Origin of the sequence: Streptomyces sp. NPDC007164 (assembly GCF_040634135.1) — a bacterium.
Taxonomy (GTDB): Bacteria; Actinomycetota; Actinomycetes; order Streptomycetales; family Streptomycetaceae; genus Streptomyces; species Streptomyces sanglieri.
The window spans coordinates 55,467-103,289 of the sequence record NZ_JBEYFB010000032.1 but is presented as its reverse complement, the minus strand read 5'-3'; the positions used below and the strand labels follow the sequence as shown (position 1 = coordinate 103,289).

At 72.4% G+C, this 47,823-nt stretch carries 37 protein-coding genes (1 of these 37 cut by a window edge); 27 read left to right on the top strand and 10 right to left on the bottom strand.

The annotated features are described in order from the left end of the window. Positions 1-455 precede the first annotated feature (455 nt). The gene (locus ABZ622_RS30545) at positions 456-800 is read right to left on the bottom strand and encodes a hypothetical protein (protein ID WP_360548654.1); all 345 of its coding nucleotides are present in this window, start codon (positions 798-800) and stop codon (positions 456-458) included. A gap of 153 nt (positions 801-953) precedes the next feature. Between ABZ622_RS30545 and ABZ622_RS30540 the strand changes: the two genes are divergently transcribed. After that, complete coding sequence (locus ABZ622_RS30540) at positions 954-1,901, top strand: SMI1/KNR4 family protein (RefSeq protein ID WP_360548652.1); 948 nt, start codon at positions 954-956, stop codon at positions 1,899-1,901. An 8-nt stretch (positions 1,902-1,909) separates the two neighbouring features. On the opposite strand, the gene ABZ622_RS30535 is transcribed toward ABZ622_RS30540, so the two are convergent. Beyond that, a complete protein-coding gene (locus tag ABZ622_RS30535; protein ID WP_360548650.1) occupies positions 1,910-2,752 on the bottom strand; it encodes an IS5 family transposase in 843 nt (280 codons plus the stop codon). Here ABZ622_RS30535 and ABZ622_RS30530 point away from each other — a divergent pair. From ABZ622_RS30530 to ABZ622_RS30515, 4 genes are all read left to right on the top strand, one after another. Next, entirely contained in the window at positions 2,727-3,173 is a 447-nt protein-coding gene (locus ABZ622_RS30530) for a GrpB family protein (protein ID WP_360548648.1), read from the top strand. The two genes, ABZ622_RS30535 and ABZ622_RS30530, sit on opposite strands and share 26 nt — an antisense overlap. 31 nt (positions 3,174-3,204) lie before the next feature. Further along, a complete protein-coding gene (locus ABZ622_RS30525; RefSeq protein WP_360548646.1) occupies positions 3,205-4,182 on the top strand; it encodes a transposase family protein in 978 nt (325 codons plus the stop codon). A gap of 686 nt (positions 4,183-4,868) precedes the next feature. Continuing rightward, on the top strand, positions 4,869-5,717 hold the full coding sequence (locus tag ABZ622_RS30520; protein WP_360548644.1) for an alpha/beta hydrolase: 849 nt from the start codon (positions 4,869-4,871) through the stop codon (positions 5,715-5,717). Positions 5,718-5,894: 177 nt separating this feature from the next. Beyond that, positions 5,895-6,686, top strand: a complete 792-nt coding sequence (locus ABZ622_RS30515; protein WP_360548642.1) for a class I SAM-dependent methyltransferase — start codon at positions 5,895-5,897, stop codon at positions 6,684-6,686. Here ABZ622_RS30515 and ABZ622_RS30510 read toward each other — a convergent pair. After that, positions 6,653-7,276, bottom strand: coding sequence for a DinB family protein (locus tag ABZ622_RS30510; protein ID WP_360548640.1), 624 nt, complete (start codon positions 7,274-7,276; stop codon positions 6,653-6,655). The genes ABZ622_RS30515 and ABZ622_RS30510 overlap by 34 nt on opposite strands. A gap of 39 nt (positions 7,277-7,315) precedes the next feature. Here ABZ622_RS30510 and ABZ622_RS30505 point away from each other — a divergent pair, with 39 nt between their 5' ends. The 5 genes from ABZ622_RS30505 to ABZ622_RS30485 all read left to right on the top strand — a co-directional run bounded on the left by ABZ622_RS30505 (position 7,316) and on the right by ABZ622_RS30485 (position 21,804). Then, positions 7,316-7,537, top strand: a complete 222-nt coding sequence (locus ABZ622_RS30505; protein WP_360548638.1) for an MbtH family NRPS accessory protein — start codon at positions 7,316-7,318, stop codon at positions 7,535-7,537. A 72-nt stretch (positions 7,538-7,609) separates the two neighbouring features. Next, on the top strand, positions 7,610-12,709 hold the full coding sequence (locus ABZ622_RS30500) for an amino acid adenylation domain-containing protein (protein WP_360548636.1): 5,100 nt from the start codon (positions 7,610-7,612) through the stop codon (positions 12,707-12,709). After that, positions 12,706-19,356, top strand: coding sequence for an amino acid adenylation domain-containing protein (locus tag ABZ622_RS30495; RefSeq protein WP_360548634.1), 6,651 nt, complete (start codon positions 12,706-12,708; stop codon positions 19,354-19,356). The genes ABZ622_RS30500 and ABZ622_RS30495 overlap by 4 nt, the downstream gene beginning before the upstream one ends. A 4-nt stretch (positions 19,357-19,360) precedes the next feature. Further along, positions 19,361-20,353, top strand: a complete 993-nt coding sequence (locus ABZ622_RS30490; protein WP_360548632.1) for an ornithine carbamoyltransferase — start codon at positions 19,361-19,363, stop codon at positions 20,351-20,353. Further along, entirely contained in the window at positions 20,350-21,804 is a 1,455-nt protein-coding gene (locus tag ABZ622_RS30485) for an MFS transporter (RefSeq protein ID WP_360548630.1), read from the top strand. The genes ABZ622_RS30490 and ABZ622_RS30485 overlap by 4 nt, the downstream gene beginning before the upstream one ends. A gap of 82 nt (positions 21,805-21,886) precedes the next feature. Here ABZ622_RS30485 and ABZ622_RS30480 read toward each other — a convergent pair whose 3' ends face one another. Beyond that, entirely contained in the window at positions 21,887-22,888 is a 1,002-nt protein-coding gene (locus ABZ622_RS30480; RefSeq protein ID WP_360548628.1) for a hypothetical protein, read from the bottom strand. Positions 22,889-23,165: 277 nt separating this feature from the next. Here ABZ622_RS30480 and ABZ622_RS30475 point away from each other — a divergent pair, with 277 nt between their 5' ends. The 11 genes from ABZ622_RS30475 (at position 23,166) to ABZ622_RS30425 (ending at position 35,716) form a co-directional block, all read left to right on the top strand. Next, the gene (locus tag ABZ622_RS30475; RefSeq protein ID WP_360548626.1) at positions 23,166-23,957 is read left to right on the top strand and encodes a Tat pathway signal sequence domain protein; all 792 of its coding nucleotides are present in this window, start codon (positions 23,166-23,168) and stop codon (positions 23,955-23,957) included. Positions 23,958-23,999: 42 nt separating this feature from the next. Then, positions 24,000-25,187, top strand: a complete 1,188-nt coding sequence (locus ABZ622_RS30470) for an inositol-3-phosphate synthase (protein WP_360548624.1) — start codon at positions 24,000-24,002, stop codon at positions 25,185-25,187. Next, positions 25,184-26,215, top strand: coding sequence for an SCO3242 family prenyltransferase (locus ABZ622_RS30465; protein ID WP_360548622.1), 1,032 nt, complete (start codon positions 25,184-25,186; stop codon positions 26,213-26,215). The genes ABZ622_RS30470 and ABZ622_RS30465 overlap by 4 nt, the downstream gene beginning before the upstream one ends. Next, positions 26,212-27,093 (top strand): sugar phosphate isomerase/epimerase family protein, encoded by an 882-nt coding sequence (locus ABZ622_RS30460; RefSeq protein WP_360548620.1) that lies wholly within the window; start codon positions 26,212-26,214, stop codon positions 27,091-27,093. Before ABZ622_RS30465 ends, ABZ622_RS30460 begins: the two co-directional genes overlap by 4 nt. Next, complete coding sequence (locus tag ABZ622_RS30455) at positions 27,090-27,749, top strand: EboA domain-containing protein (protein WP_360548618.1); 660 nt, start codon at positions 27,090-27,092, stop codon at positions 27,747-27,749. Before ABZ622_RS30460 ends, ABZ622_RS30455 begins: the two co-directional genes overlap by 4 nt. A gap of 56 nt (positions 27,750-27,805) precedes the next feature. Then, positions 27,806-28,663, top strand: a complete 858-nt coding sequence (locus ABZ622_RS30450) for a TatD family hydrolase (RefSeq protein WP_360548616.1) — start codon at positions 27,806-27,808, stop codon at positions 28,661-28,663. 12 nt (positions 28,664-28,675) lie between these two features. Then, entirely contained in the window at positions 28,676-29,857 is a 1,182-nt protein-coding gene (gene eboE, locus ABZ622_RS30445; protein WP_360548614.1) for a metabolite traffic protein EboE, read from the top strand. Further along, positions 29,854-31,230 (top strand): nucleotide pyrophosphatase/phosphodiesterase family protein, encoded by a 1,377-nt coding sequence (locus tag ABZ622_RS30440; RefSeq protein ID WP_360548612.1) that lies wholly within the window; start codon positions 29,854-29,856, stop codon positions 31,228-31,230. The genes eboE and ABZ622_RS30440 overlap by 4 nt, the downstream gene beginning before the upstream one ends. A 35-nt stretch (positions 31,231-31,265) precedes the next feature. Then, the gene (locus ABZ622_RS30435; protein ID WP_360548610.1) at positions 31,266-32,054 is read left to right on the top strand and encodes a 4'-phosphopantetheinyl transferase superfamily protein; all 789 of its coding nucleotides are present in this window, start codon (positions 31,266-31,268) and stop codon (positions 32,052-32,054) included. A 309-nt stretch (positions 32,055-32,363) separates the two neighbouring features. Next, positions 32,364-33,149 carry an ABC transporter ATP-binding protein gene (locus tag ABZ622_RS30430; protein WP_360548608.1) on the top strand — a complete coding sequence of 262 codons (786 nt, stop codon included), beginning with the start codon at positions 32,364-32,366 and terminating at the stop codon, positions 33,147-33,149. Then, positions 33,149-35,716 (top strand): FtsX-like permease family protein, encoded by a 2,568-nt coding sequence (locus ABZ622_RS30425; protein ID WP_360548606.1) that lies wholly within the window; start codon positions 33,149-33,151, stop codon positions 35,714-35,716. The genes ABZ622_RS30430 and ABZ622_RS30425 overlap by 1 nt, the downstream gene beginning before the upstream one ends. Before the next feature lie 170 nt (positions 35,717-35,886). On the opposite strand, the gene ABZ622_RS30420 is transcribed toward ABZ622_RS30425, so the two are convergent. Beyond that, positions 35,887-36,897 (bottom strand): TauD/TfdA family dioxygenase, encoded by a 1,011-nt coding sequence (locus ABZ622_RS30420; RefSeq protein ID WP_360548604.1) that lies wholly within the window; start codon positions 36,895-36,897, stop codon positions 35,887-35,889. A gap of 232 nt (positions 36,898-37,129) precedes the next feature. Between ABZ622_RS30420 and ABZ622_RS30415 the strand changes: the two genes are divergently transcribed. After that, a complete protein-coding gene (locus tag ABZ622_RS30415; RefSeq protein WP_360548602.1) occupies positions 37,130-37,969 on the top strand; it encodes a 4'-phosphopantetheinyl transferase superfamily protein in 840 nt (279 codons plus the stop codon). Beyond that, the gene (locus ABZ622_RS30410) at positions 37,966-38,499 is read left to right on the top strand and encodes a hypothetical protein (RefSeq protein WP_360548600.1); all 534 of its coding nucleotides are present in this window, start codon (positions 37,966-37,968) and stop codon (positions 38,497-38,499) included. Before ABZ622_RS30415 ends, ABZ622_RS30410 begins: the two co-directional genes overlap by 4 nt. A 35-nt stretch (positions 38,500-38,534) precedes the next feature. Here the strand turns inward: ABZ622_RS30410 and ABZ622_RS30405 are convergent, their stop codons facing one another. Next, positions 38,535-40,379 carry a BTAD domain-containing putative transcriptional regulator gene (locus ABZ622_RS30405; protein WP_360548598.1) on the bottom strand — a complete coding sequence of 615 codons (1,845 nt, stop codon included), beginning with the start codon at positions 40,377-40,379 and terminating at the stop codon, positions 38,535-38,537. A gap of 233 nt (positions 40,380-40,612) precedes the next feature. On the opposite strand from ABZ622_RS30405, the gene ABZ622_RS30400 reads away from it, so the two are divergent. Then, the gene (locus ABZ622_RS30400) at positions 40,613-41,266 is read left to right on the top strand and encodes a cutinase family protein (protein ID WP_360548596.1); all 654 of its coding nucleotides are present in this window, start codon (positions 40,613-40,615) and stop codon (positions 41,264-41,266) included. Between the two features lie 87 nt (positions 41,267-41,353). Here ABZ622_RS30400 and ABZ622_RS30395 read toward each other — a convergent pair whose 3' ends face one another. Continuing rightward, positions 41,354-42,406 carry a BTAD domain-containing putative transcriptional regulator gene (locus ABZ622_RS30395; protein ID WP_360548594.1) on the bottom strand — a complete coding sequence of 351 codons (1,053 nt, stop codon included), beginning with the start codon at positions 42,404-42,406 and terminating at the stop codon, positions 41,354-41,356. Between the two features lie 250 nt (positions 42,407-42,656). Then, a complete protein-coding gene (locus tag ABZ622_RS30390) occupies positions 42,657-43,490 on the bottom strand; it encodes a TetR family transcriptional regulator (protein WP_360548592.1) in 834 nt (277 codons plus the stop codon). A 75-nt stretch (positions 43,491-43,565) separates the two neighbouring features. On the opposite strand from ABZ622_RS30390, the gene ABZ622_RS30385 reads away from it, so the two are divergent. After that, positions 43,566-44,795: an MFS transporter gene (locus ABZ622_RS30385; RefSeq protein WP_360548590.1), complete on the top strand. Its 1,230-nt coding sequence runs from the start codon at positions 43,566-43,568 to the stop codon at positions 44,793-44,795. A 204-nt stretch (positions 44,796-44,999) separates the two neighbouring features. Here the strand turns inward: ABZ622_RS30385 and ABZ622_RS30380 are convergent, their stop codons facing one another. Then, on the bottom strand, positions 45,000-45,479 hold the full coding sequence (locus ABZ622_RS30380) for a helix-turn-helix domain-containing protein (protein ID WP_266920872.1): 480 nt from the start codon (positions 45,477-45,479) through the stop codon (positions 45,000-45,002). A 110-nt stretch (positions 45,480-45,589) separates the two neighbouring features. On the opposite strand from ABZ622_RS30380, the gene ABZ622_RS30375 reads away from it, so the two are divergent. Further along, positions 45,590-46,801, top strand: coding sequence for an MFS transporter (locus ABZ622_RS30375; RefSeq protein ID WP_360548587.1), 1,212 nt, complete (start codon positions 45,590-45,592; stop codon positions 46,799-46,801). Between the two features lie 278 nt (positions 46,802-47,079). Beyond that, positions 47,080-47,742 carry a lysophospholipid acyltransferase family protein gene (locus ABZ622_RS30370; protein ID WP_360548585.1) on the top strand — a complete coding sequence of 221 codons (663 nt, stop codon included), beginning with the start codon at positions 47,080-47,082 and terminating at the stop codon, positions 47,740-47,742. A gap of 75 nt (positions 47,743-47,817) precedes the next feature. Here ABZ622_RS30370 and ABZ622_RS30365 read toward each other — a convergent pair whose 3' ends face one another. Next, a protein-coding gene (locus ABZ622_RS30365; protein ID WP_360548583.1) for an ATP-dependent endonuclease crosses the window boundary here: on the bottom strand, positions 47,818-47,823 show its 3' end. The gene runs 663 nt beyond the window's last position; 6 of the gene's 669 nt are visible here — the last part of the coding sequence; the start codon falls outside the window, past its right edge; the stop codon is at positions 47,818-47,820.

The following is a 47,823-nucleotide window of genomic DNA, read 5'->3' as shown; positions in this document are numbered from 1 at the left end:
CAACAGGACTCTCGACAAGCCCTATCGTTGCAGGTCAGGAGCACTTCTCGCGTTTGCGATCAACCCTCGGACGGCCTGCTTGGCGAAAGCGCGAGTTAGAACTCGCGCGGATTGGTGGTGGAGCCGGCTCTGGTGGTAGGGCGGGCACAGTTCGGGTGATCCCGGAGTCGCAACACTCTGTGATCACCGGGGGGCCTGTTCTGCCGTTGTCACTGTCCTCGCCGTTGTGGGAGCGGTTCTCGGCGTTGTTGCCCGGTTGGACGGGGGCGTGCTGTCCCCGGTTCCCGCGGCCATCCGGGTGGGTGGTCGTCGGCCCGGTGCGGGGCGGTGGACCATGGGTACGGTCCGTGTTGTTGGGTTTCGCCGGATGGCTTCCGGCGGGTGGGCGGGCATGGCGTGGGGCGGGCCGGCCCGCCGGGGCTGTATGGACTGGACGGGCCGGTTGGGCTGGTTGGTCAGTGGGGGGACAGGGTCGCGATGTCGTGGCCGAAGGCGACGGTCAGGTGGGTGTTGTGCGGTGTCACCGCCACCGCCTTTACCGGTGCGGGGAAGGTCAGTGCCGGTCCTGTCTGCCGGTAGGTGCTCAGGTCCCATACGCGTACTGTTCCGTCGTCGCTGCCAGTGACGGCTACGGGGCGGCCGTCCACCACCCCCGTCGCCACCGCACCCACCTCGTCGTCGTGGCCGGTGAGGGGTTCACCGACCTGCTCACGGGTGGTGAGGTCCCACACCCGCACCGTACCGTCGTCGCTGCCGGTGACGGCGAACCGTGTGGAGCCGCCCGGGGCGCATACGGACATGGTGAGACAGCGGCGGGGGCGTGCGATTGACGGATCTTGTCTGCGGGGCTGCTGGGGGCTTCCTCAGTGAAAGCACGTAACTGTCTGCGTAAGTGTGTGGTGAGGGGGTCGGTTCGGGAAGATTTGTCGGCGGGGAGCTGGTTGGATGCGGGCATGTCTGATGATCTGCACATTGATGGGGCCGGGGCTGGGCCGACCGTGGTGAATGAGTTGGCTGGCGGTGCCATGAGTGCCGTGGCCCGTTGGAGGGAGTTCGAGAGGCTGCTTGTCGGCAGGGGGCTCGGGTGGGGGTTGCATTACGCCCCGGCCCAGCTGCGCTACGCACGCACGGTTGAGCACCCGCGGGGGGCTGATCTTGAGCACTTGTTGCCCGTCGACTACCGCGCCTTCGTGGCGGAGGTCGGCTATCCCATGCTCGACTATTGCGACGACGTTGAAGGGTTTGCGTTCCTTCCGCCCGAGGCCATGGCCAACCAGTCGGTCGACCAGCCGGATTCCGACGGAACCTTCCCCACCCCGGTCAAGGACCAGCCAACCCGGTGTCTGCACGCGTTCTTCGCCGGCTACGACCTACCCGACTACCAGGGCTACTCGCTCGGTCCGGCCAATGACGAGGATGAGATCGCCGTGTGGGTCGTCGAGGACGGCGGGCCCGTGGAGACGGTGGGCACGTTCACGGAATGGCTCAGCGCGGAGCTGGGTCGGCATGAGCAGAACATCCTTGGGCTGGATGATGCGAAGGTAACCGAACTGCGAATGGCTTACAGCAAGCCGGACGGGCGGTCGCGCATGGCCAGCATTGACGAGCCAGATCCTTACCGTCTGCTCGAAACATCGCTGGGCGGCTCCTACGACCAGGCCGCGTACACGGCCGAAGACCTCGACCTGGTCTGGGTGGGGCCTGGCATGTGGGGCGGTGATCACGGCGCGTACGGCCTGATAGACGGGTCGGGCACCTGGCGAATCCCGTACGGCGCCGAGTTCAGAGCCGTACGGCCATTCCGCGGCGGCGTCGCCGAGGTCATCGTGGCCTCGAAGGACACCAGCCACACCGGCCCGTGGACCAGGATCCGGCCGGATGGATCGATCGTGCCCGGGTAGCCATTGGTTCATGGGCGGCGGTGCGGGCGTTCGTCCCAGCGGTGGGTTGTCCATGCCCGGCGGATGAGGCTGCGTACGGTGATGATGGTGTCGGCGAGATCGAAGAACGCGTTGATGACGGTGGTCCGGCGCTCGTAGCAGCGGGCGAGGCGCTGGAAGGCGTTCTGCCAGGCGTGGGTACGCTCCACGTGCCACCTCTGACCTGCCTGGATCGGCGCCTTCTCACCCTTGTGAGCGATTTTGCCGTGCAGGCCGCGTTCGGCGAGCAGGGCGCGGGTCTTGCCGGAGTCGTAGCCGGCGTCCAGATGGACGGTGATGTCCTCGGGCAGGGGTCCGAGGTCGTCCAGGAGGTCCAGGGTCGGGGCGAGCAGCGGGGAGTCGTGGCGGTTGGCTCCGGCCAGGACGCGGCCCAGTCGAATGCCGTAACCATCCGTCATGCCAGAACGTTTCAGGCCCTGTTTGCCGCGGTCGACCGGCGAACGCCCGGCTGCTTCGCCGCCTCCGGGAGCCTTGGTGATAGCGCCGTCGACGCCGATCCGGTCCAGGACGAGGCCGACGATCCGGTCGTAGCACTCCAGCGCGATCCGCTTGAACTCGGCGAAGATGCCCAGTCGTATCCACTCATCGCGGCGGCTGCGGATCGTGGTGGCCGAGCACGTCGTATCCGCTATCGCCTCGTAAGAACAGCCGAAACGCAGCAGTTGCAGCACCTTGTCGAAGACGACCCGGTCACTGATGCGCCGACGGTGGCAGCCCAGCGGATGGTCCGGGTGATAGACCGGCCGCGCGGGCAGCAGGAGCGCGAACTGGTCCCAGAGCGGTTCAGTGAGCCACGACGGCAGCACAGGCACAGGTCTCCTCAGTAATCACAGAGCGTCGCAACCCCATGATCACCGGGACTTGCGCCCGTTCTGCTGCCGGTGTCCCCAACCGTGCCTATCCGCGTGGCCTCTTACTGGGCAGGGTTACCGGCACGAAGGTGATCTGGGGATTCCGGGGCGGGATGCCTTTCAAGCCCCTTCTGCGGCTCCCGAACATCACCTGTACGGCGTGGTCGCAGGTTCCAAGCCCTACCTTGATCACATCTTGCTCCGTGACTACCTGCGTCAGCGGCCCGATGAAGTCCGGCGCTACAGCGCGTTGAAGGTGGCCCTCGCACAGCGGTTCCACGCCGACGGCGAGGGCAGGCAGGAGTACTCGACGGCGAAGGGCGCTCTGGTAGAGGAACTGGTTGCGAAGTCCTACGCCGCTCGGGCCGCCGGAGAACCGTGACGTGACGGCGGCCGCACGGGTTGGTGATGCTGTGACGCATTACCGAGCCCGTGCGGCCTTGTCCCATCCTGCCTTCTGCGGCCTTGATCGTGCACATCTCGGCGTTTTGATCGAGGAGTTGGCCGACCCGTGGCTGGGGCGGTGCGAGTCCGAGTTGCGTGAGCGTCGTGGAGGAGAGCGCAAGCGGGCCGCCGGAGCTGGGCCGGATCACAAGCTGGTCTTTACCGACCGAGTCCTGGTCACCCTGGTTCACCTGCGCCTGCAGCTGCCGCACGCGGCACTGGCCGAGTTGTACGGTGTGACCCGCCCCACCGTCACCCGGGCCATCCACGAGGTCCGCCCGCTGCTCGCCGCCCGGGGCTTCGCCGTTCCCGACCGGCCCGGCCTGCGCCTGCGCACCCTGGCCGACGTCTTCGCCTACGCCGAGGCCGAGGGTGTCGAGCTGCGCATCGATGGCACCGAGACCCAGGTCCGCCGTCCCAAGGCCGGTTGCCCGGGCCGCAAGGCGTTCGTCTCCGGCAAGAAGAAGCAGAACACCGCCAAGACCACCACCATCAGCGACGGCTCGGGGCGCCTGCTGTGGTCCGGGGCCGACCGGCCCGGCCGGATGCACGACCAGACCGCGATGCGCACCGAGGGCATCGCCGAGCAACTGCGGCTCCACCCGGACGTCAGGGCGAAGGTCGACGAGGGCTACCGGGGTCTGGCCAACGACTTCCCCCAGCAGGTCCAGGCGCCGCCGCGCAAGCCGAAGGACAAAGCGCCGCTGGGCGAGAAGTACGCCTGGCGCGAGGCACGCCGACGGCAGTCCTCCGCGCGGATCTGCGTGGAGCACACCATCGGCGAGGAAAAGAAGTGGCGACCGCTCCAGCGGTACCTCGGCTTCCGCGAGGCCTACGCCGAAACACACGCCGCCATCGCCGCACTGGTCTCCGACCGCGCGGCCCGCAGGCCCACCCGGCGGCGCACGAGCACCGAACTCGTGTTCGTCTGGCAGACCACCTGCTGATCACCCACCAGCCGAACCGCCAGGCCAGCATGCCCCAACCTCAATTGCGTACCGAGTCGTTAGAGGTGTCGCGACCAAGGCCGACGCCTTGCTCAAGGCTGGGCAGACCCACTGGCAAGAACGCGAACCACCAGAGTGGCCACAGCAAGGTCGAGCCGGGGCGATGGGCGCGCGCAACCAGACCACCGAACAGCGCAAACACCGGGGCGCAGGCAGACCCGTACCTCGCGCTCAACCGCCTTGACCGCCTTACAACTGGTCCCCCGTGCTGGCTGGTTGCGGGGGATGAGGGTGCTGGCGCGCCCGGCCTCCTCGGCGGTGGGCAGAGGTTCACCGACGAACTTCGAGGCACCGCGGGAGTCGGCTGCTTTGCCGCGACGCATCCGCGCCCCGGCTATCAGCGACCGGGACTGTGGAGTGCAGATCGTGGCCGACAGCTGGGTGTGCGCCGTCGGCGCACCCAGGAAGTCGGGTCAACGAACGCCGCGGAGACCGCCGCCTGCGTATGGAAACTTGCATCTCGGCAGTGCCTCGCTGATTGCGCGTGCCAAAAGCGTGAAGAACTCCCGTCATCGCTGGTCACAAGGCACTCCTCCATATTCCCAAACGTCAGCCACAGGCATCAGCCGGGGATCGAGTTTTAGTCTCACAGGAGTTGATGTACTTCAGCCTCGGGAGGATGACCTATGGCAGCCGTGCACGTGACCGTGTGGGACGACCGCGATCGGGCCAGGGGAGGCCGGGCCCCGACAGTTTCGGTGGCCCCGGCTGCCGCTGCTGCCCCCGCCCTCTTCATCCACAACATCTTCACCTGGGGCAGCGACTCCACGTACGGGTTTGCCGGGCAGCGGCCCCTCGCGGACAGTCGGCGGCTTCTCATGATGGATCGCCGGGGCTACGGAGACAGCCCGGACACCGCGCGCAGCGACTTCGACGTCGACGCCGAGGACATCGTGGAGGTTCTCGGTGACGGGGCCTCAGCCGTGGGGCTCGGCGGCGCCCACCTCGTGGGGCACGGGAACGGCGCCGTCGCCGCGCTCATCGCCGCCGCGCGCCGACCCGACCTCGTCCACTCCCTTGCTCTCATCCAGCCCTCCGCCTTCACCGCCGCCGCGCACCACCCAGTCGTCGCCGGCCTCCTCGACCGGGTGCGCGACGGCGCCCCGGGCATTCCAGACGGCGTCACGCCGGAGCAGTATCTCCGTGCGTCCACCGAGGGGCTGGGGATGGCCATGCCCGAGCCCACGTCGCGCCGGCTCCGTGCCGTTGCCACGTCCATGGGGGAGCGGCCCATCTGGGAGGCGGAGATCCCAATGGAGGTGCTCCGGAGTGCCGCCCTGCCGGTTCTGGTGATCTGCGGAACCTGGGAGCACGCGCCGGCCGCGTACCGCGAGCACGTGGGGCTCCCTCTCATGGCCGTGGCCGAGTCCCTCACGGACTCCCTCGGGGGCAGCCTTGTGCGGGTGCCCGGCTACTACCCGCACACCCAGGAGCCCGCCGCCGTCAACGCCGCCCTGCGGGAGTTCTGGGGCTGACCCCGTTCCGCATCGGCTGCCGGTCCAGCGCGGCTCACCCTGCCCGGCGGTCCGTCTCATCAGGTGCAGACTGCACATGGAGCATGGACTGTCCGATGCCCGGACAGATTGCCCCGGTGAGAGGCTGGGACGCGGATGCCGCACGGGTGTCCGCTTGGCTGTAGCAGGGAGTTCAACGTGCAGGACATTGTTGTCGACCCGGTTGCCCACAATCGGGCAGCCTGGGACAAGTATGTCCAAGAAGGCAACGAGTGGTCGACGCCGGTGAGTGCTGAGGATGTCGAGCGCGCCCGCAGGGGCGACTGGTCGATCGTTCTCATCGGGCGTGAGCCGGTCGACCGCTCCTGGCTGCCGACGGACCTGACCGGCAAGGACGTGTTGTGCCTGGCCTCCGGAGGTGGCCAGCAGGGTCCGATCCTCGCCGCCGCAGGGGCGCGGGTCACCGTATTCGACAACTCACCCCGCCAGCTCGGCCAGGACCGGATGGTGGCGGCGCGCGACGGACTGGAACTGCGCACCGTCCTGGGCGACATGCGCGACCTCAGCGCCTTCGGAGACGCAACATTCGACGTCGTATTCCAGCCGGTCGCCAACCTGTTCGTACCGGACTTGGCAGCGGTGTGGCGTGAGTGCTTCCGTGTCCTGCGACCGGGCGGAACTCTGCTCGTGGGCTTCCTCAACCCTGATGTGTACTTGTTCGACCACGAGGCGCTCGACGAGCGCGGCGAACTGATCGTCGTGCACAAGCTGCCCTACAGCGATGTCACGCAGTACTCCGCCGAGGAACGCGCCACGAAGTTCGGCGCGGATGCCGCTCTTGAATACAGCCACACCCTCACCGACCAGATCGGCGGGCAACTCGCCGCGGGGTTCGCCCTCACCGCCTTCGCGGAAGCGCCGCACCAATCCGACGCATCCGCTCAATACATGTCGCACTATTTCGCGACGCTGGCGGTCAAGCCGGGCTGACCCGGCCGTGCATCCGGCCTGGCGGCCTGCTCGATCTTCGCGCAGTAGGCCGCACGGGCTTCCTCGTCGATCTGCTGCTCGTGTTCGGGGCGCACCCCGGTCCGGCCGTCGAGGCTCTCGCGCAGGATGTCGGCGTGCCCGGCATGCCGGTTGGTCTCGCCGAGGACATGGACCAGGACGGCGAACAGGTTCGTGTTGGGGCCAGGCTCCGGCCACCACGGCACGTGGCCGGGGGCGTCGAGGGGAAGCCCGTTGACCGTCGCGTCCGAGTGTTCGCATGTGCGTCGGTAGAACCCGATGATCTGATCGCGAGTCTCGTCCTCGGTCGCCCACAGATCGTTGCCGTTGTGGTCCTGCCACCGGGGCAGCGGTTCCGGGGAAGGGCCGTCGAAGACCTCGCCGAAGTACCCGGCCTCGACGGTGGCCACGTGTTTGACCAGGCCGAGGAAGTCGGTCCCGGTCGCTGTCAAAGGTCGGCGGGCGCGGAACTCGCCACGTGAGACAACCTCCAGCGCATCTGCATTGGCCCGCCATGCCCCGGACCGGGTGAATACATGGCCGGCATAGGGCCCGGATAGGGCGCCCTTCAACCATGGCCAAAACCGACCACACAAAGGGGCGTCGAACTGATGAGCGAGCAGCAGCAGCAGACCGAAGAGACCCTGTACCGCGTCGTGCTCAACGACGAGGAGCAGTACTCGATCTGGTGGGCCGACCGCGCCCTGCCGGCCGGCTGGCACGCCGAGGGCAGCGAGGGCACCCGCGAGGAGTGCCTCGCGCGCATCACCGAGCTCTGGACCGACCTGCGGCCGCTGAGCCTGCGCCGCCGCATGGACGCCACCGCCGCCTGACCGAACTGGCCGCCGGATCCGAGGCCGGGCCCGACCCCCACCGCGCCGCCCGATCCCGATGGAGGAGAGACTGTGAACGACCGCACGCTGTCGGGTTCGTACACCGGTGCAACCACTGCCCGGCCCAGGACCGCCCCCTTGCTGCCCGCGCTGTTCGCCGCCCAGCGCACCCGTACCCCCGACGCGCCCGCCGTGATCGGCGCCGACGGAAGCGTGATCACGTACGCCGGACTCGGCGCGCGCGCCGCCCTGTTCGCCGACCGGCTGCACGCCCTGGGTGTGCGCCCCGGCGACTTCGTGGGCGTGTGCCTGCGCCGCGGGCCCGACCTGGTCGCCGGGCTCCTCGGTGTCTGGCTGGCGGGCGGTGCCTACGTACCGCTCGACCCCAACCACCCCGAGAGCCGCATCGCCCTCGTCCTCGACGACGCGCAGGCACCGGTGGCCCTCGCCGAGCGGTCCACCGCCGACAAGCTGCCCACCGGCACCCGGGTACTGCTCACCGAAGACGTCACCGGCGAACAGCACCAGGACGACTCCGGTGACCAGCCCGCAGCGGCACCGGAGTTCGTCGCCGAGCCGGCCCGGCCCGCCTACGTGCTGCACACCTCCGGCTCCACCGGCCGCCCCAAGGGCGTCCTCGTCCCGCACGAGGGCATCGCCAACCGGGTGCGCTGGCTGGCCCACCGTCACCGTCTCGGCCCCGCCGACCGGGTGCTGCTCAAGACGACCGTCGGTTTCGACGCCGCCGGGCTGGAGCTGTTCTCCCCGCTCATCAGCGGCGCCGCCCTCGTGCTCGCCCCCGACGGCGCCGAGCGCGACCCCGCGACTCTGCTCGCCGCCGTCGCCGACCACGGCGTCACCGTTCTCCAGGGCGTCCCCTCCGTCTACCGGCGCCTCGTCGACGAACCCGGCTGGGAGCGCGCCACCGCCCTGCGCCTGGTGTTCAGCGCCGGTGAACCCCTCCACGCCGACCTGTGCCGCCGCATCCTCGAACGCGCGCCCGGCGTACGGATCTGGAACACCTACGGACCCACCGAGGCGTCCGTCGACATCACCGAGCACCTGTGGGACCCGGACCGGGACACCGGCGCCGTCCCCATCGGGCGGCCCATCGGCAACATGCGCGTGGTCGTCCTCGACCCGGCCGGACGGCCCGTGCCGGTCGGCGTCCCCGGCGAACTCCATGCGGGCGGCATCGGGCTCGCCCTCGGCTACCTCGGCCGCCCGGACCTGACCGCCGAACGCTTCGTGCCCGACCCGCACAACGAGGGACAGCGGCTCTACCGCACCGGCGACAAGGTGCGCTGGCGTGCCGACGGCGTCCTCGAATACCTCGGCCGCCTCGACCAGCAGGTCAAGGTCAACGGCGTACGGATCGAGCCCGGCGAGGTCGAGGCCGCGCTCGCCGCCCACCCCTGGGTGCGCACCGCCGTCGCCGCCGCCGTGCCCGACACCACAGGCGGGGGCCACCGGCTCGCCGCCTGGGTGCAGCCGCGCGGCGAGGCCCCCCGCCCCGACGAGCTGCGCGCCTTCCTGCGCCGAACTCTGCCCGACGTCCTGGTGCCCTCCGTCTTCGTCACCGTCGACGAGTGGCCGCTCACCGCCAGCGGGAAGATCGACCGGGGCGCGCTGCCCGACCCGGCCGTCAGCCGCGCCGAGACCGCGTACGTACCGGTGCGCGACGCCACCGAGCGGGCCGTCGCCGAGATCTGGGCCCAGCTGACCGGCGTCCCCGCCGGGGAGATCGGCGCCACCCACGACTTCTTCCAGCTCGGCGGCTCCTCACTGATGCTGACCCGGCTCTCCGAGCTGCTGTCCGCGTCGGCGGGCACCCGCGTACCGCTGCGTGCCCTGTTCACCGCGACCACCGTCGAGACCCAGGCCGCATTGATCGGCCGTCCCGTCGACCCGACCGGCGACGAGCACCTTGAGGAAACGGTCCTTCCCGTGCCCCGTAGGCCCGAGGGGCTGCCGCTCTCGCCCGGCCAGCAGGGCATGTGGCTGCTCGACCGACTGCGTCCCGGCAGCAGCGAGTGGAACGCCCCCGCCTTCCTCACCCTGCCCGCCGAGTACAGCGACGCCACCGTCGCCGCCGCCCTCGGCGCACTCGCCGACCGGCACGAGATCCTGCGCACCCGGTACGCGCTGAACGGCACCGAGCCCGTCCAGATCGCCGATCCGCCCGGCACCCGCCCACCCCTGCTGCGCACCGCGCTCGCCGGGAGCGCCGACGAGCTGAACGCCCTGGTGCAGGAGGAGTTCGCCCGCCCCTTCGACCTGGAGAACGGCCCCGTCTGGCGGGCCCTGACCGTACGCCGGGGGACCGAGCAACTACACGTGATCCTCTCGCTGCACCACATCGCCTGCGACGGCTGGTCCTCCGTCGTCCTGGAACGCGACCTCAAGGCCCTCGCCGAGGCCGCCCACACCGGCACCGACGCCCGGCTGCCCGAGCTCCCGGTGCAGTACGCCGACCACGCCGCCCACCGGCGCGCCCGGCTCACCGACACGTATCTCTCGCGCGAACTCGACCACTGGAAGCGGGTGCTGGACGGCATCGCCCCGCTCGACCTGCCCACCGACCGGCCCCGGCCCCCGGTGCGCGACGCACACGGCGCCGTCCACCTCTTCGGCGTCCCGGCCGCGCTCACCGAGCGCGTCGCGGCCCTCGGCCGCAGCTGCGGGGCGACCCTCCAGCAGACCCTGCTCACCGCCTTCTCCGCGCTCGTCGCCCGCCTCACCGGCCGCTGGGACGTCCCGGTCGGCATCCCGGTGGCCGGCCGCGAGCGGCCCGAGACCGCCGACGTCGCCGGGTTCTTCCTCAACACCCTCGTGCTGCGCTGCGATGCCGCGGCCGACGACACCTTCCGCGACGCCGTCGTCCGGGTCCGCGACACCGCCCGCGAGGCCTTCGCCCACCAGGCACTGCCCTTCGACCGGCTCGTCGCCGAGCTCGACGAGAGCCGCGACGCCGCCCGCACCCCCCTCTACCAGGTGATGTTCGACCTGCACGAGGAGGGCCGCACCGGCACCGCGACCTCGGCCGGCGACCTCGACGCCTTCCGGGGTGCCTGGCAGGCCGCCCGCACCGACCTCACGTTCGTCGTGCAGCGCCGGGACGACGGCTCCCTGCTCGGCATGGCCGAGTACGCCACCGCCCTGTTCGACCCGGCCACCGTCGAACGGTTCGCCGACTGCTGGACCCGACTGCTGGAGGCGGTCGCCGACGACCCGTGGGTACGGCTGGGCACCGCCGACATCCTGCCCGCAGCGCTACGCGCCGAACTCGTCGCCCACGGCCCCGGCCGGGCCGGGGCGGGGGACACGATCAACGGAACGTCCGGCGGCGGCGTGCACACCGCGGTCGCGGAGGTGGCCCGGCGCTCCCCGCAGGACCCGGCCGTCGTCTGCGGCGACGAGACCTGGACGTACGAGCGGCTGACCCGGCGCGCCGAATTCCTCGGCCACCGGCTGCGCGGCCTCGGGGCCGGCCCGGAGACCACCGTCGCCGTGCTGCTCGGCCGCACCCCCGACCTGCTCGCCACGATCCTCGGCAGCTGGCACGCCGGCGCCGCCCATGTGCCGCTCGACCCGGGCGCGCCCGACGACCGGATCGCCCATCTGCTCGCCGACTCGGGGGCGGGCGTCCTCGTCACCGACACGGTGGGCGCCGCCCGCCTCGCCGGGATCCACCGCGGCGCCGTCCTCACCCTGGACACGGAACCGGACGCCGCACCGCCGGCCGACGCCGAGCCGCTGCCCGCCGGGGACGGCACCCGCCTCGCCTACCTGATGTACACCTCCGGCTCCACCGGCCGCCCCAAGGGCGTCGCCGTCGAGCACCGCACCCTGCTGCCCACCCTGCGCGCCTTCCAGGCCCACCTGGACTTCGGGCAGGGTCCCGACGACGCCTACCTCGCCCTGGCCCAGCCCACGTTCGACATCTCCTGGACCGAACTCGTCATGCCGCTCGTCGCGGGCGGCCGGGTGGTCCTCGCCCAGGACCACGAACTGCGCGACCACCGCGCCCAGTTGGCACTGCTCGACCGGCACGGCGTCAGCCACCTCCAGGCCGCCCCCGCGCACTGGCAGATGCTGATCGACGCCGGCTTCGGCCGCCGCCCACTGGTCGGCAAGACCGGCGGCGAGGATTGCCCGCCCGCCCTCGCCCGCGACCTCTCCCGCAGGCTGCGGCGGTTCATCAACGAGTACGGGCTCACCGAGACGACCATCGCCTCCACCCGGTGGGACGCGCACGACACCGCGCGGTCCACCCCGATCGGCCGCCCCTACCCGCACTGCACGGTCCGGGTCCTGGACGAGAACCTCACCCCCGTGCCGTACGGGGTGACCGGCGAGCTGTGCATCGGCGGGACCGCCCTCGCCCGCGGCTACCACGGCAGGCCCGACCTGACCGCCGCCGTGTTCGTGCCCGATCCGTACGGCGAGCCCGGCGCCCGCCTCTACCGCAGCGGCGACATGGCCCGCATGCTGCCCGACGGCACGCTGGAGTTCGCCGGGCGCGCCGACGGCCAGGTCAAGATCCGTGGCCGACGGGTGGAGACCGGCGAGGTCCAGGGTGTCTTGGCCGAGCACCCCGGAGTCGCCCGGACCGTGGTCACCGTCCACGGCACCGGATCCGACGCCGCGCTCATCGGCTACTGGGTGGCCGCCGACGACACCCTCGTGCCCGGCGACAGCGAGCTCCTGGACCACTGCGCCCGCAGGCTGCCCGACTACATGGTCCCCGCGCTGCTCGTGCCGATCACCGCGGTGCCGCTCACCCGGCACGGCAAGGTCGACACCGCGGCCCTGCCCACGCCCGACCTCGCCGCCGCGCTCGCCGACGAGCCGTACACCGCGCCCGAAGGACCCGTCGAGGAGATCATCGCCGGGATCTGGGCCGAGGTGCTGCACGGCCCGGACGCCGTCGCGGGCCACCGGATCGGCGCCCGCCAGGGGTTCTTCCGCAGCGGCGGCAACTCCGTGCGCGCCGCCCAGGTCGTCGCCCGCATCCAGGAGGAGTTCGACGTCGAACTGCCCCTGCGCGCCGTCTTCGAACGCCCCACCGTCGCCCGGCTCGCCGAAGCCGTGGAAGAGGCAGTGACGGCCGAGATAGAGACGCTCACCGAAGCCGAACTCGCCCTCGCCCACAGGGAGTACCAGCCGTGACCGCACCCACCGCGCCGACGCAGCCCACGCAGCAGGAGCTGCGCGCCGAGCTCCTGCGCCGCCGCCTCGCCGGGCGCGCCGGGCGCGGCGCCGACACCCCCGCCCGCACCGCCGCGATCCCGCGCGCCGACCGTACGAAGCCCCTCGAACTCTCGGCCGGGCAGCGCCAGTTGTGGTTCCTGCACCAGCTCGACCCGGAGAGCCCCGAGTACCTGCTGCCGATGGCGTACCGGCTGCGCGGCCCGCTCTCGCCGGGCACCCTCCAGCGGGCGTTCGACGCGCTCGCCGCCCGCCACGAGATCCTGCGCACCCGCTACGTCCTGGACGCGGCCGACCCCCGGCAGGTCGTCGACCCGGCCGGGCCCGTCGACTTCGCCGTCACCGACCGGCCCGGCCTGGACGCCGCCGCCCGGGACACGGCCGCCGTCGCCTTCACCGAGGCCCGCGCCGCCGAGACCTTCGACCTGGCCGCCGACCACCCACTGCGGGTACGGCTGCTGCGCTTCGCCCCCGACGACCATGTCCTGCTCGTCGTCATGCACCACATCGCCTGCGACGCGCTGACCCGCCCACTGCTCCTGGCCGACCTCGCCGCCCTCCACCGCGGCGAGGAACTGCCCGAACTGCCCGTCCAGTACGCCGACTACGCGGCCTGGGCCGCCCGCAGGCAGAGCGGCCCCGACGCCGACCGCGGCCTCGACCGGTGGCGCCGGGAACTCGCCGGCGTCGAACCGCTCGCCCTGCCCACCGACCGGCCCCGCCCCGCCGTGCGCACCTGGGGCGGCGCCACGCACGGCTTCGACGTCCCCGCCACCACCGCCACCGCGCTGCGCAAGGTCGCCCGCGACGGCGACGCCACCCTCTTCATGGTGCTGCTCACCGCCTACCAGACCCTGCTCGGCCGCTACACCGGCAAGCGGGACGTCGCGGTCGGCACCGCCGTCTCCGGACGTACCCGCCCGGAACTGCGGCAGATGGCCGGGTACGCGTACAACACCCTGGTGCTACGGGCGCGTTGGGGTGCCGATCCGGCCTTCCGGGACGTCCTCGCCCACAACCGAACCACCGTGCTGGACGCCTTCGACCACCAGGAGACGCCGTTCGACCGGATCGCCGACGAGCTGGAGCCCGAGCGCGACCTGTCCACCACACCACTCTTCCAGGTCATGTTCGACCTCGCGTCCGGCGAGGGAGCCGACGGCCCCGACCTGCCCGGCATCACCGCCGAGCCCGTCCCCGCCGCCAGTTCCATCGCCCGCTTCGACCTGACACTGCACCTCACCGAACGCGCCGACGGCACCCTGCACGGCAGCCTCGAATACGCCACGGCCCTCTTCGACGCGGCCACCGCCGCCCGGATCGCCGGGCACTACACCCGGGTCCTCGACCGGATCGCCGCCGCCCCGGACGCCCCGCTGTCCGCTCTCGACCCGATCGGCCCCGAGGAGCGCGCCCTGCTCCTGGACGGACCGGCCACCCCCGTCGGCACCGACCACGCCCTCGACGCCACCGCACTGCGCCCCGTCCTGGAAACCATCCTGGAACAGGCCGCGGCCACCCCCGACGCCACCGCCCTGCGCCACGGCGACACCACGTTCACCTACCGCCGGCTCGCCGAGGAATCGGAGCAGTACGCCCGCCGGCTCGCCGGGCTCGGCGTCGGCCCCGAGGACACCGTCGCCGTACTCCTGGACCGCTCGCCACAACTGGTCGCCGCCCTGCTCGGCATCTGGCGCGCGGGCGCCGCGTACGTACCCGTCGACCCCGGCTACCCGGACGAGCGCGTCGGCCACATGCTGGCCACCACCGGCACCCGGACCGTCCTCACCGAGACCCGCTACGCCGACCGCTTCGACGGCCTCACCGTCCCGGTCAGCGGTGAGGGTGGCCTTGCCGTCCCGGCCGCCGCAGACGACGGCCTCACCGTCCTGGTCGCCGACGACCCGGCCGAGCAGACCGCCCGAGCGGCTGCCACCGCCGCCCTGCCCACCGGGTACGACCTCGACGCACTCGCCTACGTCATCTACACCTCCGGCTCCACCGGCCGCCCCAAGGGCGTCCTCGTCACCCACCGAGGCCTGGCCAACTACCTCGGCTGGACCGTCCAGGCCTACGCGGGCGCCGGCCCCGGCGGCGCACCGCTCTTCTCGTCGGTCGCCTTCGACCTCGGCGTACCCGATCTCTACGCGCCGCTGATGACCGGCCGCGACGTCCACCTGCTCCCGCAGGACTTCGACACCGCCGACCTCGGCACCCTGCTCGCCGCAGGCGCCCCGTACGCCTTCATCAAGCTCACCCCCGGCCATCTCGACCTGCTCCAGCAGCAATTGACGGATGACCAGATCAGAAACCTGGCGGGTCTCGTCATCGCCGCCGGCGACTCCTTCACCGCCCGGCTCGCCGAGCGCTGGACCACCTCGGCGGGCACCGACGGCACCCGCCTCGCCGCCGAGTACGGCCCCACCGAGATCACCGTCGGCAACTCCGCGTACTTCCTCGACGGGCCCGTCACCACCGAACTCGTCCCCATCGGCCGCGCCGTCCCGCACACCACCATGTACGTCCTCGACGAGCACCTGCGACCGCTGCCCGTCGGCGTGCCCGGCGAGGTGTGGATCGGCGGCATCGGCGTCGCCCGCGGCTACGCGGGCCGACCCGACCTGACCGCCGAACGCTTCGTGCCCGACCCCTACGGCCCGGCCGGCACCCGGCTCTACCGCACCGGCGACATCGCCCGCGTGCTGCCCGACGGCAACCTCGACTTCGTCGCCCGCGCCGACCACCAGGTCAAACTCCGCGGCTACCGCATCGAGCCCGGCGAGATCGAGGCCGCGCTCACCGCGGACCCGGCCGTCGCCGAAGCCGTCGTCCTGGTCCGCGAGGACAGCCCCGGCGCCAGGGAACTCGTCGCCTACGTCGTCCCCGCCGAGGGCGCCGACCCCGACGACATCGCCCCGGCCGCGCTGCGCGCCCGCGTCGGCGAGGCCCTCCCGCCGTACATGGTGCCCGCCGCCTACCTGACCCTCGACGCCCTGCCGCTGACCGCCAACGGCAAGCTCGACCGGCGCGCGCTGCCCGCCCCGGGCCGCGCCGCCACGGCCGTCGGCGACTACGTCGAGGCCCGCGACGCCACCGAAGGCGCCATCGCCGGGATCTGGGCCACCGTCCTGGGCCGGGACACCGTCGGCGTCCACGACAACTTCTTCGAGCTCGGCGGCGACTCCATCCGCGCCGTCACCCTCGTCGGCGCGCTGCGCGAGGCCGGCTGGGAGACCAGCGTCCGCGACATCTTCGCCCACCGCACCGTGGCCCGGCTGCGCGCCGCCCTCGGCGACGCGGACGGGGCCGGGCCGGGCGCCACCGTCGCCCGGTTCGCCCTCATCGGCGAACAGGACCGGGCCGCGCTTCCCGCCGACGTCACCGACGCCTACCCCGTCTCGCTCACCCAGGCCGGGATGCTCGTCGAGATGTACGGCGAGAGCACCGAGAACCGCTACCACAACATCACCTCCTTCCGGATCCGCGACGAACTCCCCTTCGACCCCGAGGCGTTCCAGCGGGCCGCCGACCTGATCGTCGAACGCCACGAGGTCATGCGGACCTCCTTCGCCCTCGACGGCTACTCCCGGCCGCTCCAGCTCGTCCACGCCGCCGCACGGATGCCCTGCGTCTTCGACGACCTGCGCCACCTGCCCGCCGCCCGCCGCGAACTGGCCCTCTGGGAGTTCGCCGACCGCGACCGCGAAGAGCTCTTCGACCTCACCCGCGCACCGCTCATGCGGATGGCCGTCCACCTCCTGGACGACGAGAGCTGGTGGCTGTCCATCACCGAGTGCCACCCCGTCATCGAGGGCTGGAGCTACCACTCCCAGCTGATGGAGATGCTCCGGGCCTACCGCGCACTGCGCTCCGGCGCCGGGCCCGAGCCCGCCCCGCCGGTGCCCGCCGTCCGCTACGCCGACTTCGTCGCGGGCGAACTGCGCTCCCTGGACGACCCGGCCGACCGCGACCACTGGCGCCACATCGTCGACACGTACGAGCGGTTCAGCGTCCCGGCCGGCTGGCAGGGCGACGACGAGGGCGACGAGCGCTACCGCATCGATGTCCCGCTCGGCGACGTCGAACCGGGCCTGCGCGCCCTCGCCACCGCCGCCGAAGTCCCCTACAAGAGCGTCCTGCACGCCGCGCACAGCAAGGTCCTCTCGCTGCTCACCCGCGCCGAGCGGTTCCGCGGCGGCATGGTCGCCGACGCGCGCCCCGAGGAGGCGGGCGCCGAGCGCGTCTCCGGCATGTACCTCAACTCGGTGCCCTTCCCGTACGAGCGGACCGCCGCGACCTGGGGCGAACTCGCCCAGCAGGTCTTCGCCCGCGAGGTCGAGCTGTGGCCGCACCGCCGCTACCCGATGCCCGCCATGCGCAGACCCGGCGGCGAGTCCCACCTCATCGACGTCCTCTTCCACTACCTGGACTTCCACCAGGTCGACACCGAACTCATCGACATCATGGCCAGCCGCGACGACAGCCCCAACGAGTTCCGGCTCGTCGTCGGCACCCCGGTGCGCGGCCACCTGTCCATCGCCTCCCGCACCCGCACCCTCTCCCGGGGCCGCGCCAAGCGCCTCGCCGCGCTGTACACCGCCGTCTTCGCCGACATGGCGCGCACCGGCGCCGACGGCGACGCCCGCGGTTCCTACCCCGACAGCTACGAGCGGGCCGCCCTGGCCGCACCCGCCCTGCCGCACTCCGACACCCCCGCCGACGTGCTCGGCGCGTTCGAGGCGCAGGCCGCCCGGACCCCGGACGCCCCCGCCCTCTCCTTCGGGTCCGCCACCCTCCCGCACGCCGTCCTCCCGCAGGCCGCCTCCCCGCAAGCCACCCTTTCCTACGCCGCGCTCGACGCCCGCGCCGAGGCCGTCGCCCACCGGCTGCGGGCCCTCGGCGCCGGGCCCGAGACCCGCGTCGCGGTGCTCCTGGACCGGGGCCCCGACCTGGTGGCCGCACTCCTGGGCGTCTGGAAGGCGGGCGCCGCGCAGGTGCCCGTGGACCCCTGCACCCCCGACGCCCGGATCGCCGGCGCCGAGTTCGCGCTCGCGGTCACCGAACGCCGCCACGCCGCCCGCCTGGGCGACATCCCACTCCTGGTCACCGAGGACCTCACCGACACCCCCGTACCCGCCGGGCCCGCCATCGCCCACGACCCGGACCGGCTCGCTTACGTCCTGCACACCTCCGGCTCCACCGGCACCCCCAAGGGCGTCGAGATCAGCCACCGCTCCCTCGCCCACTACCTGCACTGGGCGGTCGAGCAGTACGCGGCGGCGGGCACCGGCGGCGCGCCGTGGTTCACCTCCGTCGGCTTCGACCTCGGGATCCCCGCGCTGTACGCACCCCTGATGACCGGTCAGACCGTACGGCTGCTCCCGCAGGCGTACGGGCCGGGGGAGTTCGGCGCCGAACTCCTCAAGGGCGCGCCCTACTCCTTCGTCGGGCTCACCCCCGGCCATCTGACGCTCCTGGAAGCCCAGTTGACCGACGCCGAACTCGGCTCCCTGGCCGCGCTCGCCGTCTGCGCGGGCGACGCCTACCCGGCCGCCCAGGCCGACCGGGTCGCCGCCCGCATCCCGGCCGGCGGCATGGTCCTCGCCGCCGAGTACGGACCCACCGAGGCCACCGTCGCCGCCACCGCGCTGCGCGTCCTGCCCCGGCAGCGGAGCACGCCGCGCCCCGTCGCGGCAGCGACCGGCGTCCGGGCCGGGCTCCAGCACGCCGACACCCTGCACGCCCCCGAACGGCCCCGCGCCCCGCGCACCCTCGTGGCCCTCGGCTCCCCGCTCCCGGGCGTCACCCTGCGGCTCCTGGACAGTGCGCTGCGGCCGGTCCCCGACGGCATCACCGGTGAGGTGTACCTCGGCGGCGACGGGCTCGCCCGCGGCTACGCCGGACGCCCCGGCCCGACCGCCGCCGCGTTCCTGCCCGACCCCTACGGACTGCCGGGCACCCGCCTCTACCGCACCGGAGACCTCGCCCGCCGGCTCCCCGGCGGCGCCCTGGAGTTCCTCGGCCGCGCCGACGACCAGGTCAAGATCCGGGGGCACCGCGTCGAGCCCGGCGAGGCCGAGGCCGCGCTCGCCGCCGACCCCTCCGTGCACGAGGCCCTCGTCGCGGCGGTCGACGCTGCCGACGGTGGCAAGCGCCTCGCGGCCTGGGTGGTGCCCGCCGAGGGGCACACCGTCTCCGTGCCCGCCCTGCGCGAGAGGCTGCGCGCGGTGCTGCCCGCCGCCGTCGTCCCGGCGACCGTCACGGCGCTGCCCGCGCTCCCGCTCGGCGAGAACGGCAAACGCGACCGGTTCGCCCTGGTGGCCCGTGCCGCCACCGCCGCCGACGCCCCCTACGAGGAGCCGCGCACCGACACCGAGCGACGGCTCGCCGCCGTCTGGGCCGAGGTGCTCGGCCTCGAACAGGTCGGTGTGCACGACGACTTCAGGGACCTCGGCGGCGACTCCCTGCTCGTACCGCCCCTGCTGCTCGCCGCCCGCAGGGCCGGGCTCCCCCTCGACCTCGCGACCGCACTGCGCCACCACACGGTGGAGCACCTCGCCGCCGCACTCGACGTCCGCACGGCCCACGACCCGGCCCAGGAAGGCTGACCCCATGCGTCATCTGATCTCCATCGACGACCTCACCGACGCGGAGCTGCGACGGATCGTGGACCGCGGCGCCGAGTTCTCCGCCGGTCTCGCCCGGCGGCCCGCACCGCTGGACGGCCAGGTGGTCGGCGTCTACTTCGCCAAGACCTCCACCCGCACCCGTACCGCCTTCTCCTCCGGATCGCTGCGGCTGGGCGGCTCCCTCATCGCCTACGGGCCCGGCGACCTCCAGCTCAATACCGGCGAGACCACCGAGGACACCGGCCGGGTGCTGTCCGGGATGCTCGACGTCCTCGTCGCCCGGACCGCCGGTCCCGAGGCCGAACTGCGCGGCTGGGCACAGCAGGGGACGATGTCCGTCGTCAATGCCATGACCGCCGAGGAACACCCCACCCAGGCGCTCACCGACCTCACCACACTGGTACGCCACTTCGGCCACGTCGACGGTCTGCGGATCCTGTACGCGGGCGAGGGCAACAACACGGCGGCGGCTCTCGCGCTCGCCCTCACCCGCTTCCCCGCCGTCCACTTCGAGGTCCGCACCCCGCCCGGCTACGGCCTCGACGAGGCGGTCGCGCACCGGGCCCGTGCCCAGGCCGCCCGCACCGGCGCCACCCTGGTCGAGCGGTCCGACATGGACGGACTGACCGGCGGCTACGACGTGATCTACACGACCCGCTGGCAGACCACCGGCACCAGCAAGCCCGACCCCGACTGGCGGAACGTCTTCGCCCCGTTCCGGGTCACCCCCGCCCTCTGGGAGACCAGCCCGGCCGCCGTGTTCATGCACGACCTGCCCGCCCACCGGGGCGAGGAGGTCGTGGCCGAGGTGCTGGACGGACCGCACAGCATCGCCTTCGCCCAGGCCACCAACAAGATGCACAGCGCGATGGCGGTACTGGAGTTCGTCCGCACGGCCGGGACCTCGCCGAAGGCCGGGGAGCCGGCGCCCGGGGCGATTCGGGCCGCGGACCGCGATCTGGTGGCCGCGCGATGAAACCCGCGACCGACTCCCCGACCGAACCGACCGACCTGGCCGACCTGGCCGACCTGGCCGACCTGGCCGAACCGACCGAACTGACCGAACCGACCGAACTGACCGACCCGGCGGTGCTGCCGTGGCTCCTGGCCGGGCAACGGGACGACGCGGTGCCGGAGAAGAAACACCGGACGACCGCGCAACGCGAACCGGTGGCCGAACCGGTGACGGAACCGGACGGGGAGACCGCCGCGCCGCCCGTGCCGTTGCGGCGCAACCGCGACTACCGCCTGTTGTGGGGCGGCGCCGGCCTCTCGCTGCTCGCCGGGCGGGCCACCGCCGTCGCCTATCCGCTCGCCGTCCTGTGGGCGACCAGGTCGCCCAGCGACGCCGGGCTCGTGGGGACCGCGCTGCTGCTCCCGCAGCTCGTGGTGCAGTTGCCGGGCGGTGCGCTCGTCGACCGCTGGGACCGGCGGCGCATCATGCTGGTGGCCGGAATCGGCCAGGCGGTGGTGGCCGGTGTGGTCGCCGCGCTCCTGCTGAGCGGGCACGTCCTGCTGTGGGCGCTGCTGGCCGCCGCGTTCGTCGAGGGCACCCTCGGTGTGCTGTTCCAGCTGGCCGAGCGGGCCGCCGTGCCCGCCGTGGTGCCGCCCGAGCAGATCGGCGCCGCCATGACCGGCAACGAGGCCCGCACCCGGGGGGCCGCCATCGCGGGCCAGCCACTGGGCAGCGGACTGGTCACGCTCGGCTCCGCGCTGCCGTTCGTGGCGGCGGCGGCCGGTCAACTGGCCGCCGTGGTCTGCCTGTTCGGGGTACGCGGGAAGCTTCAGCAGGAACGGAATGACGCGCCCCGGGCGGCGCTCGCCGCCGAGGTCCGGGCCGGCCTCGTCTGGATGTGGCGCCAGCACTTCCTGCGGGCCGTGATGGCCGCCGTCGCCGTCTCCAACATCCTCTTCCAGGGCCTCAACCTGGCGGTGATGTCCGGCATCCAGTCGGCGGGCGGCACCGAGTTCCAGGTGGGCGTCGTACTCTCGCTCAGCGGGGCGGGCGGTCTGGTCGGCGCGCTCAGCGGTGGCCGCTGGACCGAACGGCTTTCGATGCGCGCCCTGGTGATCGGCGGGCTGGCGGTGTGGGCGCTGCTGATGGTGCCCGTCGCCGTGCTCCGCGACCCCTACGCACTGGGTGCGATCTTCGCGCTGAGCGGCTACGTGGGCGGTGTGTTCAACGTGGCGGGCGGGGTGTATCTCGTCCGGATCGCACCGGACAGCATGCGGGGACGGGCCAACTCCCTGGCCATGCTGGTCGGTGGCGGCGCGATGGCCGCGGGACCGGTCGCGGCCGGCTTCGCCCTGGAGGGCCTCGGCCCGACCCGGACGATCCTGGGACTCAGCCTCGCGATGGCCGTGACGGCCCTTGCCGCGCTGATCTCCCCGGCCCTGCGCCGGGGCCCGTTCGCGGCGGCCGACTGACCGGACGCCCGGTGGATCACGAAGACGGAGGAGGGGGTCACCGCAGCCGCGGTGACCCCCTCCTCCGTACGCGCCGGGAGCGTCAGCCCCCGGGCGAGTCGCGCCGGTCGCGCGACGCCGTCGCGAGCACCACGGCGACCGCCACCACGACCGCGCCGACGAGCCAGGCGCCGGTGGTGAGTGTGAGCCGGTCGGGTTCGAGCAGCGGCTGACCCCGCTCCGCCTGCCACAACAGCAGTGCGGTGAGCCCGGCATGGCCGGCCCCGCCCACGACGATCAGGGCTGTACGGGTACCCTCGCCGCGCAGCAGCGGCAGCCGTCCCGCGAGCATCCCGAGGCCCACGGCGGCCAGTGGCAGCAGCTGCAGCGCGTGCAGACCCACGAAGTGCGCCACCCGCAGGTCCCCGCCACCGGTCGCCCAGTCGGTCAGCGGCAGACCGGCACCGCCGTCCAGCACCCCGACGCTGTGCGCGCCGAGCGTGGCCGGATGCTCCCCGGCGTCCAGGGCCCGCTGCTGCGCGGCCGTGGGGGTGGTCATCAGATAGCCGATCGACATGCCCGCCAGCGAGACGAACATTCCGATCGGGATGGCCCAGGCCAGCGGCCGGTCCACCTTGCGCTGCCACAACAGGAAGATCCCGAGCAGCAGTGTCATGGTCCAGCCGATGTACGCCGCGCCGCCCATCGCCTTGACCAGCACGTCGTTGAGCGTGGACGACACATTGAAGTGGCTGCGTTCGCCCCGTACGGCCTGGAACGTGATGATCGATATCTCCGGGACGATGAACAGCACCACGGTGACGGTGCCGAGTCTGCGCAAGGTGCGCCGCCAGCGATCCGTCCGGCCGATCATCCACGCCAGGGTGATCGTGTAGAGGCCGAAGGAGACCGCGAACTTCAAGGGTTTGAGCCACACCCCCTCACCCAGCACGGTGCGTCCGTCGAGGAACAGGCCACCCGCGGCTGTCACCGCGAGCAGTGCCATGGCCGCCGCGCACCAGGCGAGGGGGCCGTGTAATCGGGGGATGCCCCCGTTGTCGTCGGTGTCCTTCCGTTGGATCCGGGCGCTCGTGAGCGTGACCACAGTGACTCCTTCACTGGTGGGGGCAGTGACCGGTACTGGCCGCTTGCATGGCCGAAAAACGATGTAGGGATTCGTGCATCCGTTTCCGGAAGAACGTAGTCCGTTGCCATATCGTCCCGGCATCGCAGCGGCTTCGGAAGCGATGGCACCCCCTGTGACCAGGCAATACGCCCTGTCGGAGCGGTTATAGGACGCACATAGTCCGGCCCGCGAGAGTCGTCCCATCACCGCAATCCCCGCAATCCCCGCACTGCTCACCGACGAAGGAGATCAACCGATGCCGCAGAACACCATGGACCGCCGGGGCGTCCTCAGGGCCGCCGCCGGCATCGCCGGGGCGGCGGCCGCGGTGACGGTGGCCGGCGCACTGCCGGCCTCCGCACACGGCCGGTCCCGCAGCGAGTTCCCCGAGATCCCGGGCATGGTCGGCGACCGTCGCGCCAACGAGTTCTGGTACGAGTACGACGAGCGCTTCTACTTCAGCCCGACGCCCGAACTCGTCGAGGCCGTGGACGTCATCGTCAAGCCGTTCGGCGACTTCACCAAGGTCGACTCGGCGTGGGCCGCCACCCGTTCCGGCGGACGCTACCCGCGCAGCTACCTGGAGCTCATCCGCCCCAACCGCGACGCCTTCGTGCTGCTCTCCGGCGCCCAGCGCGACGTCTACCGCGAGTTCTACGGGAACGACCCGGAGGGGCTGGTCCGCTCCTTCCAGGACTTCGGCCAGGGCGTCCTGTTCGACCCGCGCCGATCGGCCGGCAACAAGGTCCACATGATGAACTTCACGCCGCCGGACTTCACCCACGCCTACCACCGCTGGCACCCCTTCCTGGCCGGCTTCCGGCTCCTGGACATCGACGTGAAGTGGTGGACGCACATCAACCGGCTCGCGGGCGTCGCCTGGGAGCTCCAGTCCATCGGACAGCCGGCCATCGACGCGAACGACAACAAGCGGCTGCCCCGGCGGACCGTGCACGGTGTCACCCGCAAGTGGCTGCACCGCAGCCCGGACCAGCTCGACACGGCCTTCGACACCTACCCGTACCCCGTCGACCTGGGCAAGTTCTAGTCCGCAGCCCACCCCCGTACGACTCAGGAGGCACAGCCCACCATGCCAGCCACGACCGGAACTTCACCCCGCATCGGCGTCTGGATGATCGGCGCACGAGGCTCGGTCGCCACGGCCGCGACCGTCGGCGCCGCCGCGATCGCCGCGGGCAGCGCCTCCTGTGACGGATGCGTCACGGACCTTCCCCCGTTCCGCGACGCATCGCTCCCGGCCCTCGCCGACCTCGTGTTCGGCGGGCACGACCTCGTGTCCGTCCCACTGACGGCGAGGGCCGGGCAACTCGCCCTGGCGGGCGTCCTGCCCGCCAACCTCCTCGACGGCGTGCGCGGCGCCCTGGAGGCCGCCGACCGCGAGATCCGCGACGGCTCGCAGCGGTCCGGCGAGCCCCAGGCCGAGGCCGCCGCGCGCTTCGCGGCGGACCTCGTCTCCTTCCGCGAACGGCACGCCCTGGAACAGGTCGTCGTCGTCAACGTCTCCTCCACCGAGCCGCTGCCCGACCCCGACCCGGCCTTCCTCGACCTCGCGGAGCTCGACGAGGTCCTCGCCACCAGCACCGACCTGCTGCCGCCCAGCTCCCTGTACGCGTACGCCGCCTTCCGCGCCGGCTGCGCCTACGTCAACTTCACCCCGTCCGCGGGCGCTTCGCTGCCCGCCCTGGAGCAGCTCGCCCGCGCCTGCGGCGTCCCGCACGCCGGGCGCGACGGCAAGACCGGCGAGACCCTCGTCAAGAGCGCGCTCGCCCCGATGTTCACCCAGCGCGCCCTGCGCCTGCGCTCCTGGTCCGGCACCAACCTGCTCGGCGGCGGCGACGGCGCCACCCTCCAGGACCCCGAGGCCGCCCGCAGCAAGACCGAGTCCAAGCAGCGCAGCCTGGAGGAGACCGTCGGCCACCCCGTCCAGGGCCAGGTCCACATCGACAACGTCCCCGAGATGGGGGAGTGGAAGACCGCCTGGGACCACATCTCCTTCGAGGGCTTCCTCGGCGTCCGGATGTCCATGCAGTTCACCTGGCAGGGCTGCGACTCGGCCCTCGCCGCCCCGCTCGTCCTGGACCTCGTACGGCTGGCCGCCCACGGCCGCCGTCGCGGCGAATCCGGCGCGCTCACCGCACTCGGCTTCTTCTTCAAGGACCCGGCAGGCTCCCGCGAGCACAACCTCACCCTCCAGTACGAGGCCCTGACCGCCTGGGCGAACGCCCCGGTCCCGGTCGCGACGGGCAGCCTCCGATGAACACCGCACTGCGCACCTACGCGGAACTGGTCCGGGCCCCCGCCGCGATCACGGTCCCCGGCGACGTCGTCGCCGGGGCACTCGCGGCCGGCCGCCCCGGCATCCGCCGAGCCACCGGCCTCGCCGCGTCCTCCGTCGCCCTTTACTGGGCGGGCATGGCCCTCAACGACTGGGCGGACCGCGCCGAGGACGCCATCGAACGCCCCGAACGCCCCATCCCGTCCGGCCGGCTCACCCCGAGCGCCGCCCTCGCCACCGCCATCGGCCTCACCGGCGCGGGCCTCGGCCTCGCCGCCCTCGCCGGCGGCCGCCGCACCCTGCTGCGCCGCACCCTGCCGCTGGCCGCCGCCGTCTGGGCGTACGACCTCGGCCTCAAGTCGACCCCGCTCGGCCCGGCCGCCATGGCCGCCGCCCGCGCCCTCGACGTCCTGCACGGCACGGGTCCCGGCCGCGCGGCCGCCGCACTCCCGGCCGCCACCGCCGTCGCCGCGCACACCTTCGCGGTGACCCGGCTCAGCCGCCACGAGGTCGACGGAGCACCCACGAGCGAGCCGAAGCTGTCCCTGGCAACGACCACCGCGATCGCCGGAGCGGGCGCGGCCCACCTGCTGGCCACCACCGGCCCGCGCGCCGCAACCACGCACGCGGCCCAACCACCCACCGCCGCCCGGCTGTTCTCCATCGCGGCGGACGGCGCCCACCTCGGCGCCCCCGCGGCGGGATCCGTCGCCGCACTGCTCGCCGCCGACGGAACCCCCGCCGCCCCCGCCGCCCGCAATCCCGTCGACGCCCTGGTCACCGGCGCGGCCCTCGCCACCTACGCGGGCACCTGCGCCCGCGCCCAGAGCGCCGTCGTCCGCGACCCCTCCGCCCCGCGCGTCCGCGCCGCCGTCGGCGCGGGCATCCACGCCCTGCTGCCGCTCCAGGCCACCCTGGTCGCCCGCGCCGGAGCGCCCCTGCTCGCCCTGCCGCTCGTCGCCGCCCTGCCCCTGGTGGGCCGGCTCGCCCGGAAGGTGTCCTCGACATGAGCCACCGCCCGGACCCCTCGGACCTGCGCTTCGCGTACGGCACCAACGGCTTCGCCGACCACCGGCTGCCCGACGCGCTGCGCGTCCTCGCCGACCTCGGCTACCGGGGCGTCTCCCTCACCCTGGACCACCAGCACCTCGACCCCTACGCCCACGACCTGCCCCGGCGGATCGCCGAGACCCGGCGCGCCCTCGACGCCACCGGCCTCGCCGTCGTCGTCGAGACCGGTGCCCGCTACCTCCTCGACCCCTGGCGCAAGCACCGGCCCACCCTGCTCTCCGCCGAACCCGAGGGCCGTGACCTGCGCCTCGGACTGATGCGCCGCGCGATCGGCATCGCCGCCGAACTCGGCGCCGGAGCAGTCCACTTCTGGAGCGGCACCCCGGACCCCGGCACCACCCCGGAACAGGCCTGGCAGCGGCTCGTCGACGGCTGCGCGGAGACCGTCGCGCACGCCGACGCCACCGGGATCGACCTCGCCTTCGAGCCCGAGCCCGGCATGCTCGTCGCCGACCTCGCCGGCTACCGCAGGCTGCACAGCGATCTCGGTCTCCCCGACCGCTTCCGCCTCACCCTCGACATCGGCCACTGCCGGTGCCTCGAACCCCACAGCGTTCCCCGCTGCGTCGAACTGGCATCCGATCGCCTCGCCCACGTCCAGATCGAGGACATGCGACGCGGCGTCCACGAACACCTGCCGTTCGGTGAGGGCGAGATCCACTTCCCGCCGGTACTGCGTGCCCTCGCCGCCAACGGATACCGGGGACTGGTCTCGGTGGAGCTGCCCAGACACAGCCACGCGGCGACCGCGACCGCCCGCCACAGCATCGAATTCCTGCGCACCGCAGCCCTGTCGAAGGAGGCCGAACCGGTATGACAGCACCGACGATCACGGCGGCACCGACCACCGTGCACCACACCCTCACCCTGCGCGCCCTCACCGAGGGACTGGGCTCGGCCCTCGACCACGAGCACCGCGTCCGCCTCGCCCAGGACCTCGCGGCCGTCGCCGAACAGGGCCCGGCCGCCCTCGACAGCCGCTTCCCCGCCGCCGGCCGCGTCTACGGCCGGGGCAGGCTGCCCGGCTGGGCGGGCTGGAGCGTCGAGGACGGCGTACGCACCAGACTCCTCGGCCAACTGGAGCTCGAAGGAACGGAGTTGGCGCAGGAGGCCACGGAGCGCTACCGCGACGGCGACGCGGCGGAGCGGCGCGGCGTCCTGTGCGCCCTGCCCTTCCTGCCGCTCGGACCGCACGCCGTCCACCTCACCGACGACGCGCTGCGCACCAACGACAACCGGCTCATCGCCGCCGCACTCGGCCCCTACGCACGGACCCACCTCGACCAGTACCGCTGGCGCCAGGCCGTCCTCAAGTGCCTCTTCACCGGGATCCCGCTGGCCAAGGTGGCCGGCCTGCACGAACGCCGGGACGCCGAGCTGGCCCGGATGGCCGTCGGCTTCGCGACCGAGCGCCGGGCGGCGGGCCGTACCGTACCCGCCGATCTGTGGCTGGTCGCCACCCACGACAGCTGAGCACCGCCCCCCCGGCCCGCAACGGAGCCGGGCCACCCACCCGACGGAGATCGGCCATGCGTATATTCGACCCGCACATCCACATGACGTCCCGGACCACCGACGACTACCGGGCCATGTACGACGCAGGTGTACGCGCCCTGGTGGAACCGGCTTTCTGGCTCGGCCAGCCACGTACCCACCCGGCCAGCTTCGCCGACTACTTCGACGCCCTGCTCGGCTGGGAGCCCTACCGCGCCGCCCAGTTCGGCATCCGGCACCACTGCACCATCGGGCTCAACCCGAAGGAGGCCAACGACCCGCGCTGCACCCCCGTGCTCGACCTGCTGCCGCGCTACCTCGCCAAGGACTCCGTCGTAGCGGTCGGGGAGATCGGCTACGACACCATGACCGAAGCGGAGGAGCACGCCTTCGCCGCACAGCTCGGTCTCGCCGTCGAGTTCGGGCTGCCCGCACTGGTCCACACCCCGCACCGCGACAAGGCCGGCGGCACCGCCCGCTCCCTGGCCGTCATCGAGGAATCCGGCATCGACCCCGGCCACGTCGTCCTCGACCATCTCAATGAGGTAACCGTCACCGAGGTGATCGGAACCGGCTGCTGGATGGGGTTCTCCATCTATCCGGACACCAAGATGACCCCGCGGCGGATGGTCGACATCCTCAAAAAGTATGGAACGGAGCACATGCTCGTCAACTCGGCGGCGGACTGGGGACACAGCGATCCGCTGCTCACCAGGATCACCGCGGAAACCATGCTCGAATCCGGTTTCGACGAGGATGATGTCGACCGCGTCATGTGGCGCAACCCGCTCACGTTCTACGGGCAGTCGGGCAGGCTTGACCTGGACGGTTACAACGATGTGCAGGCCGCGGGGCTGTACGCCGGAAATTCGATCGCCCGCGGCGGCAGTTGAGGTCGATACATCATGCGTCTGCACCACTCGGACTCCACCACCATCCACCTCGCCTACTGCACCAACGTGCATCCGGCGGAGACCCTCGACGGGATCACGGCCCAGCTCGCCGACCACGCGGAACAGGTACGCCAGCACCTCGGCACCGACCTCGTCGGCCTCGGCCTCTGGCTCCCCGCCGAAGTGGCCCACCACCTCGCCGACCACCCGGCCGACACCGCCGAACTGCGCCGGGCCCTGACCGCCCGGGGCCTGGAGACCGTCACCCTCAACGGATTCCCCTACCGCGGCTTCCACACCCCCGTCGTCAAACGCGGCGTGTACTTCCCCGACTGGTCCGAGCCGTCCCGCCTGACCTACACCCTCAACCTCGCCAAGGTGCTCGCCGGACTGCTCCCCGAGGACGCCGCCCGCGGCTCCATATCCACCCTGCCACTGGCCTGGCGGACCCCCTGGACCGGCGTGCAGCGCTCCACCGCCGCCCGGCACCTCGACGACCTGGCCGCCGGACTCAAGCAGATCGAGGCCGAGACCGGCCGCACCATCCGCGTCGGCCTGGAACCCGAACCCGGCTGCGTCGCCGAGACCACCGCCCAGGCCGCCCGGGCCATCGCCGGCGCCGACCACGACTGGATCGGCCTGTGCCTGGACGCCTGCCACCTCGCCGTCCAGCACGAGGACCCGTCGAGCGCCGTCGCCGCCCTCGTCGCCGAAGGCGTGCCCATCGTCAAGCTCCAGGCGTCCTCCGCCCTCGTCGCCGACACCCCCGCCGACGCCGAGTCCCGCGAGGCGCTGCGCCCCTTCGCCGAACCCCGCTTCCTGCACCAGGTCCGCGAGCAGGGCCCCGACGGCACCCTGCACGGCTCCGACGACCTCGCCCCGGCCCTCGCGGGCGCCCTGCCCGGCGAAGCGCCCTGGCGCATCCACTACCACGTACCCCTGCACGACCAGCCCGAGCCGCCGCTGCGCAACACCAGCGACTCCCTCCAGGAGACCCTGCGGGCGACACTCGGCGGGGAGCGCGCCCTCACCGACCACGTCGAGGTCGAGACGTACACCTGGGACGTCCTGCCCACCGGGCTCCGGCCCACCGGGGCGGCCGGCATCGCCGCCGGGATCGCCACCGAACTGGAGTGGACGCACGGCGAGTTGATCCGTCTCGGCCTCACCGAGCAGGCCGGAGCGACACCATGACCGACCACCAGGTCGCGGTCCTGTGCACCGTCGGCCTCACCCCACGCCTGCTCGGCGAGATGCCGCACATCGCGGCCATCGGGCAGCAGGGCTTCACCGCCCGCCTCGACACCGTCTTCCCCGCCGTCACCGCCACCGTCCAGGCCACCCTCACCACCGGCCTGCTGCCTCGCGACCACGGGGCCGTCGCCAACGGCTGGTACCACCGCGACCACGGCGAGGTCATGATGTGGCGCCAGCACAACGCCCTCGTCCGGGGCGAGAAGGTGTGGCAGGCCGCCCGCGAACAGGACCCCGGCCACACCACCGCGTACCTGTGCTGGTGGTGGGCCATGGGCGCGGACGTCGACACCGTACTGACGCCGCGACCCGTCTACCACTACGACGGCCGCAAATCCCCCGACTGCTACACCAAGCCCGCCGGGCTGCGTGATGAACTCACCGCCCGCCAGGGCGAGTTCCCCCTCTTCAACTACTGGGGGCCGACCGCCTCCATCGCCTCCACCCGGTGGATCGCCGGCGCCGCCCGCCATGTCGTCGACACCCGCCGCCCCGACCTGTCGTTCATCTACGTGCCCCACCTCGACTACGACCTCCAGCGCTACGGACCCGACAGCCCCCAGGCGGTGCGCGCCGCCCGCGAGGCCGATGCCGCGCTCGCCCCGCTCCTCGACGACCTGCGCGACCGCGGCACCACCGTCGTCGCCCTCAGCGAGTACGGCATCAGCCCCGTCTCCCGGCCCGTCGACATCAACCGCGCACTGCGCCGCGAGGGACTCCTCTCGGTGTACAGCCAGCGCGGCATGGAGTACCTGGACCCCTGCACCTCCCGTGCGTTCGCCGTGGCCGACCACCAGGCCGCCCATGTGTACGTCGCCGACCCCGCCGACATCCCGCGCGTCCGCGACGTCCTGAAGCACACCGAGGGCGTCGACGAGATCTGGGACCGCACCGAACAGGCCACGTACGGCATCGACCACCCCAACGCGGGCGAGCTGGTCGCCGTCGCCGAACCGGACGCCTGGTTCACGTACTACTACTGGCTCGACGACACCCGCGCCCCCGACTTCGCGCGCGGCGTCGAGATCCACCGCAAACCGGGCTACGACCCGGCCGAACTCTTCTTCGACCCCGCCGACAAGGCGGTGAAGGCGAAGGCAGCACTCACCCTGTTGCGCAAGAAGGCCGGGATGCGCGCACCGCTCACCGTGGTGCCGCTCGACCCGGCCCACGTCAAGGGCAGCCACGGACGGCTGCCCCAGGACCACCGGGACGGGCCGCTGCTGCTGTGCTCCGACCCGGGGCAGGAACGGGACCGCTACCACGCCACCGAGGTGAAGGACCTGCTCCTCCGCCTCAACGGACTGGCCTGAGACCGGCCGTATCGAAAGGATCGAGAGGAGGCCAGATGACACCTCGGCGGAACACCGCGATCAGCGAGGTGCGCATACCCCGACCGGCGCTCGAAACGGTCGGCCGGATGCAGGAGTCGGGCGAGATCCACGTGTGGTGGTGGCCGCTCGGCGCACGGACCGACCCGGCGGACTACGCCGTTCTCGACGAGGTGGAGCGGGGCCGTGCCCAGCGCTTCCACGCCGAGGCGGACGCCGCCGCGTTCACCGCCACCAGGGCCGGTGCCCGGCGGGCCGTGGCCGGGCTGCTCGGCGTCGAACCCGGGGAGGTCGGCTTCGGCCGGCGGATCTGCCCCGGCTGCGGCGACCCGGAGCACGGTCCGCCGGCCGTCCTGGAACCGCCGGTCCCGCTCGCGGTCAGCCTGTCCCGCACGGCGGGGGCCGGAGCCCTCGCGGTACGGGCGGGCGACTGGGTGGGCGTCGACGTGGAGGCACTCAGACCGGTCGAACCGGCCGGCCTGGCCGAGGTGGTCCTCACCGCCTCGGAGGGCGCACACGTCCTCGGCCTGCCACCGGGCCCGGCCAGGGACGCCGCCTTCCACCGGGCCTGGACCCGCAAGGAGGCGGTGGTCAAGGCCGTCGGCCTCGGCCTGCTGGGCATGCCGCTCAACACACTGGACGTCAGTCCGGCGCAGGACGGGCCCGTGCGGGTGGTGCACCGCTACCGCGGTGAGGAATCGCGCTGGCAGGTGATGGACGTCGATATCGGCGACCGCTGGGCGGCCTCGCTGGCCCGCCCGGAGACCGGCCCATTGGGCCCGGTCCACACCCACGCCCCGGCGTGACAGCGAACTTCGCGCCGCAAGAAACCCCTTCTTGCGGCGCGAAGCCATGCCCGGACCCCGGACACACCCCACCCCTTGGAGCCCCGGTGCCCCCTGGAGCCCCGGTGGCCGTCACCGAACACAACACACTCACACCGACACCGCGGGCCACCGCGGCGGCACGACAGTGATTGCCTGGTCAACTGCACCGAAAAGACCCGAAGTAGATCGAATATAGAAGTACGGACCACGCTCGACCCGATGCCATATACGCTCGAAAATCATCCCCTTGAGACCCGGAACCGCACTATGGAGAGGACAGGTCGCAACATGGTGACCGAGACGAGCCGCCCTTCCCTCGACAACGGCTACAACACGGTCAACCGGGGGCACGCCCTTCGTCTGGCCGACGTGACCAAGGTGTACGGCAGGAACGGCCGCGGCGTGCGTGCCCTGGACGGGGTCTCCGTGGGGATCGAGCGCGGCTCCTTCACCGCGGTGATGGGTCCGTCGGGCTCCGGCAAGTCGACGTTCCTGCACTGCGCGGCCGGCCTCGACAAGCCGACCACCGGCCAGTCCTACATCGGGGACACCCAGCTCAACGACATGAACGAGACCCAGCTGACGAAGCTGCGCCGCCAGCGCATCGGCTTCGTCTTCCAGGCGTTCAACCTCATTCCGTCCCTGTCGGTGCGTCAGAACGTCGAGCTGCCCCTGCGACTCGCGGGCGAGAGCCTCGACAAGAACTGGCTCGAAGAGATCCTCGGCCGCGTCGGCCTCGGCGGCCGGGCCACCCACCGTCCCGCCGAGCTCTCCGGCGGCCAGCAGCAGCGCGTCGCTATCGCCCGCGCCCTCATCACCCGGCCCGACGTCATCTTCGGCGACGAGCCGACCGGCGCCCTCGACACCGTGACTGCCAAGGAGATCCTCTCCCTGCTGCGCTCCTGTGTGGACGAGACCGGCCAGACCGTCGTCATGGTCACCCACGACCCGGTGGCCGCCTCGTACGCCGACACCGTCCTCTTCCTGGCCGACGGCAAGATCGCCGGACAGATGGAATCCCCGACCGCCGACCTCGTCGCCGAGCGCATGACACACCTGGGAGCGTGGGCCTGATGCTGCGCTATGCACTGCAGACCCTCAAGGCCAGGAAGGGCGGATTCATCGGCGCCTTCCTCGCCCTGTTCTGCGCCGCCGCACTGGTCACCGCCTGCGGCATCCTCCTGGAGACCGGACTGCGCGGCACCATCGCCACCGAGCGCTACGCCGCCGCCCCGGTCATCGTCGGCGCCGACCAGAACGTCCACCAGACGACCATCAAGAAGAAGAAGGGCAAGGTCAAGGAGAAGCACAAGGCGAAGCCACTGGCCGAGCGGGTCTGGCTGCCCGAGGGCACCACCGCGAAACTCGCCGCCTTACCCGGGGTCCGCAAGGCGGTCCCGGAGACGAACTTCCCGGCGTACGCGGTCGGCCCCCAGGGCCGGATCGTGCCCGGCATCGACGGCAAGCCGTCCTACGGCCACGCCTGGTCCTCCGCCGCACTGACCCCGTTCGAACTGACCGACGGCAAGGCACCCACGGGCGCCACCGAGGTCGTCCTCGACCGGGAACTCGCGGACCGCACCGGCCTCAAGACCGGCAGCAGCCTCGTCGTCCAGTCGACCGGCGCCCCCACGACGTACAAGGTCAGCGGCATCGCCGCGGCGAAGGACGGCGACCTGCACCAGCAGACCTCGCTGTTCTTCTCCGACGAGACCGCCCGCAACCTCTCCGGCCGGCCCGGCCAGGTCACGACCGTCGGCCTGCTGCCCAAGGCCGGCGTCTCCGCGGACGAGCTCGCCGACCAGGCCGAGAAGGCCCTCGCCGGCGACGGCCGCAAGTACGCCGTCGCCACCGGCGGAGAGCGCGGACCCATCGAGTTCCTCGACGCCGGCAAGGCCCGGGTCAAGCTCGTCTCCATGGGCGGCGCGATGGGCGGTACGTCACTGCTCGTCGCGATCCTCGTCGTGGTCGGCACCTTCGCGCTCTCCATCCAGCAGCGCTACCGCGAGCTCGCGCTGCTGCGCGCCATCGCCGCGACCCCCAAGCAGGTCCGTCAGCTGATCGGCCGCGAGGCCCTGATCATCGGCGGCCTCGCGGGCGGCCTCGGCTCGGTCGCGGGCCTGCCCATCGCGTACTGGCTGCACAGCAAGTTCATCGACTTCAAGGCCATCCCCGACACCCTCGAACTCACCTTCAGCTTCGTGCCGTTCGCCGCGGCCGTCGGTGCCGCACTGCTCGGGGCATGGGTCGCGGCCCGCATCTCCGCCCGCCGCACCGCCCGCATCCGCCCGGCCGAGGCGCTGTCCGAGGCATCCATGGAACAGCGCCACTTCGCGTGGGGCCGGCTCGGCGTGGGGATGCTCGTCCTGGCCCTCGGCATCGGTGTGGTCGTCCTGCTGGGCTTCCTGCGCACCGAACCCGCCTCGCAGCCCGTCACGTTCCTGTCCGTCGTGGTCCTCGCCGTCGCGGTCTCGCTGCTCGGCCCGGTCATCGCCCGGATCGCCGTCGCGATCCTCGGGATCCCGCTGAAGTTCTCCCGTGTCGGCGGCCACCTCGCGACCGCCAACGCCCGCGCCAACGCCAAGCGGATGGCCGCGGCCGTCACCCCGCTGGTCCTGCTCATCGGCATGGCCTGCACCGTCCTGTTCGTGCAGACCACCATGGGCGACGCCGCCTCGGCCCAGGCCAAGGCGGGCAACAAGGCCGACTGGGTGGTCGCCTCGAACGGCCCCGGCGTCCCCGCCGAGGCGACGGAAGCGCTGCGCGCCGTACCGGGCGTCACCCAGGTCACCGAGATCGTCCGGACCCAGGTCCGCGTCGGCCTCGACAAGTACCCGGCACAGGGCATCTCCGCGCAGGGTCTCACCACCAACTGGGATCCGGACGTCTCCCGGGGCAGCCTCAAGGGCTTCGGGGACAAGAGCATCGCGATGAGCGACGTCTCCGCCGACCACCTCGGCAAGAAGCCCGGCGACACGCTCAAGGTGACGCTCGGCGACGCCACCGTGGTCCAGCTGAGGGTCGCCGCCGTCTATGAACGGGGCCTCGGCTTCGGTGACCTGACCATGTCGCACGACCTGGTCGCCCAGCACGTCGACAACCCGCTCGCCTCCTCCGTACTCGTCAAGACGGCCGGCGACGGCAAGGCGGGCCGGGAGCAGCTGACCGGCGCCCTCAAGCGCTTCCCGGGCATCGGCGTCCTCGACCGCACCCAGGTCGACGACGTCCAGGCCGACGTCCAGCAGTCCAATGCCGAGGTCAACTACCTCGCGATGGGCCTGATCATCGCGTTCACCGCGATCGCCGTGGTCAACACCCTGGCCATGTCGGTCTCGGACCGCACCCGGGAGTTCGCCCTGCTGCGGCTCGTCGGCACGACCCGCCGCCAGGTGATGTCGATGCTCAGGATCGAGTCCGCCCTGATCGTCCTGGTCGCCGCGGTGCTCGGCACGGCCATCTCGCTCGCGGTGCTGACCGCCTTTAGCGTCGGGATGACGGGCGCCGCCCAGCCGTCCGTCGACCTGCCGATGTTCCTCGGGGTACTCGGCTTCGCCGCGGTGCTCACCGCGGTGGCGACGCTGGTCCCCGGCCGCGTCGCACTCGGCGGCCGCCCGGCGGACGTCATCAGCGCCCGCCAGTAGGCACACGCACCACACCAACGCCCCAGGGGTGTACGGGAGTTCAGCTCCCGTACACCCCTGATCGCTGCCTGCACGCGGTGCCTGCGAACGGCCGAGGGGCCGGCCCCCGTGAGCGGGGGCCGGCCCCTCGGCCTGCCTGGCTGATACGGATGTCGCGTGCGTGGTCCCGCTCAGCCGAGGACCGCGCCGTCGCCCGCCCGGTCCACCCGGCTGCGCCGGTGGTCCAGGTGCGCGTACACCCGATGCAGCCAGCGGTCCGCACCGTCGTAGGACGGGGTGAACGACGTACGGCCGTGCACCGCGAGGCGGTTGTCGACCACGGCCAGGTCACCGACGCGCAGCGACAGCGCCGACATCGTCTCCATGAACGCGCTCCGCAGCTCCGCCATGGCCTGCCGGGCCTCGTCGTCCAGCGGATGCGTGGCGGAGAAGTCCACCAGCACATTGGGGTCCTCCGGATCGCCGTTCAGCACCGCGTGAGCGGGCGTCACGCTCTCCAGGGCACCGAAGGACGGCGGCGGCTCGGTCAGGAACCGCGGCTCGCAGAGCACCGTCCGCGCCTTCCCGGAGAGCAGCGGAAGCGCCCGGCGGATGGACGACGTGCACAGCTTCGCATCGCCCGTCGGGTCCTCCCGCACACACAGCAGACCCACGAAATCCGGGCGGTTGTCATGGAATGCGTTTTCGATGTGGAGTTCCAGAAGAACAGAACCCGCATTGCTCTGCGACGCCTCGCTCCCCGGGACCGGAACGACATTCTGAACCAGCGCACCAGCCTTTTCGTTACGGAATGCTATGACCTCCCCGAGATTCAGCATCGCGGTGGTGACGACCGAAGCGGCGACCGTGGGAACACGCTCCACCGACCCCTTCACGGCCGGCGTCGGAAGCAGCGGGTCGTCCGCCACCACCGGCAGGTTGCGCAGCAGCAGGACCCCGTCGGGGCCCGCGTCGTGACGGAACGCGCGCAGCGCCGAGAGCAGCCTGCGCGGAAGCTGTACGGAGGCGTCACGCGCGGCGTCCAGCCAGCGGAGATCATCGATCCTGCCGTCCGCGACCCCCTTCGGAGTCAGCTGCTCGGCCACCGCGACGAGCGCGTTCTGCTCGGCCTCGGTCAATTCCACGACAGTGCCGGCCGCTGCTGCCGAAAGCGGCAGCGAAAGCGTATGGGTCTTGGACATGTGAACATCCTCGGGTCGGTCGGAAATTACCGGCCAAGTCTCCGGGGAAGTGCTATCGCGACCCTACGGGGAATTCTCACCCAGGCGCATATAGACGGCCCGTAGCCGCCGGGCGGACGATCGCACCGTGGCATTTCTGTCCGCACGGCCGGCCGTGCGGAGGAAACGGAGGCCACGGGAAACCACGAGAGGTCGACAAGGACCGTCAAGGAACAAGGAATGGGGGCAGTCCATGGCGTTCGTACCCGGAACACCGAAGAGCACCGGGACACAGCAGCCTTCCCGGGCAGCGCCCGGGACACCGGATCTCGCTGGTGCGGCCCACGTCTGGTGGTGGCAGCCGCCGCAGCGGGTCGTCCCCGACGACCTCGCGCTGCTCGGCACCGACGAGTTCCACCGCGCGCTCACCCTGCTGGCCGAGCGGGACGTGGCCGCCTTCGTGCACACCAGGGCCGGGGCGCGCCGCGCCCTGTCCGAACTACTGCACGTGGCACCGCAGTCCATCGAGCTGGGGCGGCGGCAGTGCCCCGGCTGCGGGGACTTCGGCCACGGCCCGCCATTGATCGAGCACCCCGAGGTGCCGTGGGCGATCAGCCTCTCCCGCACCGCGGGCTGCGGGGTCTTCGCGCTCGGTGACGGACCCGCCATCGGGGTCGACGTCGAAGCCGTACGGCCCATGCGCCAGGCCTCGCTGTACGACTCGGTGCTGACCGACAACGAACGCACCCATCTGGTGTCGCTGCCGCCCGGACCGGTACGCGACGTGGGGTTCCACCGCATCTGGACGCGCAAGGAAGCCGTCGTGAAGGCGGCCGGGCTGGGACTGGTGGGCACCGCGCTGAACCGACTGGAGACCTGGCCGGCCCGGCGCGGACCGGTCCGCGTACTGCACACGCACTCCGGCCGCACCACCGTCTGGTCGGTCCAGGACCTGCGGCTCGACGACCGGGTGGCCGCCGCCATCGCCCGCCCGCCCGGCGGCGCCCCGCCCGGTCCTGTTCACGTCCACTCCGTACTCGGCCCGCCCGAGGACGCCGACGCACCCGACACCGAAGGAAGCCGACCGTCATGACGACGCAGCCCCTGGAGACCGCCCCGATGACCCCGGCCGTTCCGGCTCCCCGGACCGGCATCACCGGACAGCTCGACGACACCGCGCTGACCGGGTACTTCGCCGAGCTCGCCGCCGCCGTCGAGGAGGCGGACCCCGGGCCCGCCGCCCGCGGCGGCTGGGAGGAGCGCGAACGGGTCCGGGTCTCCGTCTGGGTCCGCACCGCCTACGAACACCCCCTGTCCGCCGCCGTGTTCGGTCGGCCGGCCGGCCCGGTCGCCCATGAGGTGCGGGCCGGCCAGGCCGCCGAGCTCGGCTTCCGGATCGACGTCGGCAGGGGTCGCGCCGTACCGGCCAAGCCCTCCGCCGAGGTGCGGGCCGTCGCCGCGGTCGCCGCGATGTGGGCGGTCACCGCGACCGCCTTCGGCCCCGCCGCCCGGCCGCCCCGCGAACGCGTCGTCGCCGACGCGTGGACCGTGGTCCGCGAGACCATCGCCCCCGCGCTCGTCCCCGAGATCCCCACGTACTCCTGGACCCGCGGAACGTGGTGACGGCACGGACGACGGCGACTCCCCGGCCACCGCGGTCACCCGACCGCGGTGGCGCTGTCGTGCGCGGCGGCCGGGTCCGCCGCGTCGAGCGAAGCCCCGTCGAGCGAAGCGCCGTCCAGCGACGCCGCGTACAGCAGGACCAGCTCATGGCACCGGTACAGCGGCAGCCCCTGCGGATCGAGGCCCGAGAGGTCGAGCAGCGCGGTGTCCACCAGCGACTCCAGCACCCGCTCGGCCTCGTCCTCCGACACCGCGAGACGCACCGAGGCGTCCCGGGCCGAGAACGGCTCCGTACCGGCACCGGACAGCGCCCTGAGCGCCAACGGGCCCCCGGCCGCCATGCGCCGCACCGACGGCAGCAGCGCCCCGCGCACATCCAGATCACCGAACGACAGCTCGGCGAGCCGCTCCGCCGGATCCGCGAGCCGGGCCGCGAACCGGCGGGCCGGCCACGACGGCCGCGCCGCGAGCCGGGCTCCCACCACGGCCAGTGCCAACGGCAGCCCCCCGCAGTACGCGACCAGGTCGTCGGCGGAATCCGGGTCGTCCCTCAGCCGTTCCGCACCGGCCGCCGCCGCCAGCACCGCCAGGGACTCGTCGTCGTCCAGCGGTGCGAGGGCCACGGTGTCCGCCCCGGTCACCCGGGCCAGCCGGGCCCGGCTGGTGATCAGCACGGCCGCCTGCGGGCTCGCGGGCAGCAGCGGCGCCACCTGGAGGTCGCCGACCGCGTCGTCGAGGACGACGAGGAGCCGCTTGCCGGAGGTCCGCGCACGGTAGAGCCGGACCAGCTCGTCGCGGTCGGCGGCGCGCGGGGAGCCGCCGTCGAGACCGGGCTCGCCCAGCGCCCGCAGCAACCGCACCAGCACCTCGCCGGCGTCCTTGGGCGTGCCGTCCTGATCGCACAGCTCGGCGAAGAGCTGACCGTCGGGGAAGTGGCCGGCGCTCTTCTCGGCGGCGCGCACGGCGAGCGCGGTCTTGCCCACCCCGGCCATCCCGGTCACCAGCAGCCGCCGGGGCCGGTTCGTCCCGGCCGCCAACCGCGCGGTCAGCAGGGACAGTTCCGCGGACCGGCCGACGAAGCCGTCCTCCGCCGCCGGGAGCATGGTGGGTACATCGGACCGCCCCCGCGCTGCCCCTGCACCTCGCAACCCCAACTCCCCGCCCAGCACGGCCTGGTACGTCGCCCCGAGCGCCTCGCCCGGGTCCACCCCCAGCTGATCGACGAGCACCTTGCGCCCCTCGTAGTACGTCTGAAGGGCATCGGCCTGTCGCCCGCACCGGTACAGCGCGGTCATCAGCTGGGCGCGCAGCCGCTCCCGCACCGGGTGCTCGGCGACCAGACCCGTCAGCTCGGCCGTCACCTGCTCGTGCATCCCCAGCGCGAGATCCGCCTCGATACGGTTCTCCAGCGCCAGCATCCGCGCCTCCTCCAGCTGCGGCAGCTCCGCCTCCAGAAGGAACTCGGTCACGTTCGACAGGGCCGGACCGCGCCACCACCCGAGCGCCTCGGTCAGCAGCGCCTGCGCGTCGGCGAAACGCCGCTCCCGCAGCGCCTCACGGCCGAGCCGGTCGAGCCGCTCGAACTCGACGACGTCGATCCGGGCCCCGGGCGCCCGCAGCACGTAACCGGGCTGCCGCCGCACGATCTCGACCTCCTCACCGAGCAGCTTGCGCAGCCGCGACATGTACGTATAGATCTGCGCGCTCGCTGTGACCGGCGGGTCCCACCCCCACAGCAGCGCGCCGAGTCTGGAGTCCGAGACGACCCGCCCGTGTGCGAGCAGCATCGCGGCAAGGACCGTATGCACCTTGGAACCGGACAACGCGATCCAGTCCCCGTCACGCCGGGCCTCCACCGGCCCGAGAATCCGGAAGTCCATGCGGCAAACCCCTTTCAGGTCTGAGCCTCCTGCATGAACTCCGAAGTTAGGCGGCACCCTTATCCATGGGTTATCGCCGACGGCCGGACGCCGATACCGCCCGCCGATACGGCCCGCCGGAGCCGGGTTTCATCGCGATGTCATCGACTGCTGCCACTGTCTTCGGTGACCCGGGCCGACCGCGTACCGCACCGGAATGCGGCCGCGTCGGCCAACCACATGGGGAGGACGGAATGCGAACAAGAAGGATCGCGGCCGCGGCAGCCGGTCTGCTGCTGACCACCGGGCTTTCGGTGGCACAGGGGACCGCGGCACAGGCGGCGGCGCCGTGCGAGGGCACCTACACGATCGTCGTCGGGGGCACGGGCAGCTCCTGGAACAACGACGGTTTCTACGGCAACATCCAGCAGCACGTCGGGTACCCCACCCAGATCCCCAACGGCGCGAGCGCCCGGGCGGGCGTCAATGAGCTGAACAGGCTGGTCCGCGACCAGCGGGCGGCCTGCCCCGGCCAGCACGTCAAGATGGCCGGATACTCCCTGGGCGCCGCGGTGGTGCACGTCTGGGTCACCGAGAACTGGCAGACGTTCGGCAACGTCAACGCCATCCTCATCGCGGACCCCAAGCGCCAGGGCAACCCCGGCGCCAACGGCGGATCCGTGCCGTTCGGCGGGATCGTCGGCGCACCGCTCGCCGGTGCCGACAAGTTCTTCGGCAACGTGCCGGTCAAGACCATCTGCCACTGGGACTACGTCTGCGACGAGTCCGCCGGCATCTGGACGTACCCGGCCAACCACGTCAACAACTACCCCGAAGACTTCAACATGGACCACCACGACGACGGCGCCAACGAGCAGTGGTACAACGGCGCCTGGTACCCCGCGTAACCACCGACGCGCTTCGCCGTCTGCCGGTGGCCAAGGGACGACCGGCCACCGGCAGACGGCGATCTCCCGCCAACTCCCCGGGACTTATCACGGCGTGATACCTCTGAGCCCGGCCTCGTCCCCGCACAGAATCATCCGGTACGTCAGCCGCAGCATCCGGCCGGGACGAACCCCCAGGTCGTCGGCCAGCCGGCGGCGGGCACGATCGAACACGGTCAGCGCGTCGGCCTGCCGGCCACCGCGGTAGAGCGCGCGCATCAGCATCACCGCCACCGATTCGTTCAAGGGATGCGCCGCGGAGAAGGCGGACAGCTCGGCGATCGCTTCGCAGTGCCGGCCCAGCCGCAACTGCCACTCCGACTTCCGCTGTACGACGGCGATCCTGCGCTCGGTGAGCCGCAGCCGCTCCAGCTCGGCGAACGGACCGGGCAGACCGGCCAGCAGCTCCCCGCGGAACAGCCCCAACGCCCGGGAGCACAGCCGGACCGCCTCCGCCGTCTCGCCCGCCCGATCGGCCGCCGAGGCATCGGTGACCAGCGCCTCCATCCGCGCCACGTCCACCTCGACCCCGCCGGCGGCCAGCCGGTAGCCGCACCGGTCGTGCTCGATCACCGGCTCCGGGCCGCCCCCGGGGCGCAGCCTCTTGCGCAACCGGTAGATGTACACCGGCACCACATTCGTGACCGGCGGCTCCGTCCCCCACACCCCGTCGAGCAGCTCCTGCTGACTGACCGTCCGCCCCGCGCACAGCGCAAGTGCCGCCAGCACGGCCTGCTGGCGCAGATGCCCCGGATCCAGGGCCCGCCCACCCAGCCGCACCTCCAGCGGCCCGAGCACGGAGATCTCCACCCTCGGCCCGCCCGCCGACCGCACCACCGGGCCCGCCGCCTGCGGACGGGGACCGCAACCGGGCACGACCAGGCCGCAGTCGAAGGCATGGACGACGGCGGCGGCCCGGTCGCGCAGCCCGAGCTTCACGAGGATCCGCGCCAGGTGCCCGGCCACGACGTCCTCGGAGACGGCGAGAGCGGCAGCGATCTCGTCGTCCCGCAGACCGCAGCCGACCGCGTGGAGCACTCTGCGCTCCTGCCGCCCCAGCGCTGCGGCGGTCGGCCGGCGGGTCGTGACGGTCGTCGGCATCGCTGCTCCCCGGGCTCCGGGCTGGTCGTTCTGGCGGGCGCCGTCGAAAAGGTAATGGCGGGAGCGCCGGACGAGGCATCCGGAACGATCCGGAGTGACACGCGCCGACGCGCCCACGGCCCTCGATGCCGACGACGGTCCCGAACGGATCGCGCAGCCCGGCGATCCGCCGCCCCGGCCCGATCCCGCCGAGGCGTGGCGCCGGGACCAGGGCGTCCACGGACACCGGGCCCGACGCCGTGGCCGGCGGTCAGCCCGCTGCCGGGCGGTCGGCGAGAACACGTAGCACGACGGGGCGGGACATCACTCCGCTGACCTGGCGGGCGAGCCGGTTGGCGCTGACCCCCGCGGCGTGCTCGGTGCGCAGCGCCTCGGCCAGCACCTCGCCGGCGGCGTCGGCCTTGCTCCGGGCCTGCCGGAGCCCTTCGGCCGCCTCCGCGACATCCACTGCACCGCCACCGGTCAGCATGTTGACCGGACCATCATGGTCAATGCTTTGACCAGTTGGCTCCGTGGCGGGCGAATGGGCCCGCGCGAACCGGATCAGGAAGTCGCGCATCCGGGCGCGCCCCTCGGGCGTGGCGGGGCTCTCCTCGCCCAGCATCAGCGCGGCCACCTGAGGAACGGCCAGCGGCCAGCCGGCGATGCCGCAGAGGGTGAACAGCAGCCGGGCGGCCTCCGCCCCCGGCGGGAGGCCGAGCGCCTCGGCGAAGGCTGCGACCCGCTGCCCGTAGTGCTCCCGGTGGCCGGCCTCGGGGGTGTGGCCGCCCAGCCCCTCCCACAGCAGCAGGCGCAGCTTCTCGGGGTGATCGCTGTAGTAGTCGTACAGGCGGGCCACGTAATCGCCGGGATCCCCGGTCTGTGCGGGTGGGCCCGCGACGGCGGCGAACTCCTGCAGCATCTGGGCCATCACCACGTCGAACAGGCCGTCCTTGCTGCCGAAGTGTCGGTAGAGGCGTTCCTTGTTGACCCCGGCCCGCTCGGCGACGCGGTCCACGCGTGCGCCGGCGAGGCCGTGCTCGGCGAACTCGGCGCGCGCGGCCTCCAGGATCGCCGTCCGGGTGGCGTTCGACTTCTTGCTCATGGCTCCACGATAACAAGAATTTGGCCCAACTAGTTGGTTTGCGATTTCGCGTCATCCGCCCTACGGTTCGACGACATGAGCACGCAACCCCCACGCACCGCACCAAAACCGACACCCCGGACCCTTGTCGCCCCGCACGACGGCCACGCCCACGCGCCCCTGATGCCCACCATGGTGGTCTTCGCCTTGACCGGCCTGCTGGTCTCCGGCCTGATGTACGCCGTCATTCCGCTGATGGGCGGCATGGCCTCCGACTGGGGTATCCCCAGGAACGCCGCAACCTGGACGACCACCGGCTTCGGCCTCGGCTATGCCGTCGGATTTGTCCTCTTCGGCCCGCTGGCTGACCGTTTCGGACCCCGCAAGGTCGCTGTGATCGGCCTGCTGGCCGGCGTCCTGACCTCTCTCGCGATGACGGTGGTGCCGAGCCTGCCGGCAGCTCTCGCGGTCCGAGGCCTGGAGGGGCTCACCATGGCCGCCTTCCCGCCGTGCGCCTTCGCCTACATCACCCACCACGGAGCCCCGCGTCACCGCTCCCTGATGACGTCCTGCCTGACCACCTCCTTCCTGGCCGCCGCAGTGGTGGGCCAGATCGTCGCCCAGTTCATCGGCGACGCCTTCGGGTGGCGGACGGTATTCCTGGTCTGGGCCGTCGCCATCCTCGTCATGGCCGTCGCCCTGCACCGCGTGATGCTCCCCGACAACCACACCGCCGAACAGTCGCTCCGCAGTTCCTACGCGCAGATCCCGTCCCTGCTGCGCGCGCCGCGGCTCCGCCTGCTGTACGCCGCCACCCCCGTCGTCTACGGCGCCTTCGTCGCCGTCTACACCGGCATCCAGCTGGCCGGCACCATCGGCAGCGCCTCCGGCCTGCTGGCCCTGCGCGCCGGCGCACTCCCGGTCATGGTGCTGATCCCGTTCCTGACACCCTGGCTGCGCCGGGTCCCCGCCCTCGTCCGCCTTGTCGCCGCCCTGCTGCTCGCCGCCGCGGCCATCGCCTTGATCGGCGCACTCACCCCTGGAGCCGTGGGGCTGGCCGCCCTGCTCATGGTGTTCGTCCTCGGCATCGGCTCCTCGTCCCCCGCCATGATCGAAGCCGTCGGTGCGCGCGCCGGAGAGGCTCACCCCACTGCCGTGTCCCTGGCGATGTTCTGGTTCTTCGTCGGTGCGAGCCTCGGCCCGGTTGTCGCCGGAGCAGTGATCGGCAGCGGCCTGGGGACGCTGTCGTACGTGTTCGCCGCTGTCCTGACCGCCGGTGCCCTGGTCGTCCACACCGCATGGCTCCGCGAGCGGAAGTACGGGTGAGGCCCCGCAGCCGCCGCTCGCCCGCCAGGGCGACCGAGTCGGATCCCGTGCTCATCCCGTGACCCGTGACCCGATGCCTGACACCCGGCACCCACGGCCCGGCACCCCGCTTCCGGCACCGTTCGAGCCGGAGCTGCCGAGCGCAGACATCCGCATCGGCTGTGCGCTGTGCCCAGTACGCCTACCGGCTGTGTCCGAGTACGCCTACCGGCCCGGCGGACGGTGGGGTGTGGTGGTGCCGTCGAGTTTGGTGACGACTGTCTCGTCCGGTGTGAGAGGCCGGCCGTCGTGCGCGCGGACCTCCAGCGGGAGCAGGGGGAGGCCCTGGCGGCGATCGGTCAGTTCCGAATGGGGCTCGCCGGGTTCGAAGAACCGCGCCTCGCCCCACTGACGCAGCGCGACGATGACGGGGAAGAGCTCCCGGCCCTTGTCCGTCAGCTCGTACTCGTTGTGTGCGCCGCCGTCGTGCGCCGGTACCGACTCCAGGATCCCGCCCGCGACGAGGGTGCGCAGCCGGGCGCTCAGGATGTTTTTCGCCACCCCGAGACTGCGCTGGAACTCGCCGAAGCGCCGGCTGCCGTCGAAGGCGTCGCGCACGATCAGCAGCGACCACCAGTCGCCGATCGCGTCGACCGATCGCGCGACCGGGCAGTCGCTGTCGTCGAACCTGGTCCGTTTCACCACGACGCTCTCCTCTGTGGCCGATCGCCCGCCCCATGTCGGTTGCAACATGCTACCAGCCACCTCTAGGCTCACTGGTGGCAACATGCAACCGAACTGCTGAAGGGTCCACCATGCACCAGGCGACACCCGCCGCCGTACTGCCCCGCGGTGCCACCGCACTGTTCGCGGTCGCCTGCGGAATCGCGGTCGCCAACGTCTACTTCGCCCAGCCGCTCCTGGTGGCCCTCGGCGACGAGTTCGCGATCGCCCCGGCGGCGCTCGGGGCGATCGTCACCCTCACGCAGGTCGGGTACGGCCTCGGCCTCTTCCTCATCGTTCCGCTCGGCGACCGGCTCGACCCCCGGCGCCTGATCACGGCACAACTGGTCCTGCTGGCCGCCGCGCTCCTCTTCGTCGCGACCGCGACCACCGGCGCGGCACTCCTCGCCGGGATGGCCTCCGTGGGGCTGCTCGCGGTCGTGACGCAGTCCCTCGTCGCCTGCGCCGCCTCCTTCGCCGAGCCCGCCCGGCGCGGCCGCGTCGTCGGGATCGTCACCAGCGGCGTCGTCACCGGAATCCTGCTCGCCCGCACCGTCTCCGGGCTGCTCGGCGACCTCGCGGGCTGGCGCTCGGTCTACCTCACCTCGGCGGTACTGACCTGCGCGGTGGCGCTCGCTCTGCACCGCGTCATACCCCGGCGCGACACACCGGCGCCCGCGCCGGGATACGGGCGCCTGCTCGCCTCCACCGTCCGCCTGTTCACGCGTGAACGCCTGCCACGACTGCGCGCGCTGTTCGCGCTCCTCGTCTTCGCCGCGTTCAGCACCCTGTGGAGCAGCGTCACCCTGGTCCTCAGCGATCCCCCGATGTCCCTGCCGTCCACCGCGATCGGCGCGTTCGGACTGCTCGGCGCCGCCGGAGCGCTCGCCGCGAACGTCGCGGGCCGGCTCAACGACCGCGGCCACGCGAACCGGACCACCGGCTTCGGTCTGGCCCTGCTGACCCTCTCGTGGCTGCCCCTCGCTCTCACCCGGCACTCGCTGTGGGCCCTCGCGGCCGGAGTGGTCCTCCTCGACCTCGCCGTACAGGCCGTGCACGTCACCAACCAGAGCCTGATCCACGCGCTGCACCCCGAGGCGGGCAGCCGGCTCATCGGCGGCTACATGGTCTTCTACTCGATCGGAAGCGCCGTCGGGGCCCTTGCCTCGACAACCCTGTACGCCACGGCGGGCTGGAGCGCGGTGTGTGTGCTGGGCGCCGGATTCAGCGGCCTCGCGCTCGTCATCTGGGCACTCGCCGAGAACGGCGCCACCCGCCCGGCCCGACCTGCCCTACCTGTTTGATCTGCCCGACCTGACTGATCTGTGCGACCCGGCCGGCCTGTCCGACCGGCCAAGAGGCAGGACCGAAGCGCCTGTTGAGGGGCGGACGCCTCGGCCATATCGCCCGTTCGGATGAACACTCCGGGCCTCGGTGCCACGATCGAGGACCGCAGCAGTCCGGACCGGGTGCTCGCGGCCACCGGCGGCCCTGCCGGGAAGATGAGTACGACGACTCACGCCCCGGCCGGCGCCCGCCCCCGACGATGAGGACCAACATCGTCGAGACCGGGAGACCGTTCATGCTCAGCCGCATCGCCGACGTCCTGATACCCGCTGTCGGCCGTCTGACGGTGACCACCGACCCCGGCGCCGAACTCGCGCCCGGCAGCATCGTCGCCGCGAACCACACGTCCTTGGCCGATCCCGCGATCGTGACCGCAGCCCTGCACCGGCTCGGCGCCGAGCCGGTCATCATGGCGGCCGCGGGGCTCTGGCGCGTCCCGGTGCTCGGCCGTGCGCTCGCCCGCGAAGGACACATACCCGTCATCCGCGGAGACCGGCGCGCCGCGGCCGCGCTGGACGCTGCGGCGGAGGCCCTGGAACAGGGGCGGCTGGTCCTGATCTACGCCGAAGGGGGCCTGCCCCGCCGCAGGGACGCCGCGGAAGCGGTACCCGGTACCTTCCGCAGCGGCCTGGCCCGGCTCGTCGAACGCACCGGCGCCCCCGTCGTACCCGTGGGCCAGGCCGGAGCCCGCCGGATCACCTCGGGCAGCACCGCCAAGCAACTCGCCGGCCTGGTCACGGCCCCGCTGCGCCGACCGGACCTACACGTACACGTGGGCGCGCCACTGGAGTTGACCGGCGACCGCGCCATCCGGACGGCACGGGCCCGGACCGCGGTGACCACCGCGTGGCGTACGGCCGCCGCCCACCTGCGCGAGCCCGCCGCACTCGTCGCGTAGCTCCTGGGGGCGGCGGCCCGCCCGGCCCTCGCACTCGAAGGATCTCCGCCCGCCACCGGCCGGTCGGTCGGCCGCTCAGTT

Bases quoted from the DNA above. Each gene is read 5' to 3' on its own strand.
- ABZ622_RS30455 (WP_360548618.1), top strand. From the start codon at position 27,090: ATGACAGCACCGACGATCACGGCGGCACCGACCACCGTGCACCACACC.
- ABZ622_RS30425 (WP_360548606.1), top strand. From the start codon at position 33,149: ATGCTGCGCTATGCACTGCAGACCCTCAAGGCCAGGAAGGGCGGATTC.
- ABZ622_RS30450 (WP_360548616.1), top strand. From the start codon at position 27,806: ATGCGTATATTCGACCCGCACATCCACATGACGTCCCGGACCACCGAC.
- ABZ622_RS30400 (WP_360548596.1), top strand. From the start codon at position 40,613: ATGCGAACAAGAAGGATCGCGGCCGCGGCAGCCGGTCTGCTGCTGACC.
- ABZ622_RS30375 (WP_360548587.1), top strand. From the start codon at position 45,590: ATGCACCAGGCGACACCCGCCGCCGTACTGCCCCGCGGTGCCACCGCA.
- ABZ622_RS30490 (WP_360548632.1), top strand. From the start codon at position 19,361: ATGCGTCATCTGATCTCCATCGACGACCTCACCGACGCGGAGCTGCGA.
- ABZ622_RS30410 (WP_360548600.1), top strand. From the start codon at position 37,966: ATGACGACGCAGCCCCTGGAGACCGCCCCGATGACCCCGGCCGTTCCG.
- ABZ622_RS30545 (WP_360548654.1), bottom strand. From the start codon at position 800: ATGTCCGTATGCGCCCCGGGCGGCTCCACACGGTTCGCCGTCACCGGC.
- eboE (WP_360548614.1), top strand. From the start codon at position 28,676: ATGCGTCTGCACCACTCGGACTCCACCACCATCCACCTCGCCTACTGC.
- ABZ622_RS30485 (WP_360548630.1), top strand. From the start codon at position 20,350: ATGAAACCCGCGACCGACTCCCCGACCGAACCGACCGACCTGGCCGAC.
- ABZ622_RS30420 (WP_360548604.1), bottom strand. From the start codon at position 36,897: ATGTCCAAGACCCATACGCTTTCGCTGCCGCTTTCGGCAGCAGCGGCC.
- ABZ622_RS30470 (WP_360548624.1), top strand. From the start codon at position 24,000: ATGCCAGCCACGACCGGAACTTCACCCCGCATCGGCGTCTGGATGATC.
- ABZ622_RS30460 (WP_360548620.1), top strand. From the start codon at position 26,212: ATGAGCCACCGCCCGGACCCCTCGGACCTGCGCTTCGCGTACGGCACC.
- ABZ622_RS30520 (WP_360548644.1), top strand. From the start codon at position 4,869: ATGGCAGCCGTGCACGTGACCGTGTGGGACGACCGCGATCGGGCCAGG.
- ABZ622_RS30405 (WP_360548598.1), bottom strand. From the start codon at position 40,379: ATGGACTTCCGGATTCTCGGGCCGGTGGAGGCCCGGCGTGACGGGGAC.
- ABZ622_RS30395 (WP_360548594.1), bottom strand. From the start codon at position 42,406: ATGCCGACGACCGTCACGACCCGCCGGCCGACCGCCGCAGCGCTGGGG.
- ABZ622_RS30465 (WP_360548622.1), top strand. From the start codon at position 25,184: ATGAACACCGCACTGCGCACCTACGCGGAACTGGTCCGGGCCCCCGCC.
- ABZ622_RS30540 (WP_360548652.1), top strand. From the start codon at position 954: ATGTCTGATGATCTGCACATTGATGGGGCCGGGGCTGGGCCGACCGTG.
- ABZ622_RS30435 (WP_360548610.1), top strand. From the start codon at position 31,266: ATGACACCTCGGCGGAACACCGCGATCAGCGAGGTGCGCATACCCCGA.
- ABZ622_RS30440 (WP_360548612.1), top strand. From the start codon at position 29,854: ATGACCGACCACCAGGTCGCGGTCCTGTGCACCGTCGGCCTCACCCCA.
- ABZ622_RS30370 (WP_360548585.1), top strand. From the start codon at position 47,080: ATGCTCAGCCGCATCGCCGACGTCCTGATACCCGCTGTCGGCCGTCTG.
- ABZ622_RS30430 (WP_360548608.1), top strand. From the start codon at position 32,364: ATGGTGACCGAGACGAGCCGCCCTTCCCTCGACAACGGCTACAACACG.
- ABZ622_RS30385 (WP_360548590.1), top strand. From the start codon at position 43,566: ATGAGCACGCAACCCCCACGCACCGCACCAAAACCGACACCCCGGACC.
- ABZ622_RS30475 (WP_360548626.1), top strand. From the start codon at position 23,166: ATGCCGCAGAACACCATGGACCGCCGGGGCGTCCTCAGGGCCGCCGCC.
- ABZ622_RS30505 (WP_360548638.1), top strand. From the start codon at position 7,316: ATGAGCGAGCAGCAGCAGCAGACCGAAGAGACCCTGTACCGCGTCGTG.
- ABZ622_RS30390 (WP_360548592.1), bottom strand. From the start codon at position 43,490: ATGAGCAAGAAGTCGAACGCCACCCGGACGGCGATCCTGGAGGCCGCG.
- ABZ622_RS30415 (WP_360548602.1), top strand. From the start codon at position 37,130: ATGGCGTTCGTACCCGGAACACCGAAGAGCACCGGGACACAGCAGCCT.